Source organism: Luteimonas sp. MC1895 (assembly GCF_016457215.1).
Taxonomy (GTDB): Bacteria; Pseudomonadota; Gammaproteobacteria; order Xanthomonadales; family Xanthomonadaceae; genus Luteimonas.
Genome location: NZ_JAEMDY010000005.1, coordinates 1 through 55,831, shown reverse-complemented (window position 1 = coordinate 55,831; position 55,831 = coordinate 1). Strand labels below are relative to the sequence as shown.

The following is a 55,831-nucleotide window of genomic DNA, read 5'->3' as shown; positions in this document are numbered from 1 at the left end:
GCCGGGTTCGAGGGCAGCTTCGAGGCGTTCCTCGCCTACCTGCGCACCGACCCGAAGTTCTATGCACGCACGCCGCGCGAGCTGCTGGCCCATGCCGCGTACGTCGCGAAGAAGGTCGACGGCCAGCTCAAGCACGTGCTCGGCACTCTGCCGCGCTACCGCTTCACCATCCTGCCGGTGGCCGACGACATCGCGCCCAACTACACCGCAGGGCGCGGCGGACTCGATGCCTGCTGGTTCAACACCTGGGACCTGGCGTCGCGGCCGCTGTACAACCTGCCGGCGCTGACCCTGCACGAATGCTCGCCCGGGCACAGCCTGCAGGCCGCGCTCGCGCTGGAGGCGCCGGAACGGCCGGACTTCCGCCAGAACAGCTACTTCTCCGGCTATGGCGAAGGCTGGGCGCTGTACACCGAGTGGCTGGGCACGCGCATGGGCATCTACGAGACGCCCTACGAGGACTTCGGCCGCCTGAGCTTCGAGATGTGGCGCGCGGCGAGGCTGGTGATCGACACCGGCCTGCACGCCGATGGCTGGAGCCGCGAGCAGGGCATCGACTACCTCGCCAGCCATGCCGCGCTGTCACGCGCGGACATCGAGAACGAGGTCGACCGCTACATCTCCTGGCCGGGCCAGGCACTGTCCTACTACATCGGCTACCGCACCATCCGCGACCTGCGGGCCGAGGCCGAGCGCGAACTGGGCGCGCGCTTCGACCAGCGGCCGTTCCACGACGCCATCCTGGCGCTGGGTCCGGTGCCGCTGCCGGTGCTGGAAGAGGAGATGCGGGCCTTCATCGCGCGCGAGAAGGCCCGGGACACGGCGCAGGAGGGCTGAAGCCGCGCCCTGCACCCATGCGGGAACCGCGGCGTCAGGCAAGCGGATCCATGCCCGGCACGTCGTTGCTCGTGCCGGCGGTCTGCGACACGCCCACGCGGAGCATGTTGTCCACGTCGCGCACGCCGGGGCAGCCCTCAGAGACGTCCTCGGCCAGGCGCTTCATCATCCGATGCGGCACGGAGCCCGACAGCTTCACCACGCCGTCCTGCACGGTGACGCTGATGCCGCTGGCGTCCAGCGCGTCGCTCTCGGTCAGCGCGTCGCAGACATCCTCGTGGATGCGCGCGTCGTCGCGGCGGTAGCCGCGCGGGCCGATGCCGCGGTAACCATGCACGGACACGCCGGACGGCCCGCCGTCGTGCGTGCCGCCCGCCGCGCCCGCGGCGCGCCCGGAATCGAATTCGCTGCGCTTTGCGCCCAGCCATTCGCGGGCGGCACCGACGCAGCGGCCACCGAGCTTCAGTGCGTCACGCGCGACGTCGCGCAGCTCGTCGGTCGCCTGGCTGGAAGTGGTTCGGGTCATGGCATTGCCTCCTGTACGGGTCACGGGCGCGGCGCGCCCGAGGCGACCCAGTCTCCAGAGGTCGATGTTCAAGCCGCGTCACGCCGGGCGTGCGGCGCAGGCGCGGCAGGTGTGCGTGCGGCGCGGATCAGTCCATCGGGTAGACGGCGCGGATCGGGCAGCCCGACCGCGCGCCGAGCACCTGCAGGCGGTCCGAACCGGTCATCACGAAGTCCGCCGGGCGCCCGGTGGAGGTGACGCGGATGTCGTCGCCGGGATTGCCGCAGATCACGCCGATGCCCGGTCCCGAACGGAAGGCCACCTCGACCGGGCCGGCGAGGTGCGGACAGGAGCGCAGCAGCTCGACGCGGTAATAGCGGTTGCCGCCCGAGCGATTGGGATTGACCTCCACCACCAGGCCGCGAGGATCCTCCGACCAGCCGCGCACGTGGCGCGGGCTGAAACAGTAGCTGTGCGAAGCGGCGAAGCCGCGCCGCTCTTCGCCCTTCACCACCACCGTGGCCAGGGTGGTGCTGCCGTCCGGGCCGGTGCGGCTGCCACGGGCATGTCCTGCATATTCGGCCGCCGTGATCGGCGCGACGGCGGCCACCGGGCACAGCGTCTGGTCCACCGCCACGTATTCGTTGCCCGCGCCGCACATCCAGCCGTCCGCGGCCAGCATGCGGGTGCGCGTGTCGCCATCGATGTCGGGGCAGCCGCCGGCCAGGTCGACGCGGAAGCGGCGGCCGTCGGACTGCAGCAGCGCCAGCGTGCCGGGGGCGGACTGGAAGACCTCGCGCACTTCGCGCGCGTCGAGGCAGTGCGCCGCCGGTGGCGTCCGCGCGCTGGCCGGCGCGGCGCCGATGGCGGCGGTGATGGCGAAAGCGGCCGCGAGACGCGCGGCGAGGCGTATTGCAGGCATGTGGGTCCGTCCGGTGGGCTTGCCGGTCGAAGTGTACGGGACCAAGATGACGGCGATCGCCCACAGGAGTTGCCGATGACCACGCACGCCGTGCAGACCATTTCCGTGCCCGTGGCCGTCGGCGAGCTCGCCGACAAGCTGTCGATCCTGCAGATCAAGCACGAGCGCATCGCCGATCCGGCCAAGCGCGCGCACGTCGCCATCGAGATGGACGGCCTGCGTCCGATCTGGGAGCGCCTGGTGGCCGCCAACCCGGTCCTTGCCGGGCACTACGACCGCCTGAAGGCGGTCAACGAGCAGATGTGGGACGTGCAGGACGGGCTGCGCGCGCGCGAGGCGTCGAAGACCTTCGACGACGCGTTCATTGCGCTGGCGCGCGCGGTCGCGGCGCGCAACGGCGAGCGGGTGGCAATCAAGAACGGGATCAACCGCCTCGCGGGCTCCGAGTTCATCGAAGAAAAGCAGTACCAGGCCGGCTGATGGACGCGCGCATGCCCGCCATCGCGATCCGCGGCGGCGCCGGTCCCGCGGAGGCGCTGCACCTGGAACAGGTCGCGCGGCCGGTGCCCGGCGAGGGCGAGATCCTGCTGCGGGTGCACGCGGCCGGCGTGAACCGCCCCGACATCCTCCAGCGCGAGGGCCGTTATCCCGTGCCGCCCGGCGCACCGGATCGGCTGGGGCTGGAAGTGGCCGGCGAGGTCGTCGTCGGCGCCGGGCGCTGGTCGCCGGGCGATCGCGTCTGCGCGCTGCTGGGCGGTGGCGGATACGCCGGCCATGCGGTGGTCGACGCGCGCCACGCGCTGCCGCTGCCCGCGGGGCTGGACTTCGTGCAGGCCGCGGCGCTGCCGGAAACCGTGTTCACGGTGTATGCCAACGTCTTCCTGCACGGCCGGCTGCAGGCCGGCGAGACCCTGCTGGTGCACGGCGCGACGTCGGGCATCGGCGTGGCGGCGATCCAGATGGCCAAGGCCGCCGGTGCGCGGGTGATCGCGACCAGCCGCGGCGCGGACAAGGCCGCGGCGGCACGCAGGCTGGGCGCCGACATCGCCATCGACAGCAGCGCCGAGGATTTCGGCGCCGCCGCGATGGCAGCGGGCGGGATCGACGTGGCGCTCGACATGGTCGGCGCGCCCTACCTCGCGGCGACCCTCGACGCGCTCAACCCGGACGGCCGCATCGTCTACATCGCCGCCCAGGGCGGCGGCCAGCTGCAGTTGCCGCTGGCCACCCTGATGCGCAAGCGCGCGGTCGTCACCGGCTCGCTGCTGCGCCCGCGCAGCGCCGACGAGAAGGCGGCGCTGGCGGCGGAGATCGAGCGCGTGGTCTGGCCCTGGATCGCGTCCGGCCGGGTGCGCGCCATCGTCGACCGCACCTTTCCGCTGGCCGATGCCGCCCAGGCCCACGCCTGGCTGGAAAGCGGTCGCCACGAGGGCAAGGTGGTGCTGCTGCCCTGAGCGGCCGCCCCCATTCAGTCGCCTGTCTCAGATCCCGAGACGGGCGCCTGCCAGCATCGCGCGATGGAGCTCACCGAAAAACTCGCGGTCCTGGCCGATGCCGCCAAGTACGATGCCTCCTGTTCGTCGAGCGGCGGCGCGAAGCGCGACTCCCGCGGCACCGGCGGCATCGGCTCCAACGAGGGCAGCGGGATCTGCCACGCGTACGCGCCGGACGGGCGCTGCATTTCGCTGCTGAAGATCCTGCTGACCAACTTCTGCATCTACGACTGCGCCTACTGCATCAACCGGCGCAGCTCGAACGTGCGCCGCGCGCGCTTCAGCGTCGACGAAGTAGTGCGGCTGACCATGGACTTCTACCGGCGCAACTACATCGAAGGCCTGTTCCTGTCGTCCGGCATCATCCGCTCCAGCGACTACACCATGGAGATGCTGGTCGAGGTCGCGCGCCGGCTGCGGGTGGAGGAGCGCTTCCGCGGCTACATCCACCTGAAGACGATTCCCGACGCGTCGCCAGAGCTGCTTTCGGCCGCCGGGCGCTGGGCCGATCGCCTCAGCATCAACGTCGAGCTGCCCACCGAGGGCGGGCTGAAAGCGCTGGCGCCGGAGAAGGACGCGCAGGACATCCGCCGTTCGATGGGCCGGCTGCGCCTGGGTATCGACGAGGCCAAGGCCGAGAAGAAGGCGCCGCGCTTCGCGCCCGCGGGGCAGAGCACGCAGATGATCGTCGGCGCCGATCCCGCCAGCGACCGCGACGTGCTGGAAACCAGCAGCACGCTGTACGCGAGCTATGGGCTCAAGCGCGTGTACTTTTCCGCCTTCAGCCCGATCCCCGACGCCTCGCGCGCGCTGCCGCTGCGGTCGCCGCCGCTGATGCGCGAACACCGGCTCTACCAGGCCGACTGGCTGATGCGCTTCTATGGCTTCGACGTGGGCGAGATCGCGCCGGCCGGCAACGACGGCATGCTCGACCTCGACATCGACCCGAAGCTGGCCTGGGCGCTGCGCCACCGCGAGCAGTTCCCGGTCGACCTGGACAGCGCGCCGCGCGAGATGCTGCTACGCGTGCCCGGGCTCGGGGTGAAGACCGTGCGCCGTCTGCTGGCGATGCGCCGCCATCGCCACCTGCGCTATGCCGACCTGGTGAAGCTGGGAGTGTCGGTGTCGAAGGTCGCGCCCTTCGTGGCGACGCTCGACCATCGCCCGCGATCCGACGTCGACGGCGCGGTGCTGCGCGCGGCCGTCGCGCCGCCGCCGAAGCAGCCGGACCTGTTCGGACACTGATGCGCCGGGTGGAGCTGTCCGACGGCGCCGACCTCGCGCAGTGGCGCGAGGCGGCACGCGCGCTGCTGGCCGATGGCGTGCCGCCCGACCAGGTGCTGTGGCCGGGTGGCGCGCAGGACGACCTGCTCGGCGCGGGCGCGGACATGTTCGAGCGAAGCGTTCCCGCACAGCCCGGCGTCGCTGTCGCGCGTCGCCGCGTGGCTTCGGAGCCGCGGGTGCCGCGCGAATTCCTCGGGCTTGCCGGCCTCGTCCTCGCCCACGCCGACCCGCGCCGCCACGCGCTGCTCTATCGGCTGCTGTGGCGCATCGCCCACGGCGAGCGCGCGCTGCTGGCGATGGTCACCGACGACGACGTGGCCTGGGCACGGCACGCGGCCAAGGCGGTCAGCCGCGAGAAGCACAAGATGAAGGCCTTCGTGCGCTTCCGCGAAGTGGCGGACGGGCAGGGCGCCGTGTACGTGGCCTGGTTCGAGCCGGAGCACGACGTGCTGCCGCAGGTCGCGCCGTTCTTCGTGCGCCGCTTCGCCGGCATGCGCTGGTCGATCCTGACGCCGGCGCGCAGCGCGCACTGGGACGGGGCGACCCTGCACCTGGGCGAAGGCGCGCGCCGTGGCGATGCGCCCGCGGGTGATGTGCTGGAAGACCTCTGGCGGGTGTACTACGCGAACATCTTCAACCCGGCGCGCCTGAAGGTGGGTGCGATGGTCAAGGAGATGCCGGTGCGCTACTGGAAGAACATGCCGGAGGCCACGCTGATCCCGGCCCTGGTGCGTGATGCCGGCACGCGCATGCAGGCGATGGTGGACGCGGCGCCCACGGTGCCGCAGAAGATCTTTCCCGCGCCGCGGGAGACGCCGGGCACCCGCCGCGCGGACGCGGCCCGCCTGCGGGAACGCGGCGTGCCCGCCATGCCGGGCACGCCGCGCGAGCCAGGCGGGAGCCGTCCCGCCGACGTCGCGCCCGCACTGCCGGCGCTGCAGGCCGCCGTCTCCGCCTGCCGCGCGTGCCCGCTGTGGCAGCCCGCCACCCAGGCCGTGCCCGGCGAGGGTCCTGCCGACGCCCGGATCATGGTCGTCGGCGAGCAGCCAGGCGACCGCGAGGATCTTGTGGGCCGCCCCTTCGTCGGACCGGCCGGCCAACTGCTCGACCGCGCGCTGGCCGAGGCCGGCCTCGCGCGCGACACGTTGTACCTCACCAACGCGGTGAAGCACTTCAAGTTCAAGCCGGCCGGCAAGCGCCGGCTGCATGTCCGCGCGGACGCCGCGGAGCAGGCCGCCTGCCGTCCCTGGCTCGAGGCCGAGCTGGCGGCCGTGCGGCCGCGGCTGGTGCTCTGCCTCGGTGCGACGGCCGCGCAGGCGATGCTGGGGCGCGGCTTCGCGCTGCTGTCGGGGCGCGGGCGCTGGTACCGGCTGGAGGATGGCCTCCAGGTGCTGCCGACCGTGCACCCCTCGTGGCTGCTGCGCCTGTCCGATGCGGAGCGCGCCGCCGCCTGGCCCGGCTTCATCGCCGACCTTCGCCTGCTCCAGACCGCGGCCACGCTAGCCTGAGCCACTGGTTTGGACAAGGAGACTTCCATGGGCCTGCTGGTCGATGGCACCTGGCGCGACGCCTGGTACGACACCTCCGGCGACGGCGAATTCAAGCGCGAGGAGGCCGCGTTCCGCGACTGGCTGAGCGCCGACGGCCGCGCCGGACCCGATGGCCAGCGCGGCCATCGCGCCGAAGCCGGCCGCTACCGGCTCTACGTCAGCTACGCCTGCCCCTGGGCGCACCGCACCCTGGTCGTGCGCGTGCTGAAGGGGCTCGAGGACCTGGTGCCGGTCTCGGTGGTGCACTGGAGGATGCTCGAGCACGGCTGGACCTTCGAGGACGGCCCGGGGGTGACCGGCGATCCGGTGATGGCCGCGCAGTACCTGCATCAGCTGTACACCCGCGCGCGTCCGGGCATGTCGGGTCGCGTGACCGTTCCGCTGCTGTGGGACCAGGCCACGGACACGATCGTCAGCAACGAGTCCTCGGACATCATCCGCATGTTCAACACCGCCTACGACGCGCTGGGCGCGAAACCGGGCGACTACTGCCCGGAGGCGCTGCGCGCGGACATCGATGCGGTCAATGCCCGCGTCTATCGCGACGTCAACAACGGCGTGTACCGCGCCGGCTTCGCGACCACGCAGGCCGCCTATGAAGATGCGGTGCGGCCGCTGTTCGAGACCCTGGAGTGGCTCGAGCAGCGCCTGTCCGGGCGCGAGTGGCTGGTGGGCGACCGCCTCACCGAGGCCGACATCCGCCTCTTCACCACCCTGGTGCGTTTCGACGCGGTGTACCACGGCCACTTCAAGTGCAACCTGACGCGCGTCGCCGACCATCCCGCGCTCGCGGCCTTCACCGCCAGGATGATGGCGCTGCCCGGCGTGGCCACAACCGTGCACTTCGACCACATCAAGCGTCATTACTACGAGAGCCACCGCACCATCAATCCGACCGGCATCGTGCCGCTGGGGCCGCTGCAGCCGTTCTGAGCGGTGCGTTGAACGGACTTTTAACGGCGACGGGGGCCAGCATGGCGGGACCGCCCACAAGGAGAGGCCCATGGCTGCCCGCGATGACACGCGTTCCACCGGATCCACGCTGAGCACCGGTGCGCCCGCGCCCAGTGACCGCAATTCCTTGACCATCGGCCCGGATGGCCCGATCGTCCTGCACGACGTGCACTTCCTCGAGCAGATGGCGCACTTCAACCGCGAGAAGGTGCCCGAGCGGCAGCCGCACGCGAAGGGCGGCGGTGCCTTCGGCGTGTTCGAGACCAGCGAGGACGTCAGCCGGTACACGAAGGCGGCGCTGTTCCAGCCGGGCGCACGCACCGACCTGTTGCTGCGCTTCTCCACGGTCGCCGGCGAGATGGGCAGCCCCGACACCTGGCGCGACGTGCGCGGCTTCTCGCTCAAGTTCTATACCAGCGAGGGCAACTACGACCTGGTGGGCAACAACACGCCGGTGTTCTTCGTCCGCGACCCGATGAAGTTCCCGCACTTCATCCGCAGCCAGAAGCGCCTGCCCGACTCGGGGCTGCGCGACAACCACATGCAGTGGGACTTCTGGTCGAGCAACCCGGAAAGCGCCCACCAGGTGACCTACCTGATGGGCCCGCGCGGCCTGCCGCGGACCTGGCGGCAGATGAACGGCTACGGCTCGCACACCTACATGTGGGTCAACGCGGCCGGCGAGCGCTTCTTCGTCAAGTACCACTTCCATACGCAGCAGGGCATGGCGTTCTTCAGCAATGCCGAAGCCATGGAGATGGCGGGACGCGATGCCGACTTCCACCGCCGCGACCTGTTCGATGCCATCGCGCGCGGCGAGCATCCGAAGTGGGTGCTCTCGGTGCAGGTCATGCCCTACGAGGAGGCCAAGGCCTACCGCTTCAACCCCTTCGACCTGACCAAGGTCTGGCCGCATGGCGACTACCCGCTGGTCCGCGTCGGCACGATGACGCTCGACCGCAACCCGGAGAACTTCTTCGCCCAGATCGAGCAGGCGGCGTTCTCGCCGGGCAATACCGTGCCGGGCATCGGCCTGTCGCCGGACAAGATGCTGCTGGGCCGCGCCTTCGCCTACAACGACGCGCAGCGCAACCGCATCGGGACCAACTTCCACCAGCTGCCGGTGAACCAGCCGAAGGTGCCCGTCAACACCTACATGTTCGATGGCCAGATGGCCTATCACCACAGCGGTGCCGCGCCGGTGCATGCGCCCAACAGCGGCGGTCGTTCCTGGGCGGATGCGACCGGCACGATGGAGGACGGCTGGGAAGCCGACGGACAGATGGTGCGCAGCGCCTACACGCTGCGCGCCGACGACGACGATTTCAGCCAGCCCGGCACCCTGGTGCGCGAGGTGTTCAGCGAGGCCGAGCGCAGCGCGCTGGTCGAAACCGTGTCCGGGTCGTTGCTCGGTGGCGTGCGCAGCCCGGTGCTGGAGCGCGCGCTGGACTACTGGAACTCGATCGATCCCGACGTCGGCCAGCGCATCGCCGAGAAGGTGCGCAGCGGCGGCGCCGCCGAACCCGCGGCGGGGATGAGCGAAGCCTGAGGCCCGCGCCGGCGCGCCTCAACCGCGGCGCGCGGCCTCGATGGTGGCGATGTCGATCTTCGACATCGTCATCATCGCCTCGAACGCACGCCGGGCCGCGGCCGGATCGGGATCGGCGATGGCCTCCATCAGCACGCGCGGGGTGACCTGCCACGACAGGCCCCAGCGGTCCTTGCACCAGCCGCATTCGCTCGCCTGGCCGCCGTTGCCGATGATCGCGTCCCAGAGGCGGTCGGTTTCGGCCTGGTCGTCGGTCAGGACCTGGAACGAGAAGGCTTCGCTGTGAGTGAATTCCGGGCCGCCGTTGAGGCCGAGGCAGGGGATGCCCATGACCGTGAAGCGGACGGTGATCACGTCGCCGGCCTTGCCGGCCGGATAGTCGCCCGGCGCGTGGATGACCTCGTCCACCGAACTGTCCGGGAAGGTGCGGGCGTAGAAGCCGGCGGCGTCCAGGGCGTCCCCGTTGAACCAGAGACAGACCGTGTTCCTGGCGGGCATGGCGGGCAGGGCGGACATGGCGGACTCCGTTGTCAGGGGGACCTGCAGCATGCGCCGATGCGGCTCGGTTCGCATAAGCTCGGGCGCCCTGACGCCAGGCGACATCGATGAAGACAGCCGTGATCACACTCACCCTCATCCTCGGGCTCCTGGCGAGTGCCGGCAGCGTGGCCGGCGACCTTGCCATCGTCGGCGCGTGCATCCATCCGGCGCCGGACGCTGCAACGATCGAGGGCGGCACCGTGCTGGTGCGCGCGGGGCGCATCGTTGCAGTCGGTCGGGATGCGGACGTGCGGGTGCCCGATGGCGTGCGGGTCATCGATGCTGCAGGGCGCGTGGTCACCGCCGGGTTCTGGAACAGCCATGTGCACCTGATGGCCCCGGAGTTCGGCAACGATCCGCCGCGCCCCGCCGCCGAGGTGGACGCGGTCCTGCAGGCGATGTTCACCCGCTGGGGCTTCACCACGGTTTTCGACATCGCCTCGTTCGGCGGCAACGCGGCAGCGCTGCGCACGCGCATTGACGCCGGTGAAGTGCAGGGTCCCCGCGTGCTCACGGTGGACGCGCCGTTCTTCCCGGAAGGTGGCACCCCGATCTACATCCGCGACCTGCTCGCGCGCATGGGGGTAGCGAGTGGCGAGGTGGCGGATGCGGCGTCCGCCACCCTCCGTGCCGACCGCCAGCTTGCCGCGGGCGCCGACGGCGTGAAGATCTTCGCCGGCGCGATCGTGGGCGGCGAGACCGGCGTACTGCCGATGGACACGGGTGTCGCACGGGCCGTGGTGGACGCCGCGCACCGCGCAGGCAGGCCGGCGTTCGCACATCCGAGCAATGCGGCCGGGATGGAGGTGTCGCTTGCGGCCGGCCTCGACGTGCTGGCACACACCGCGCCCTTCATGGGCCCGTGGGATGCGCCGCTGGTTGCACGCCTGCGCGCCGCCGGCGTGGCGCTGACGCCGACCCTCACCCTGTTCGAGGTGGAGCTGGCCAGGGAAGGGCTGCCGAGGGAGACGGTGGAAGCCGCCTTGGGCAATGCGCTGGCGCAGCTGCGGGCGTTCTTCGCGGCCGGCGGGCCGGTGCTGTTCGGCACCGATGTCGGGTATATCGACCATGTGGACACCCGGCGAGAGTTCGAGCTGATGGCGCTGGCTGGAATGGACTGGCGCGCGATCCTGGCGAGCCTGACGACAGCGCCCGCGGCGCGCTTCGGGCAGGGCGACGCCAGCGGTCGGGTCCAGCCCGGCATGCGCGCAGACCTCGTGCTGCTGCGCGGCGATCCGGCGGATCGGGTCGCCGCATTCGCCGAAGTGGCGATGACGGTCAGGGATGGCGTGGTGATCCACGACGACCGGGCTGCGCGCGGCACCCCCATCAGCCACGTCATCTCGCCCGTCGAACTCCCATAGCTCGTCCACGCCGAACGTCGCCACGCCCCAGTCTCCAATGTGAAGACGCCCCCGGGCTCGGGGGCGTCGCTTCATACCTGCCTGGCGGCAGTCTCTGCCGAATCAGCGACGCTCTCAGCGCTGCTATTCGTCCTGGCGCTGCTGGCCCTGGCGCTGGTTGTCCTGCTGGTCCTGGTTGCGCTGGCCCTGCTGGCCCTGTTCCTGCGGGTTCTGCTGCTGGCCTTGGGTGCGCTGTCCCTGCTGCCCCTGCTCCTGCTGGTTCTGCCGCTGGCCCTGCTCACCCTGCTGGCCCTGACCCTGCTGGCGCTGCTGCTGGCCCTGCTGGTTCTGCTGGCCCTGCTGCTGGCCCTGCTGGTTGCGTTCGTTCTCGTTCTGCTGGTTGGCCATGATCTTCTGCTCCACTGGGGGAATGCCGCCGGATCCGCGACGGGACCAGATAGCGCCATCCGCCATGAGGTGTGCGTGACCCGACGCGCGCGGCGCCTGAAAGAATTTCAGGGCATGCATGACGCCCGAAGCATTCACGCTGCAGCGTACGTTGCACGAGACGCGGGCTTAACCGCCGCTGGCTATCATCACGTGCAGGCGGCCCTGCCAAACGTGCGTGGAGCTCCTGAGCAATGCAGCCAACGGTCTTCATCCTCGACGACGATCCCGCATTCACCCGTGCCCTTTCGCAGCTCGCCTGCACCGAGGGCTACCAGGTGCAGGTCGCGCACACGCTGGGCGAGGCACACGAGCTGCTCGGCCGGCATCGCGCGGACCTGCTGATCCTCGATCTCGATCTCCCCGATGGCAGCGGCCTTGGCCTGCTCGAGCAACTCGACATGTCCCAGCACGGCCAGGTCGCGATCGTGACCGGCAAGCCGACGCTGGACACGGCACGTCGCGCGGTCGGTTCGCCGGTGGTCGAGTACCTGCTCAAGCCGGTCCGCGTCGAACAGCTGCAGTCACTGCTGCAGCGGACGATGCTGCGCCACTGGCCCGAACCGGCGGGCGACGCGAAGTCGACCCTGGATCGCCTGGCCGGCAAGTCGCCGGCGATGCGGGAGGTCATGGACACCGTCTTCAGGATCGCCTCGAGCGATGCGCCGGTCCTGCTGATCGGCGAAAGCGGAACCGGAAAAGAGCGCGTTGCGCGTGCCGTGCATGAGGCGAGCGGACGCCAGGGCCGGTTCGTCGCGCTGGGATGCGACAGCCTTCCGGACGAACGCCTCGGGCATGAGCTCTTCGGCAGCGTGTCCGATCCGGACGCCCGCCGCGACAACCATGCCGGCATCTTCGAGCAGGCCGCCGGCGGCACGGTGTTCCTCGACCGCGTGACCGAGCTTCCGCTGTACCTGCAGGCGCAACTCCTGCGCTTCATCGACAGTGGCCAGGTGAAGCGCATCGGTGCCGGCGACGGCGTGCCAGTCGACGTACGGCTGGTGCTCTCGACGACGACCGACCCCGCGGAACGCATCACCGAGGGTGGCTTCCGCGAGGACCTATATTACGCCATCAGCGACTTCCGCCTCTGCCTGCCGCCGCTGCGCGAGCGCGGCGACGACGTCGTCCTGCTGGCCGGCCTGTTCATCCGCCGCCTCAACGAACACTACGGGCAGGCCAAGCGCCTCGCGCCGGGCGCCGACCGCGAGCTGCTCGAGTACGACTGGCCAGGCAATATCCGCGAGCTGCGCGGCGCGGTGCAGCGCGCCTACCTGCTGCAGCGCGGTGACCAGCTTCGGGTGCAGCCGCAGCCCCTGGTCCGCTGCGTGCCGCGTGTCCAGGGCGGGGCCGCGCTGTCCTTCGCGGTAGGCGACACCCTCGCCGAGCTCGAGCGGCGCGCCGTGCTCGCGACGCTGGAGCATTTCGACAACGACAAGACCGCGGCCGCCAAGGCTCTAGGCGTCAGCGTTCGCACCATCTACAACCACCTGGCGCGCATCTCCGGCAAGGACCCGGTCGATCCGGATCCGCGCAAGGCGGCCTGAGCACGCGAACCCGATGGCTGCGCCCGGACGCGTCAGTCGTCCCGCGACGGGGACGGCGGTTCGGACAGCAGCTCGCGTCCGCGTTCGCAGGCCGCCTGGGTATCCGCGAGCAAGGCCTCCGCGCGTTCCACGTCACCCTGCGCGAGCAGGCGCCGGGCCACGACGACCGAGAGCAACGCGCCGTTGACCGCGTTGCGGAGGTCGTGCTCCCACGCCTGCGACCGTGCGTCGGTTGGGCTTCCGTCATCCATGCCCGCATGATGCACGCCCGCCGCGTTGCCCAGTGCACGGGGACTTCACGCGTGCCTGCCGAAGGTGGTGGGTGAATTTTGTCAGCCATATCCCCGGAGGACAGCCCATGAGTGGATCTCCCCTCGCGCAGCGCCGCATCCTGGTGGTGGAGGACGAGGCCATGCTCGCCGAACTGCTGTGCGAGGAGCTGGCCGGCGTGGGCGCGGTGGTGGTCGGTCCGGCGGGCACGGTGCAGCGCGCGCTGGAGATGATCAGTGTCGAGGCCCGGCTCGATGCCGCGATTCTCGACGTCAATCTGGCGGGTGATTCCGCCGAACCCGTTGCGGCCCGGCTGGAGTCGCTGAAGGTGCCGGTGCTGCTCACCACGGGCTACGACACGGCGGCGTTGCCGCCCTCGATGGCCCACCTGGCGTGCTGGAGGAAGCCTTCGACGTTCGAGGCCCTGGTCGACAAGCTTGCGCGGCTGCTCGGATCGGCGTGAAGCATTTTCCAACCGCGGATGTTAGCTTCCACGGCTTCCGACGCAGGGGGCGCGGGTGAACCGGCCATACGAAACACTTGACACCGATGCCGCAGGCATGGCGCTGCTGCTGCGCAGCGTGGTCGATTACGCGATCTACATGCTCGATGCGGATGGCTATGTCCGCAGCTGGAACACCGGCGGCGAACAGATCAAGGGCTACAGCGCCAGCGAGATCGTCGGCCAGCACTTCTCGCGCTTCTATACGCCCGAAGACGTGGCGCTGGGGCTGCCGGAAGAGGGCCTGGCGACGGCGCGTGACGCCGGCCGGTTCGAGGCCGAAGGCTGGCGCGTGCGCAAGGATGGCAGCCGCTTCCGCGCCAGCGTGGTGATCGATCCGGTGTACGAATCCGGCCGCCTGGTCGGCTTCGCCAAGGTGACCCGCGACATCACCGAGCGCTACCACGCCGAACAGGCGCTGGAGCAGGCGCGCGAAGCGCTGCTCGAATCGCGGAAGATGGAGTCGGTCGGCAAGCTGACGCTCGGGCTGGCACACGACTTCAACAACCTCATCACGATCATCGTCAACAGCCTCGACCTGATCGAAGGCAGCCCGACCGCCGATGCGCGCACGCGCATGCTGGTCGAGACCGCGCTGCAGGCCTGCGACCGCGGCGCACTGCTGACGCGCCAGCTGCTGGCCTTCGGCCGCGGCCAGGCGCTGGCGCCGGAGCTGTGCGACATCGCCGAATTGCTGGAGAACTCGATGGATCTTTACCGGCGCGCCTGCGCGGGCTCGGTGCACGTTGAACTGGAGCCCGCTGCGGGACTGCCGCCGGTCTGGGTCGACCGCGCGCAGTTCGAGGCCGCGATCCTCAACCTCGTGGCCAACAGCCGCGACGCGATGCCGGACGGCGGCTGCATCCGCATCGGCGCACGCGCGCTGCAGACCCGTGACCCGGCGGCCATCGAGGACGGCGAGCGCCTTCACGTCTGCGTGGAGGTGACCGACGATGGCCAAGGCATCGCGCCCGACATCCAGCCGCATGTCTTCGAGCCGTTCTTCACCACCAAGGAAGTCGGCAAGGGCAGCGGACTGGGGCTGAGCCAGGTGTTCGGCTTCGCCGCGCAGTCGGGCGGCTACGCCGAGCTGCACAGCCAGGTCGGGCAGGGCACCCGCGTACGCATCTGCCTGCCGGTCGGCGAGGAGGCGGCATGAGCGCCGGCAAGCGGCTGCTGCTGGTCGAGGACGAGCGCTCGCTGCTGATGCTGGTCGGCGACGCCCTGGAGGACACCGGGTTCGACGTGGTCCCCGCCCACGACGGTGTCCAGGCGATGGCGCGGCTGCAGGACGCGGGGCTGTTCGACTACGTGGTCTCCGACGTCAGCATGCCCGGCGGCATCTCGGGCTTCGATATCGCCGAGCACGTGCTGGCTTCGGAGTCGCACGCCCGCGTCATCCTGGTGTCGGGGCTGTCGCGCGGGCAGCTGCCGCCGCTGCCGGCCGGGGTGACCTTCCTGCCCAAGCCGTACCGGATCTCGCAGCTGCTGGACGTGCTTTCCTAGGAGAAGCCGCGAGCGCAGCAAGGACGGAGAGCCATGGCTCGAAGTGCACCATGTGGTGCAGCTTGCAAGTAGCGGTAAGCACACGGTGGCGAACGCGCGGGCGCTGTGTCCAACTGCCAGCGGTATCTTTACCACGGCTTTACCGACTGAGAAGCCTGGATTTTACGAGGTTCCCGATGCCCATCTTTGAGCTGGAAAAAGCCGGCCTGAGACGCTTGTCGTCCGTCTCGCTTGCATCGGCCCAAGTGCACGAGCGGCGTGACTTGCAGCGGATTCTGCGCGAGCAGTCGCGGGAGCTGCTGGATGACGTGCTGATCATTTCGGAAGAGTTTGGCGACTGGGACGACTCTCGCCGTCGCATCGACCTGCTCGGCGTCGGTCGCGATGCGAACCTGGTGGTGATCGAACTCAAACGCGGCGATACAGGCGTGCACATGGAGCTGCAGGCAGTGCGTTATGCAGCCATGGTCTCGAAAATGACGTTCGAGCAGGCCGTCGAGACCTACGCACGACATCTCCCTGGCGGGGCGGATGCGCGGGCTGAACTGCTTGATTTTCTGGGTTGGGTTGAGCCGAGGGAGGATGACTTTGCCCAAGACGTGCGGATTGTCCTCTTCTCGGAAGACTTTTCCCGCGAGCTCACGAGTTCGATCCTGTGGCTTGGCGAGAAGGGCGTAGACATCACTTGCTTCCGAATGCGAGTCTATCGTCTCGACGATCGGCTCCTCGTGGACTTCCAGCAGATCATCCCGCTGAAGGAGGCCGAGGATTATCAGGTCAAGGTCCGCAACAAGCAGCTGGTGGAGCAGTCCGAGCGCGTGGCGCGCGTTCCCTGGAATGGGGAGTTTTACGCCAACTTCGGCGTGAGCCCCCATCGATCCTGGGACGATGCCCGGACGTTCGGCTTCATCAGTGCCGGTGGCGGTGAGTGGTTCACCCGCACGTTGCACCTGCTCGAGCCCGGCGCGCGCGTATGGGTCAATCGGCCCGGCTTCGGCTATGTGGGCGTAGCTGAGGTGCTCGGCGCGCCGATCGGCGGGAGCGAGTTCATGGTCGACACCAATGCCGGCCGCAAACGCTACCTGGATGTGAGCGCCGTGGGCGAAGCGCTCAGGGAACAGGATTTCCACCCCGAGAAGGCCGAGCTGTTCGTGCCTGTGCGCTGGCTTTCAGTGCGTGGAGCGAGCGAAGCTGTGCGAGAAGCGGGCCTGTTTGGCAATCAGAACTCGGTCGCGAAGCCGACCGCCGCCTCGTGGCCGCACACGGTTGCCCGTCTGAAGGTCGAGTTCGGAATCAGTGACGAGACGGACGCCGTGTGAGCCAGCGGTGAGGTGAGCTTGGATCCGCCCGCAGCCCGCGGGCTAGGATTCCGAGCGGCTAGCGCTGCGGGCCCAGGTCAGCGCAACGACTGGAGTCACGATGACCAGCCATGAGCCGCGAGTCGAGGCCTGGATCGCCCCCCACGCTGATCGCGTCGCTCAGGGGGCGGCGTGCCGGGTGGCCCTCCACGGCCGGACGCCGTTGACGGTGCCCTTCATCACGCCGTCGCGGACCTCGCCTTCGTAGCGGTCTTCGCCCAGCGAGAAGCGGATGCGCGCACCGTCCATGCCGGCGTCGCGGAGGATCCAATGGGCTTCGCCCTCGCGCACGATGCCGCCGATCTTCTGATGGCTCTGCGCAAGCTCCATCGAGCGGCGGCCGTCGATCGTCCACAGCCCCGCCACGTTCGCCGGCACGATCCACAGCAAGGCCTCGCAGTAGTGCTCGCAGCCTTCGCCGACCTCGGCGGTGGCGTCGGGCGTCCAGTCGCCCATGTCGAAGGAGTTGGAGACGATGCGCGTGCCCGGCGGCATGTCCAGCAGCACCGGGCGCAGCCTCAGGTTGAGCTCCGGCAGCAGGAACAGGGTGATCACCGTGGCGTCGGAGAAGTCGGATTCGAAGATGTCCCCGCGTTCGAAGCTCGCGCGCGCGGCCACGCCGGCCGCCTTCGCGCGCCGGCGCGACAGGGCCACCAGGTCGGGATTGAACTCGATGCCGCGCGCGGTCGCGCCGCGCCGGGCGGCGGCGATCACGGTCACGCCGTCGCCGGAGCCGAGATCGACCAGGCGGTCGTCCGGGCCCACGCCGGCCAGATCGAGCATGCGTTCCACCACGGGCTGCGGGGTGGGGATCCACACCACGTCCTTGCCGAGCTGGCCGTATTCCGGCGTGTAGCGGTCGCTCGCCGCGGCGATGCCGGACGGCACAAGCGCGCAGCCGCCCAGGGCCAGCCAGAAGACGAGCGCGGCGGCAAAGGGAGTGCGGGGCGGGGTCATCGCTGTCCTCCGGTCTGGCCCGCCCAAGCCTGTCACGGCTGGCGGCCTGGCGCACAATGCGGGACCTGATCGCAGGAGCACGCTCATGAAGAGCACGCCCATGAAGAGCACGCCCATGGCCAGTCAGGACGCACGCATCGACGCCTACATCGCCCGGCAGGCGGCGTTCGCCCGGCCGATCCTGGAGGAGCTGCGCCGTCGCGTGCATGCCGCCTGTCCCTCGGCGGTGGAGGCCATCAAGTGGGGGGCGCCCGCGTTCACCTACAACGACAAGCTGCTGGGCGTGATGGCCGGCTTCAAGCAGCACGCGGCCTTCAACCTGTGGCACGGCAGGCAGGTGGTGGGCGAGGACGCGGCGGCGCACGAGGGCATGGGCCAGTACGGGCGCCTGGCCGCCCTGAAGGACCTGCCCGGCAAGCGCGAGACCACCGCCCACGTGCGCGCCGCGATGGCACTGATCGATGCCGGCACGACGTCGTCGATCGGTCGCAAGGCCAAGCCGCCGCCGGAGCTTCCCGCGGACCTGGCCGAAGCGATGCGGGGCAACAAGGCGGCGCGTGGCCACTGGGATGCGTTCACCCCCGGCAAGCAGCGCGAATACGCGGACTGGATCACCGGTGCCAAGGGCGCGGACACGCGCGCCAGGCGCGTGGCGCAGGCGGTGGAATGGATCGCGGAGGGGAAGGCGCGGAACTGGAAGTACGCGGGCTGCTGAGCCCCTGCGGGCGGTTCGTGAGGACCGCCCGCAGGAGCTGCGGCGAAATCGCCCTATTCGAGGTCGGTACGGCTACAGCGAGCGCGTGCCTTCTCCTTCGCCGCAGGTTTCCGCCAGCACTTCTTCGTTCGGTCCCAGGATTTGCCCCGTGAACGCTTCGGTCATCTGGTCATCGCCGGGAGCGAGGGTCAGCGTCCGCCGGACCTCGTTCACCCCGGCGAAGCTGCCGTCCGGGTTGTAGCGATACAGGCGCATCTGCGCGGTCCAGTTGCGGTTTCTTCGATCATAGTTCCACACGCCGAACGCCGGGCCGCGCGTGGTCGGCGGAGCGTTGTTGGTATCGACCATGGTGCCGCCCGCATTGAACACGCTGGCGGCGCGGAAGCGGACGCGTGTCTGGCCGGTATCGCAGTCGAATATATGCACCTGGAACTCCCAGGTGCCGACAATGCGATTGGCGGGCGGAAGCAGCAGCAGGGCGTTGCTTGCCGACGGCGATTGGGCGGATGCATCGGCGATGACCGCGCCGCTCAGTGCGAAGAGCGCGATGGCGAGGGCGCTTGCGGTTTTCATGACAGTTTCCTTCTGGGGAGGGATGACGCGGTCGCGTCGCACGGCCGCGGCGCTACCCTCCTCCCGCCTGTCCTGAAATTCCTCCGAAAAACGCTGAAATAGTATGAAATACCCTGCGGCGACCAGGGCTTGGCCATGACCGGACCGCGACCGAGCGGCTATCGCTTTGGCGAGTTCCGCATCGACCCGGGCAGCCGTGCGCTGATCGGGGCCGATGGCGCGGCGATTGCGTTGACCGGCAGGGCGTTCGATGTCCTGCTGTATCTGGTCGAGCGCGCCCCGAGCATGGTCGGCAAGGACGAATTGCTCGAGCAGGTCTGGGCCGGCCGCGTGGTCAACGAGAACAACCTCACCCAGGCGATCTCGACCCTGCGCAAGGCGCTCGGAGCCGGCGCCGGCGACCACCGCTATATCCTCACCGAGGCGCGGCGTGGATATCGCTTCGTGGCCGAACTGCAGGATGAATACATGCCGCCGGTCGCGGATCGGCCCCAGCCTCAAAGTCCCGCGTCGCACGCCCCGTCGGCGTCTTCGGTATCCAGTCGCGTGGCGATGTTGATCGGCGCAGGCGTGCTGGTCGGCGTGCTGGCCATCGTCGCTGCAACACGCGACCGTGCCGATTCGACGCAGGCAGATCGATCCGCCGCAGAGGCGGGTGCGAGTGCGGCAGACGCGGCCGCCGCCGATACGACACCCGCGCTGGCGGTCCTGCGCTTCCGCACCCTGGCCGGATCTCCGCGCGACGAGATGCTGGAACTGGGCCTGGCCGACACCCTCATCACCCAGTTGAGCCGCACCAACGCGCTGCGGGTGCGCTCGCTGGCGTCGAGCCAGCGGTTTTCCGGCGCGCCGCAGGATGCACTCGAAGCCGGCCGCCGCCTGGGTGCCGGCTATGTGGTGGACGGCTCCGCCCAGCGCCTTGGCGAACAGGTGCGGGTCAATGCGCGGCTGCTGGATGTGAGCAATGGACGCGCATTGTGGGCCGGCACCTTCGATGCGCGTCCGCATGAAATCTTCACCTTGCAGGACCGCATCGCAGCGGCGGTGGTGTCGGCGCTGGCATTGAAGGCCGACGTGCGGCCCGCACGCGTCCGCAGTCCTTGCGATGGCGCCGATCCCGAAGCGTACCGGGCCTATCTGACCGGCCTCCATCTGATCAGTCGGCCGGACCCTGCCGGGTTGTCGAACGCGCTGGCGGCATTCCGTCGTGCCATCGATCTCGATCCCGCCTGTACCCGCGCCCATGCCGGCATGGCGTTGGCCTACCACGGCCAGGTGATCGCCGGCGACCGCGACCCGCGCGAGATGTCGCCTCTCGCCAGCGCGGCGGCGCAACAGGCGTTGCGGATCGATCCGGAGTCGGCCGATGCGCATGCGGCGAACGGGTTGATCCAGTTCTTCTATGAGTGGGACTGGGCCGGCGCCGAAACGTCGTTGAAGCGCGCGATCGAGCTCAATCCGAGCCTGGCACGGGCGCATTTCGGCTACGCGCACCTGCTGGTCAACCTGGGCCGTTTCGGGCAGGCCCTGCCGCACGCACGCCAGGCACGTGAGCTGGACCCGCTGTCGCCGTTGATCAACACCATCGAGGCCGGCTTTCTCGGTGCCGCCGGTCAGCACGATCAGGCACGGTCGCAACTGGAGCGCGCACTCGAACTGCAGCCGGAGTTCTGGATCGCCCTCATGGTGCGCGGCGGCATGGCCCTGGATCGTGGCGACACCCGTGCGGCGATCACCGACCTGGGTCGCGCCGTCGAACATTCGAAAGGCAACAGCCAGGCCGTGGCGATGCTGGGCGTGGCCCATGCCGCCGCTGGTGATCGCGCCAGTGCCGAGACGGCCCTGCGCACGCTGCAGTCACGCGATGCCGCCCCCTTCGTCTCCGCGACCAGCCTGGCGGCCGTGCATAACGCGCTTGGCGATACCGGACGGGCGCTCGACCTGCTCGAGCGCGCGTATGCCGAACGCGACGTGCGCCTGGTCTTCCTCAAGATCGACGCGCGCTGGAACAACCTGCGCGCGCAGCCGCGGTTCCGCGCGCTGGCGCGAAAGCTCGACCTGGAGTCGGCGCGGGCCTACGGGCGCTTCTGAATGGCTGCATCGCGACCGCATTCGCGGCGACAGCTGCGCCTTGGGGGGAAGTCTGTACGGAACTGCTTTTGCAGTCGGGCTAAGCCGTTGATCTGAAACCACTCTCACTGCCTGAGACCGCCCGGTGCCGGAATCCATCCGACAGCCGGGCTTGCCCTTTCCCGACAAGGTAAATAGATTTTTACCCATGACCGACGACCTCACCCCCCGACAGCGCGACGTGCTCGGCTTCATCCAGGCCCATTCCACGGCCGAGGGCGCGCCGCCCACGCTGCAGCAGATCGCCGATGCCTTCGGCTTCCGCCAGGCCTGCGCGGCGCACAAGCACGTGCGCCGGCTGCAGGACGCGGGCTACCTCGAGGTGCGGCCGAACGAGGCGCGTGGCATCCGCGTGGTGGGCGGGATGGCGCCGGCGGGCCGGCGCGGCGGTGCGGCGGGGCGGACGGGGCGTGCGGCCCACGTCCCCGGCACGCGGCTGAAGGTCCGCGACGACCGCCTGGAGCTGCCCGTGCTGGGCCGGGTGGCCGCGGGCTCGCCGATCGGGGCCGATGCCGGCGTGGAGCGCCGGGTGCTGCTCGACCGCGCGCTGTTCTCCAGCAAGCCCGACTACCTGCTGCGGGTGAAGGGCGATTCAATGCGCGACGACGGCATCTTCGACGGCGATCTGGTGGCGGTGCAACGCGCCAGCGATGCGCGCAACGGGCAGGTGGTGGTGGCACGCATCGACGGCGAGATCACCATCAAGCGCCTGGAGCGCACGCGCGCGCGGCTGCGGCTCCTGCCGCGCAATCCCGACTACGCGCCGATCGAGGTGCCGGCCGGCAGCGACTTCGCCATCGAAGGCATCTACTGCGGGCTGGTGCGCGCGGAATGAACGCGATGCCGGCCATCCTGCCCGACCTCGACGCGATGCTGTCCGCGCGCACGGTGTGGCGTGCCGGACGCGCGCCGGCGGTGGCGGCCGACGGCGAGCCGACCGGGCATGCCGGGCTCGATGCGCTGCTGCCGCAGGGCGGCTGGCCGCGCGCGGCGCTGACCGAATTGCTGCTGCCGGCCGACGGCGTGGGCGAGCTGTCGCTGCTGCTGCCGACGCTGGCGCGGCTGACCCGGGCCGGCGGCATCGTGGCGCTGGTGGCGCCGCCCTACCTGCCGTATGCACCGGCATGGCAGGCGGCGGGCGTGGACCTGCGGCAACTCGAGATCATCCAGGCCGATGCGCGCGGCGCGCTGTGGGCCTTCGAACAGTGCCTGCGCAGCGCGGCCTGCGCGGCGGTGCTGGGCTGGCCGCTGCAGGCGGATGCGCAGTCGCTGCGGCGGCTGCAGGTGGCGGCCGACAGCGGCGATTGCCTGGGCTTCGCGTTCCGCGATGCGAAGCACGCGGCGAACCCGTCGCCGGCGGCGCTGCGGATGGAGTATTCGGCGGCGGGGGTGGCGGGGGCGGCGGGGGCAGCGGCGATGGCGCGCGAGGGCGGCTGGTACATCCGCAAATGCCGCGGTGCCAACCCGCCGTCGCAATCCTTCGTGCTTCCTCACCCTGCGGGAGGCGCAGATCCTGTAGGAGCGGCTACAGCCGCGATGGCACCGGCCCCCGAAAGAGCCGCTGCCATCGCCATGTCCCCGCGGTCCCGGATCGCGGCTGTAGCCGCTCCTACAAAGGCGGCTCCTACAACGGCGGCTCCTGCAGGGGCGTTTGGCCCCGCCGTCCTGTTGTCCTGAGGCCGCCGTGCTCTGGGCCTGCATCGCGCTGCCGCGGCTGGCGCTGGACGCCGTCCTCCGTCGGACACCGGATCCGTCGCGGCCGCTGGTGCTGGTTTCCGGACCCGCCCAGCTGCGCCACCTGCACGCGGTCAACGCCGCCGCCGCCGAGGCCGGGCTGAAGCCCGGCATGCGCCTGTCGGCCGCGCACGCGCTGCTGGCGGACGTGGCGATGGTCGACCACGATCCCGCGGCGGATGCGCGCTGGCAGCGCTTCCTCGCCGCCTGGGCCTATCGCCACAGCTCGCAGGTCAGCGCGCAGTGGCCGGGCGCGATCGTGCTCGAGGTGCGCGCCAGCTTCCGCCTGTTCGGGCCCTGGCCGCGCTTCGAGGCGCGGCTGCGCGAGGAGCTCGACGGCCTCGGCTTCAGCCATCGCATCGCGCTGGCGCCGACGCCGCGCGCGGCGCGGGTGTTCGCGGGCCTGCGCGACGGCTTCGCGGTCACCGCCGGCGGCGCGATGCACGAGGCGCTGGCGCGGGTCCCGGTGCGCCGCGCCGCGCTACCGGGCAATGCCGGCGAGCGCCTGCAGCGCATGGGCGTGCGCACGCTCGGCGCCCTGCGCATCCTGCCGCGCGACAGCCTGCGCCGGCGCTTCGGCGTCGAGCTGCTGGAGCATCTCGACCGCCTGCACGGCGATGCCGATGATCCGCTCGCGCTGTACGCGCCGCCGGACCATTTCGACGGCCGCATCGAACTCGGCTTCGAGGTCGAGAGCCACCAGGCGCTGCTGTTTCCGCTGCGCCGGCTCATCGCCGACCTCGCCACCTATCTGTCCGCCCGCGACGGCGGCGTGCAGCGCTTCAGCCTGCGCCTGGAGCACGAGGCGCGGCACGCACTGCCCTCGCACGAGGCCGACCAGGTGCAGCAGGACGCGGTGCGCCAGACCGAGGTTCCGGTGGGCCTGCTAGCGGCCGAGCGCGACGCGGGGCTGCTGTTCGAGCTCACCCGCAACCGCCTGGAGCAGGTGGCGCTGCCGGCGCCGGTGATCGGCCTGCGCCTGCTGGCGCGCGAGCTGCCGCCGTTCGTCCCGGCCGAGCGCGACCTGTTCGATACCCGTCCGGCCCAGGCGGTGCCCTGGCCGCAGCTGCGCGAGCGCCTGCGTGCGCGCCTCGGCGACGAGGCCGTGCATCGCGTGGCACCTTCCGGTGATCCACGTCCCGAACGCGCCTGGCGGCGCGCCGACGCGGGCGAGGGCGGCGACGCGGCCTGCGCCACGCCCGCGCCAGCGCGCCCGCCGCGGCCGGCCTGGCTGCTGCCGCGCCCGGTGCCGCTGCGCGATGCCCAGCTGCGCATCGTGTCCGGCCCGGAGCGGCTGGAGAGCGGCTGGTGGGACGGCGAGGACGCGCGCCGCGACTACTACGTGCTGGAGACCTCGCGCGGCCAGCGGGCCTGGGCGTTCGCGCCGCCGGGCGAGCTCGGCGGCTGGATGCTGCACGGGTGGTTCGCATGAGCGGCCCCGAGGCAGGCGGCGGCCCGCCATGAGCCGCGACGACGACCACGACGACCTGCCCCCGGGCGTGGCGCCCGACACGCCGGGTGCGCGTCCGCCGCGCATCGTGCGGATGCAGCGCCAGCTGCAGATGCAGCTGCGCTTCGAGGCCGCCAACGATCCCGGCGGCGCCGCCTCCTGTAGGAGCGGCTACAGCCGCGATTGCCGCGACGCCCCGATCCCGGCCATGGCAATCGCGGCTGTAGCCGCTCCTACAGGAGCCGGGGCGGCGGCGGAGTTGCCGGCCTACGCCGAACTGCACTGCCTGTCCGACTTCAGCTTCCTGCGCGGCGCGGCCAGCGCGGAGGAGCTGTTCACCCGCGCCGCGCAGTGCGGCTACGAAGCGCTGGCGATCACCGACGAATGCTCGCTGGCCGGGATCGTGCGCGCGCACGAGGCGGCGAAGGTCACCGGGGTGAAGCTGGTGGTGGGCGCGGAGTTCCGCCTCGACGACGGCCTGCGGCTGGTGCTGCTGGTCGAGGACGCGGCGGGCTACGCGCAGCTGTGCCGGCTGATCACCACCGCGCGCCGCGCGGCGCCCAAAGGCGATTACCGCCTGTCGCGCGCCGATATCGAGGCGCTGCCTCCTCCCTCCTGTAGGAGCGGCTATAGCCGCGATGGGAGCACGGCTGTTCCGGCGCATCAGGCGATCGCGGCTGTAGCCGCTCCTACAGGAGCGGGGGGCGGGTTGTTTGCGCTGTGGCTGCCTGGCCGCGGGGCGGATGCGGGGGAGGGGGCCTGGCTGAAGCGCGTGTTCGGCGATCGCGCGCACCTCGCCATCGAGCTGCACCGCGAGGACGACGATGCCGCGCGGCTGGCGCAGCTGCTCGCGCTGGCCGCCGACCTCGGCCTCACGCCGCTCGCCGCCGGCGACGTGCACATGGCCACGCGTAGGCAGCGCGTGCTGCAGGACACCCTGGTCGCGATCCGCGAGGGCCTGCCGCTGGCCGATGCGGGCGCGCACCTGTTCCGCAACGGCGAGCGCCACCTGCGGCATCGCTACACGCTGGGCAACATCCATCCGCGCCCGCTGCTGGACAATGCCGCCGCGCTCGCGCGCCGTTGCCGGTTCTCGATGTCCGAGGTCAGCTACACCTATCCGGCCGAGCTGGTGCCGGCGGGCGAGACGCCGGCAAGCCACCTGCGCAAGCTGACCGAGGCCGGGATGCGCCGGCGCTGGCCCAATGGCCCCACGCCGAAGGTCGCCGCGCAGATCGAGGGCGAGCTCGGGCTGATCGCCGAGCTCAGGTACGAAGCCTTCTTCCTCACCGTCGAGGACATCGTCCGCTTCGCGCGCAGCCAGCGGATCCTCTGCCAGGGCCGCGGCTCGGCGGCGAACTCGGCGGTATGCTTCGCGCTCGGCATCACCTCGGTCGATCCCGCCGAGAGCCGGCTGCTGATGGCGCGCTTCCTGTCGAAGGCGCGCAACGAGCCGCCCGACATCGACGTCGACTTCGAGCACGAGCGGCGCGAGGAGGTGATGCAGTACGTCTACCGCAAGTACGGCCGCGAGCGCGCGGCGCTGGCCGCGACCGTGATCCGCTATCGCGGCAAGAGCGCGGTGCGCGACGTCGCCAAGGCCTTCGGGCTGCCGCCCGACCAGGTGGCGCTGCTGGCCGGCTGCTTCGGCTGGGGCAACGGCGAGACGCCGATGGAGCAGCGCCTGGCCGACGCCGGCTTCGACATCGACAACCCGCTGGTGGCGCGCATCCTCGCCGTCACCGCGATGCTGCGCGGCAAGCCGCGGCATCTCTCGCAGCACGTCGGCGGCTTCGTGATCTCGGATGCGCCGCTGTGGAACCTGGTGCCGGTGGAGAACGCCGCCATGGCCGAGCGCACCATCATCCAGTGGGAGAAGGACGATCTGGAGGCCCTGGGCCTGCTCAAGGTCGACTGCCTGGCGCTGGGCATGCTGACCTGCATCCGCAAGGCGCTGGACCTGGTGCGCGTGCACCACGGGCGCGACCTGGAGCTGGCCACGATCCCGAAGGAGGACGCGCCGACCTACGCGATGATCCAGCGCGCCGACACCGTGGGCGTGTTCCAGATCGAGTCGCGCGCGCAGATGGCGATGCTGCCGCGGCTGAAGCCGAAAACCTTCTACGACCTGGTGGTGGAAGTGGCGATCGTGCGCCCGGGTCCGATCCAGGGCGACATGGTGCATCCCTACCTGCGCCGGCGCATGGGCCAGGAGCGGGTGACGTATCCATCGGCGGGCATCGAGGAGATCCTCGGCCCGACGCTGGGCGTGCCGCTGTTCCAGGAGCAGGTGATGGAGCTGGTGATCCATGCCGGCTACACCCCGGAGGAGGCCGACCACCTGCGTCGCTCGATGGCCGCCTGGCGCCATGGCGGCGACATGGAACCGCACCGCCTGCGCATCCGCGCGCTGATGGAAGGCAAGCACTACGCGTCGGCGTTCATCGACCAGATCTTCGAACAGATCAAGGGCTTCGGGTCCTACGGCTTCCCGCAGAGCCACGCGGCCTCGTTCGCCAAGCTGGTGTACGCCAGCTGCTGGCTCAAGCGCCATGCGCCCGCGGCCTTTGCCTGCGCGCTGCTGAACTCGCAGCCGATGGGCTTCTATTCGCCGAGCCAGATCGTGCAGGACGCGCGCCGCGGCAAGGACGCGCGCCCGGGCGTCGAGGTGCTCCCGGTCGACGTCGTCCACAGCGACTGGGACAGCACCCTCGTCGAAGCCCCGCCGTCGCCGTCACGATCGCCGTCGCGACATCAACCTGCGATCCGCCTCGGTTTGCGGCAGATTGCCGGCCTTTCCGGGGCCATGGGCGACACCATCCTCGCCGCCCGCGCCGAACGCCCGTTCCGCGACGTCGCCGACCTCTGCCGCCGCGCCGGCCTCGACGCGAAGGCGCGCAGCGCGCTGGCCGAAGCCGGTGCGCTGCAGTCGCTCGCCGGCCACCGCCACGACGCGCGCTGGCAGGTCGCCGGCATCGAGCGCCAGCGTCCGCTGCTGCCCGGCAGCCCGGAGGAAATCGACGTGGCGCTGCCGGCGCCCACCACCGGCGAGGACGTGCTGTCCGACTACCGCAGCGTGGGCCTGAGCCTGCGCGCGCATCCGCTGGCCCTGCTGCGCGACCAGCTGCGTGCGCGCCGGCTGCTGGGTTCGGCCGACCTGCATGGCCGGCGTCACGGCAGCCACGTCGCCACCGCCGGCATCGTCACCCAGCGGCAGAAGCCGCAGACCGCCAGCGGCACCATCTTCGTCACCCTGGAGGACGAGGCCGGCATGGTGAACGTGGTGGTCTGGCCGCGCGTGGCCGAGCGCTGGCGCAAGGCGCTGCTGGGCGCCACGCTGCTCGGCGTGCGCGGGCGCTGGGAACGCGTGGACGGCGTGGAGCACCTGATCGCCGGCGGGCTCGAGGACCTGTCCGGCCTGCTCGGCGGGCTGCCCGCCGAATCGCGCGACTTCCGCTGAACGGGTCGCGCAGACCCCGGCTGTCCGCGGGGTTCATCCCGCGTTGAGACCCGCGCCCCGGGCAGGCCATAGACTGGGCCGACATGTCCCCACCGCGCCCGCCCATGTCGTCCATCCTCCGCGTCCTTGCCCTCTGTGCCCTGGTGGCCGGCTGCAGCGCGCAGCCGCAGCCGCCACCGCAGCCCGAGGTGGAGACGATCAGCGAGGCCAACGGCGCCGGCGAGTTCATCTCCGCGCCGGTCGAGACCGCCCCGAAGCCCTATGACGTGCGGACCGGGACCGACTGGCCCGAGGCCACACTGGCCGACGGCAGCGCCGCGGTCAGCTGCGAACTCGACTACGCCACCGCCGGCGACGGCGAACCGCTCGCCGACCTGTCGTTCGCGAGCGTCAACGACGCGCTCGCGCCCTGCCAGGAGGTCGGCCTGCTGCGCCTGCGTTACCAGGGCAAGATCAACGCCGGCTTCCATGCCCTGGTCGAACGCGTGGCCGCGGTCGCCGACCGCATGGCCATCGGCAAGCGCGTGCTCGACATCGATTCCACCGGCGGACAGGTGGAGGACGCGGTCAAGGCCGGCGACGCCATCGGCGCCTCGGGCTGGACCATCTGGGTGCGCGAGGGCGCCAGCTGCCACAGCGCCTGCGTGCTGATCCTGGGCGCCGGCGACGTGCGCATGATCTCCGGCCCGGTCGGCATCCACCGCATCATCCGCATGAGTTCCACCGCGACCTCGCGCGGACAGCTCAACGAGGAGCTGCAGGCGGTCTACGGCCGGGTCAAGGAATACCTGGCGCGCAACGGCGTGGCCGTGGCCGTTGCCGACATGATGATGGCCGTGCCCAACCGCAACCTGCGCCTGCTCACCGCCGAGGAGCTGCTGGAATACGGCCTGGACGGCACCAATCCGGCGCAGGACGACCTCGACCGGCTGCAGCTGATGCGCAAGTGCGGCGAGGACTTCGTGCGCCGCCGCGACGCCTTCCAGCGCAACTTCGACCGCCAGTGCAAGATGCCCGAGCGCGAGCTCGAGGAACTCAACGAGTGCGGCCTGACCCTGCGCGAGGAGTTCGGCTTCCCCGACGCGACCTGCCCGGACGACAGTCCGATGAGCGAATTCGACGTGGTCCGCAGCGCCTTCTTCCAGCGCCGTGAACCCGCGCCCGAAGTGTCGGTGGACGAGCGGGGCAGCGGGGAGACCGGATCCCTGGCCGACGCCACCAGCGCATCCGGCACCAGCGGCTCCCCCTAGGCCAGACCTGCGACAGTCTGCTTTCTGTAGGAGCAGCTACAGCTGCGATCCGGGTGCCTGGCGGCTGGCAATCGCAGCTGTAGCTGCTCCTACAAGAGGCAGCGGAGCGGCGCCGGAATCGATCTGTGCCTACTCGTCCGCCTCCGCCAGGAAGCCGCCGGACTGGCGCTGCCAGAGCTGCGCGTAGATGCCGCCGCCCGCCACCAGCTCCTCGTGCGTCCCCTGTTCGACGATCGCGCCGCGGTCCATCACCACCAGGCGGTCCATGGCCGCGATGGTCGACAGCCGGTGCGCGATCGCGATCACCGTCTTGCCTTCCATCAGCCGGTACAGGTTGCCCTGGATCGCGGCCTCGACCTCGGAGTCCAGCGCCGACGTCGCCTCGTCCAGCACCAGGATCGGTGCGTCCTTCAGCAGCACGCGGGCGATCGCCACGCGCTGGCGCTGGCCGCCCGACAGTTTCACCCCGCGCTCGCCGACGTGGGCGTCGTAGCCGCGGCGGCCTGCGGAATCGGAGAGCTCGAGGATGAAGTCATGCGCCTCGGCCTGGCGCGCGGCTTCGATCATCTCGGCCTCGGTCGCGTCCGGGCGGCCGTAGAGGATGTTGTCGCGCACCGAGCGGTGCAGCAGCGACGTGTCCTGGGTCACCACGCCGACGTTGGCGCGGAGGCTGTCCTGCTGCACGCGGGCGATGTCGGCGCCGTCGACCAGGATCCGGCCACGCTCGACGTCGTGGAAGCGCAGCAGCAGGTTGACCAGGGTCGACTTGCCCGCGCCCGAACGTCCGATCACGCCGATCCGCTCGCCCGGGCGCACGTGCAGGTCCAGGCGTTCGATCACGCCCGAGCCCTTGCCGTAGTGGAAGCCGACGCCTTCGAAGCGGATGTCGCCGCCGACGTCGCACAGCTCGGGCGCGCCGGGGGCATCGTCGACCGTCGGCGGCAGCGAGATCGAGTTGATGCCGTCCTGCACGGTGCCGATGTTCTCGAACAGCGCCGACAGCTCCCACATGATCCACTGGCTCATGCCCACCAGGCGCAGCGCGAGCGCGATGCCCACGGCCACCGCGCCGGCGCTGACCGCGTCGTCGAGCCACAGCCACAGGCCAGTGCCGGTCACCGCGAACACCAGCGCCATGTTGAGCGCGTAGTTGCCGGCGCTGACCCCGGACCCGAGACGCATCTGCCGGTAGACGGTGCCGAGGAAGCCGTCCATCGCCTCGCGCGCATAGGCCTGCTCGCGCCGCGAGTGCGAGAACAGCTTGACCGTGGCGATGTTGGTGTAGCTGTCGACGATGCGCCCGGTCATGTCCGAGCGCGCGTCGGCCTGTTCGCGCGAGACGCGCTCCATGCGCGGCACGAAGTACAGCATCAGCAGGGCGTAGCCGGTGAGCCAGCCGAGGAAGGGCAGCATCAGCCGCCAGTCGGTGGCCGCCATCGCGACCATCGCGCCGACCACGTAGACGCTGACGTACACGCCCACGTCGAGCAGCTTCACCACCGTCTCGCGCACCGCCAGCGAGGTCTGCATCAGCTTGGTGGCGATGCGCCCGGCGAACTCGTCCTGGAAGTAGCCCATCGACTGGCGCAGCAGGTAGCGGTGCACGTTCCAGCGGATGCGCATCGGGAAGTTGCCCAGCAGCACCTGCAGCTGGACCAGGTTGTCCAGCCAGACCACCAGCGGCAGGCCCACCGCGACCAGCAGCGCCATCCACGCCAGGCGCGGGCCCTCGGCTTCCAGGAAGCTCGCCGGCGTGTGCTGCCCCAGGCGGTCGACCAGCGCGCCCAGGTAGACGTAAAGACCCAGCTCGGCGACCGCGATCAGCGCGCCGGTCAGCGCCATCAGCGCCAGCCAGCCGCCGGCCCCGCGGGTGTAGTGCAGGCAGAACGCCACCAGCCCGCGCGGCGGCTGGCGCGGCGGCGCCTTGGGGAACGGGTCCAGGCGGGATTCGAACCAGCCGAACAGGCCGCGCCTGCGCCGCGGCTCAGCGCCCACCGCCGCCTCCACCGCCGCCGCCGCCGCCCGAGAAACCACCGCCGCCACCGCCGGAGCTGCTGCCCGGTGGCGTCGATGACGAGGCGATCTGCGCGCCCAGCGCGCTGCCGATGCTGCTGGTGAACCGGCCGATGTCGGCGCTGCCGCGACCGTGGTACCAGGCGATGCCGGACACCGCCGCGGCGGCCGCGGCGGAACCCACGGCCGCGGTGAACTTCGCGGTCCAGGCCTTTTCCACGCCCAGCGCCACCGCGTAGGGCAGCAGCGCCTCGAAGCGGGCGGCGTCCAGCGGCGGCGCCGCCCCCGCGCCTGCCCCCGGGCCTTCGCGGCGCGCGAGGTCGTCCTGCTCGGCCACCGACAGGTAGCGCTTGAAGCCCTCGATCTCGTCGAGCAACCGGCGTCCCTCGGGCGTGGGCGCGCCCACCAGCACGGCGAAGGCGATCGCCACCGCCAGCGCCAGCGCCACCGGCACCAGCAACCAGGGCATGCCACCGCCGTTGCCGGTGGCGGCCAGCACCACGCTGGCCGCGACCGTCGCGCCCAGGATCAGGAAGGCGATCGCGATGCTGCCGCCGTTGTGGCGGAACATCGCCGGCTGGAAGCGCTTCTCCAGGCCCTTGCCGTGCGCGGCGATCGCGGCCTGCAGGTGGCTGGCATTGCCCTTCTCGAGCTCGAGCCGCGGCCGCGACGGTGGAAGCAGGGTTTCGAGCAGCCGGCGCTCGTCGCCGTTGGCGATCGCCGGCGCCGGCAGGTCGCGGCGCTGGAGGGTCCAGCGGTCGCCCAGCAGGCGGTCGTCCTGTTCGATGTCGACCGCACCCTGGACCGCGCAGGCCAGCAGGTCGGCCGACAGGCAGGTGTTGTCGTAGTGCCGCCGCACCATGTAGCGCAGGGCGGCCGGGGATTCGTCGCGCGGCGGTTCGTAGCGGGCGATCACCACGCCCGGCCGCGGGTCGCGGCCGACCCGGTGCCAGCGCTTCAGGCAGAAGGCCAGCAGCGCGGCGAGGCCCGCCAGCGCCGCCAGCAGCGACAGGTTGTCGCGCAGCAGCCAGCCGAACCGGTCGGCGCGCGAGGGCGCGACGACGATGCCCTTCGGAAACGACAGCACGATGGTCAGCCCCTCGCGCGGCTGCAGCGGGCGGCCGAGCGTCCAGCGCGCCACGCCGGCGGCGGACACGGCGGCCTCGAAGCCCTGTTCGCGCGCGCCCTGCGCACCGGACCAGCCATCGAGCTCCATCGAGGCCGCCGGCACCGCCGAGGGCAGGCGCACTTCGACGCTGGCGGTTTCGACGGGGAAGTCCCAGCCGTGGCCGATCGCGTTCCAGTACAGCTCATCGTGCGATTCGAAGAAGCCGAGCTGGCGCGTGGTGCGGTAGCGCAGGGTGTAGGTGGTGTCGAGCGGAACCGGCAGCAGGGTGTCGTTGCCGGTGCTGACGCGCACGCCATTGGACTCGCGCTCGGTGAACCACGGTTCGGCACGTCCGTCGCGCTCCACGCCGACGACGTCGAAGCCGACCACCACGTTGTTGCCGTGGCGATCCGTGTAGCGGGTGGGGAAGTCGCGGTAGATGCCGCGGCGGATGGCGTCGCCCTCGGCGCGCACGCGGATGCGTTCGGTCACGTCGAGCGCGCCGTCGGCGCGCACCTCGACCACGCTGTCGTAGGCGAGGATGCGCTCGGCGGCCGCGGCCTGGGCCGCCGACAGCGCCAGCGCCACGGCCAGCAGCCAGGCCGGCCGCCAGCCGCGTGCCGGCGCGCGCGGCGGGCTCATCGCGAGAGGTCCACTGCGGGCGCTTCGCGGCTGTCGGCGCTGGCCTGGAAGAACGCCGCCTCGCCGAAGCCGAAGGTGCGCGCGACCAGCACGTCGGGGACCCGCTGCACGCCGTCGTTGAGGTCGCGCACCGCGCCGTTGTAGAAGCGCCGCGCGTACTGCAACTGCTCTTCCACTTCGACCAGGTCGCGCTGCAGGGCGGCGAAGTTGTCGCTGGCCTTGAGCTCGGGATAGGCCTCGCGCAGCAGCAGCAGGCGGCCCAGCGCCTGCTCCAGCTCGGCCTCGACCTGGCCGAGTTCGGCCGGGTAACGCAGCCCGAGCGCACGCGCGCGCAGCGCGGTGACCGCCTCCAGCACCGCGCCCTCGTGGCTTGCGTAGCCCTGCACCGCGGCCACCAGCTGCGGCACCAGGTCGTGCCGGCGCTGCAGCTGCACGTCGATGTCGGACCAGGCCGTCGCGGCCTGGTTGCGCAGCCGCACCAGGCGGTTGTAGGCGGCGACCGCCCAGGCGGCCAGCGCGGCCACCAGCACGGCCGCGACCAGCAGCGCGGTCACTGCGCCGGCCCCGCCTGGACGCGCACCTCGACGTCGCCCAGCCCGACCACCTGTCCCGCGCGGATCTTCGCGGTCTTGCGCGACTCCACGGCCCCGTCCACGCGCACCGCGCCGGACGCGACCAGCGCCTTGCCGGCGCCGCCGCTGTCGCAGAGGCCGCAGAGCTTGAGGAGCTGGTTGAGCTCGACGTACTCGCCCTCGAGTTCGAAATCGATGTGCTGCATGTCGCCTGTTGCCTGGTTCCGGAGGGCGAGCGTAACGCAAGCACGACGCCCGGCGGGGTTACCCTGCGCCGTCACGCCCCGCCGGGGCGATGGAGCGACCCGATGGCTACGGAACTGCAGATGCTCGCCTGGGCGATCGTGCTCGGCCTGGTCCACCTGATGCTGGACGCGGCGATGAAGACCTCCGAGCGCGGCCTGGCCTGGAACGCCAGCGCACGCGACGGGGAGGCCAAGCCCCTGGGCCCGGTGGCCGGGCGCGTCAACCGCGCCTGGCAGAACTTCCTCGAGACCTTCCCGATGTTCGCCGCCGCCGTCCTCGCCGTGGTCGCGGCCGGCCGCACCGGCGACCAGGCCGCGCTCGGCGCCCAGCTGTACTTCTGGGCCCGGGTCGCCTACATCCCGCTCTATGCCGCCGGCATTCCCTATGTGCGCAGCCTGGTCTGGGGCGTGTCGCTGGTGGGCATCGTGATGGTGCTCGCCGCGCTGTTCTGAGCCTCAGCCGCGTTCGAATTCGGCAAGCTCGGCGAGGATGCGCTGGCTGCGGCGGATGCCGTCGCCGCCGTCGCAGCGCGGGGTGGCGGGATCGACCGGCGCCGGCCTGCGCAGCCAGGCGTACAGCCCGGTCGCGACCAGGCCGGCGATGCCGATGCCCAGCGACAGGGTGATCCAGCCTGGCGTGCCCGCGCCTGCGGGTAGGCCCTGCAGCCCCGCCACGGCCACCACCACCAGCACCCACATGATCCACCACGGCAGGCCGCAGGCCTTGGCGTTGATGCCGTAGAGGCGCAGCAGGCGCGCCATGCGCCGCTGGATGTCGAGCACCGGCGCGCCGTAGTCGATGCGGGTGGCCAGCCCGATGGTGATCGCGGCCAGCACGATGTTCAGCAGGCCGAAGGCATGCAGCAGCACGCCGGCCGCGAGCAGGGCCGGTACGTGGGGATTGCGCGTCCAGCAGGCCAGGCCAAGCAGCAGCAGCGCCAGGCCGAACGCGACCTGCAGCGCCTGCCCCCAGACCAGCGGGCGCAATCCGCGCCGGGCGGCCTGCACGCGGTCGTTGCGATGGATGCGCAGCTGCAGGTCATCGTGGCGTTCGAGCTGCCGGCCCAGGGTCTGCCAGGCGGCGCGGAGTTCGTCGAGTTCCATGGGCATGTCCTCACGCGGTGGTGGGTGGTGCGACGTGGTCGCGGATGCGTTGCTTCAGGCGGCTCACGCGGGTGGTGACGTTGCTTTCGGACATGCCGAGCACCTCGCCGATTTCGCGCGCGCCGCGATCCTCGAGGTAGAGCAGGAGGAGCGCGCGGTTGAGCGGATCGAGCGTGGCGATGAAGCCGTGCAGCAGGCGCAGGTGCTGGTCGCGCTCGTGGTCGTCGCCGGTGGTATCGGCGGCGTCGTGCAGGACGGCGTCGAACGGAACCGTGTGCCGGCGATGGCGTCCGTCGCCGCGCAGGTGGGAGATGCCGACGTTCAGCGCCACCCGGTACATCCAGGTGGAGAAGCTGCGCGCGGGGTCGTAGCGCGGCCAGGCGTGCCACAGCTCGGTGGCGATCTCCTGGGCGAGGTCCTCGCGGTCGTCGAGGCCGCGGGCATAGGTGCCGGCGACCTTGTGGACGATGCCGCGGTGGCGCTGCAGCAGCGCGGCGAACCCGTCGGCATCTTCGCGCTGGTGCTGACTGGCGATGGCGTCCATCCCGGTGGCCGATCCCTGAGTGTGCGTGACAGGACCGTGGTTCGCGCCGGCGCGCGGTTTGTCACACAGCGCGGGTCAGGGCAGGGGCACGCGCACCGCCTGGCCATCGAGGTCGAGCAGGACGCCGTCGCGGTCGATCGCGGTGATGGTGGCGTCGCCCAGCCGGTCGCCCTCGATCCGGCGCTGGCCGTCGATCACCGCGAAGCGCCGCGCCGGGTCGTCGTTCCACATGTGCAGGCTGAGCTTCAGCGCCGGCAGCCGCTCGCGCTGGCCGGAGGAGAGTCCGGTGATGCGGAGGGCGTCGTCGGTGCCGTCGGCGGCCGGCGTGGACGGACGGCGCGGGTCGAGGGTTGCGGTGGTGTCGCGGGTTGCGGTGGTCTCGCGGGTTGCGGTGGCGGTTTCGGCGCCAGTGCCGTTTCGCGCGGCGGCCGCCTCCTCCGCGGCACGGACGGCCATCGGAGGTGGCGCGAGCGGAAGGTCGGGCGCAGGTTCCAGGGCTGGCGCCGCGTCGGGGGCCTGGATGCGCTCGACGCGGGGGAAGCCGGCGTCGGACGGAACCGAACGGTCCGACGCAATGGAACGGGGGGCGGTCGCTGCAACGCTCCTGGGCGCCGTGGCGTCCTCCGGAGCGGACGGCAGCCAGCCCTCGGATGCGGGTGCCGTCGCCACGGACGCAGCGGCAGGGTCCGCATCCTGCGCCGCCCCGGCATCGCGCACGTCGCTGCCTGGCCAAAGCACGACCACGGCCAGCGCCGCCAGGACCGCGGCGCAGGCGAACCACACCTTCGGAGGGATGCGGCGCTTCGCTGGCGCCGGCGGCGGCAGCTCGACGCGCAGGTCCGGCGCGTCGCCGCGGCGGCGCTCGGCTTCGGACTTGCGCAGGGCTTCGAGGATCAGGGACATGCGCGGCCTCAGTCCAGGGTGCGCTCGAGGCGCGGGCCGGGATCGGCGGCGGCCAGCGCGAACAGGGTTTCGGAGCCGACCACGCCGTCGATGGCAAGTCCGCGCGCGCGCTGGAAGCGGCGCACCGAGTCGGCGAGGGATTCGTCGAAGGGCCGACCGGGCGGCGCTTCGGCCGCCACGCCTTCGTCCACCAGGCGCGCGCGCAGCCAGTCGACGGCTTCGCCCGAAGCCCCGCGCGCGGGCAGGGGCGCGAGGGGCGCCGCGGAGCGCCACACCGCCGCGTAGCGGCCCGGCCAGGCGCGCTGCAGCGCCGCGCGTTCGACCTCGACCCGCCCGTCGCCAAGCAGCAGCCGCGCGTGCGCGCCGTCGGTGCCCTGCAGTAGCGCCCAGGCGCTGTCGCCTCCCGATTCGAGCTGCAGCAGCACCGGGCGGCCGAGCGCGGCCAGCCGGTCGAGGTGCGCGGTGCCGCGGGTGCAATAGGTGCCGGGCGCAGGCACCGCCGCGCAGGCGCTGGCGGCGCGTGCGTCAGTAGAGGTGTGCGGCAGCGACCAGGCCTGGAGCATCGATTGCCACGCCGCTTCGCGCGCCGCCGCGTTGGAGGCGGCGGCGATCCGCGCGTCGAGCGCATCGGCATCGATGCGGATTGCGTCCGCGTTGCGCGTGCCCAAGGGCGCGCGGTCGGGCGCACCTGCGGCCGCGAGTCCGGGAATGGCGCGCGGTCCCTCCCCGGAATGCGCGATCCCTGCCGACCTCGCGTCCGCCTGCGCGCCAGCCTGAGTGCCGGACTCTGCGCCAGCCTGCGTGCTCACCTGCGTGCTCACCTGCGTACCTACCTGCGTGTCCGTTTGCGTGCCCGCCTGCGGCATCCGCGCCGCTGCCGGATCGTGCCGGTCGCGCATCGGCCACAGCGCGGCAAGGACGATCACCACCGCGGCGCCGACGCCGGCCACGCCGGCCGCGCCAAGCCAGCGCCGTCCGCGGCCGCCATCCGTGCCGCCCGCGGGCGGCAGCGCCTCGCGCGCGGCTTCATCCACGAGCGCGGCGTCGATTGTGGCGCGGTCGCGCGCGTAGCCGGCGAGCAGGGCGCGTTCGGCGAGCACGTTCACCAGCCGCGGGATGCCGCCGCTGCGCAGGTGGATGCGCTGCACGGCCGCATCGTCGAAGGGAAAGTGCAGCCCGCCGGCCACGCGGAAGCGGTGGCGCAGGTAGGCCGCGGTGCCGGCGGCGTCGAGCGGGGTGAGGTGGAAGCGCGCGGTGATGCGCTGCGCCAGCTGGCGCAGGCCCGGCTCGGCCAGCATGTCTCGCAGCTCCGGCTGGCCGATCAGGATGATCTGCAGCAGCTTCTGGGTATCGGTCTCGAGGTTGGTCAGCAGCCGCACCTGTTCCAGCGTTTCCACCGGCAGTGCCTGGGCCTCGTCGACCACCAGCACCACGCGCAGGCCGCGCGCATAGGCATCGAGCAGGTGCGCGTTGAGCGCGTCGACCAGGGCCTTGCCATTGCCGCGGCGGCCGTCGAGGTCGATGCGCAGCTCCTCGCACACGGTTTCCAGCAGCTGTACCGGGTCCTGGCGCGGATTGAGCACCAGCGCCACGCGCACGTTGTCCGGCAGCTGGCCGAGCAGCAGGCGGCTGAGCGTGGTCTTGCCGGTGCCGACCTCGCCGGTGAGCTGGACGAAGCCGCCGCCGCCGCCCTGGGTGATCCCGAACAGCAGGTGCGCCAGGGCGTCGCGGTGGCGCTCGCCGAGGTAGACGAAGCGCGGATCCGGCGTGATCGAGAACGGTGGCTCGGCGAGGCCGTAGTGCTCCAGGTACATGGCCGTCAGTCTGTCACGTCGCGCGATTCACCCACGGCCAGCACCTCCGGATGGGTGATCCGGCGCGGACGCGCCAGCAGCGGATGCACCAGCACCGCCGCGAGGATGATCACCACGCCCAGGTAGAACGGCAGGCTCAGCTCCTGCTGCTCCGAGAGCAGCACGATCGCCAGCACGATGGCGTAGACCGGCTCGAGGTTCACCGCCAGCTGGGCCGAGAACGCGCTCATGTGGCGCAGCGCCGCCAGCGACAGCGCGAACGGGAACAGGGTGCAGGCGAAGGCGAGCAGCACCAGGTAGCCGGCGTCGGCCGCCCCCGGCAGCACGAACAGCGGGCCGGCGAAGGCCGGGAACAGCAGCGGCATCAGCGGCGCGAGCAGGGTCAGCGCGATGGCGCCGGCGCCGAGTTCGACAGCCGTGACCACGAGGGGGTCCGCGTGCTCGACCAGGCGCTTGTTGAGCGAGCCGAACAGGGCCACGAACAGCGCCGACAGCGCGCCAACCGCCACCCCGATGCGCATGCCGTCGGGGATGCCGCCGACCACCAGCGCCACGCCCGGCAGCACCGAGATGCCCAAGGCCAGCTCCGCGCGCGAAAAGCGCCGGCCGGCGAGCTTCGGCTCCACCATCGCCACGAAGACCGTGGCCAGCGCCATGCAGGTCGCCGCCACCGAGGCGTTGGCCAGCTTCACCGCGCCGTAGAAGGTCAGCCAGTGCAGCGCCACCAGCACGCCGATGCCCGCATACGACAGCAGCAGCCGCCGCGGCAGCGCGCGCACGCCACGCCACACGCGGGGCACCAGGGCGAGCGCGGCGGCCACCAGCAGCATCCGCCACCACACCAGCGGCAGCGCCGGCAGCGTGATCAGCTTGCCGAGGATGGCGGTGAAGCCCCACAGCAGCACGCACAGGTGGATCTGCAGCTGGGCGCGGGTGGCGGGGGTCATGGCGGACGTCGCGGTCAGGGCCGGCGATTATCGCGGATGCGCCGGCGTCGCCGGCGAGCGGGCCGCTCAGCCGCCCGCGCTTCGGGCGAGCCGGGCGTGCAGGGCCATCGCCGCGGCGGGGTTGCGCTCCTTGGCCGCGGAGATGAAGAACACGAACACCTCGCGCGGCGCGCCGTCGGTGTCGGCCGGGGGCGCGATCCGCGGCAGGTCGTCGGGCTCGCCGCCGCTTGCCCATGCGCGCGCGCGGGCCGCCCAGCGCGTCAACTCGGGACCGGTGTACCCGGCCGCAAGGCCGGTGCGCGCGCGCATCAGCCGCGCATAGACGAACCCGGCGGTGACGTCGGCGAAGGAGGGGTGCTCGTCGGAGTCGGTGAAGACGGTGGCCATGCCATGCCGGCGCGCCAGCGCGACGTAGTCCGCGTCGACGAAGTCGGGATCGCGCACGTCGAGGACGTGGCGCAGCGGGCGCCCGGCAACCTCGCGCGGGAGCAGCTCGAGGAAGGCGGCGAAGCGGTCGCGGTCCAGGCGGGGGCCGCGATCGAACTGCCAGACCAGCGGACCCAGCCGGTCGCCGAGCCCGGCGATGCCGCCGATGAAATCCGCCACCTGGGTCCCGGTCCTGTCCAGCGCGCGCGACTGCGTGATGCGCATCGGTGCCTTGGCCGAAAACACGAAGCCGGGCGGGGTCTCGTCGCGCCACTTCGCGTACGTGTCCGGCTTCTGCGCGCGGTAGAAGGTGCCGTTGATCTCGATCGCCGACAGGTGGCGGCTGGCGTACTCCAGCTCGCGTCGCTGCACGAGCCCCTTGGGATAGAAGTTGTCGCGCCACGGCGCGTAGACCCAGCCGCCGACGCCGGTGCGGATGCCGTCGACCGGAGGCACGCCGGTATCGGGTGGTCGTGCCATGGCGCGGCTCCTGCTGCAACGGGCTGCGCTGCAGGTTAGGGCAAGCCGCACGCCCGCGCACGCTTGGCGGGGCAGGCGCCCGCACTCGATACTGGCGGCCAGTCCATCCGGGGATCCACCATGTCGAAGCCGCTCGTGGCCGCCGTTTCACTGCTGCTGCTGTCCCTCGCGCCGCGCGCGGAGGCGCAGGAGCCGCGTCCGCCCGAGCTGGCGGGTCTGGACGCGCAGGTCGAATCGGTGCGTGACACGTTCAAGGTGCCGGGCATCGCCGTGGCCGTGGTCAAGGACGGCGAGCTGGTGTTCGCCGGCGGCTGGGGCGAGCGCGAGGTCGGCAAGCCCGGCAAGGTCGATGGCGACACCCTGTTCTCCATCGCCTCGATCACCAAGGCCTTCACCTCCGCCTCGCTGTCGATCCTGGCCGACGAGGGCAGGCTGGACATGGACGACCGCGTGATCGACCACCTGCCGTGGGCCCGCATGGCCGACGCCTACGTCACGCGCGAAATGCGCATCCGCGACCTGCTGGTGCACCGCAGCGGCCTGGGCCTCGGCGCCGGCGACCTGCTGTTCTGGCCGCCCAGCGACTACGACACGCGCGAGGTGGTCGAGCGGCTGGCGCAGGTGCCGATCGAAGGCGGCTTCCGTGACCGCTACGCCTACGACAACGTGCTGTACGCCGTGGCCCAACTGGTGATCGAGGAGGTCTCGGGCGAGCCCTACGCGGAGTTCGTGCGCACCCGCCTGTTCGAGCCGGTGGGCATGGCCTCCACGCGCATCGACAGCAACGCCCTGCGGCCAACCGACACCAACGTCGCCATGGGCCATGCGCGACCTGGCTTCACCGGCGATCCGGAGCCGGTGCCGGCGATGTCCTGGTCGAACAACACCGCGGCCGGCGGCATCTATTCCAGCGTCGCCGACATGGCGAAGTGGATGCGCGTGCAGCTCGATGGCGGCGTGCTGGAGGGCGAGGGCGACGATGCGAAGCGCCTGTTCAGCGCGAAGCGCCACGAGGCGATGTGGACCCTGGTGACGCCGATCCCGATCCGCGAGCCGGCGGTGCCGGAGCTCGCGGCCACGAAGCCCAATTTCGCCGGCTACGGCGAGGCCTGGAGCCTGAGCGACTACCGGGGGCGCCGGCTGGTCTGGCACACCGGCGGCTGGCCGGGCATGGTCTCGCGGCTGACGCTCGTGCCCGAGCTCGACCTGGGCGTGGTCGTGCTGACCAACCAGGAAGCGGGTGCGGCCTTCAATGCCGTGACCATGCACGTGCTCGACGCCTACATGGACGCGCCGGCCACGGATTGGGTCGCGGCCTACGCCGCCGCCGTCGGCAAGGGCGGCGACCGGGCGGCGGAGGACTGGGCGAAGCACGTCGCGGCGCGTGACGCCGGCTCGAAGCCGTCGCTGCCGCTGCGCGGCTACGCGGCGACCTATGCCGACCCCTGGTACGGCGACGTGGTGGTCGAGCCGGCGGGCAAGGGCCTGCGGATGCGCTTCAGCCGCACGCCGCAGCTGGTCGGATCACTGGAGCACTGGCAGCACGACAGCTTCATCGTGCGCTGGGACGACCGCACGCTGAATGCCGACGCCTTCGTCAACTTCAGCCTCGACCAGGACGGCAAGGTGCTGGGCGCGCGGATGGAAGCGGTCTCCCCGCTGACCGATTTCAGCTTCGACTTCCACGACCTGCGGCTGGCGCCCAAGCGCTGATCGCGGCCGCGGACGCCGCCGCGCCCACCGCCGCCGCGGATGCCGCCGGCGCCCACCGCCGCCGCTCTCCTGTAGGAGCGGCTACAGCCGCGATCGCCGTCCGGTTCGCGCACGGAGGAACGGGCGTGGCATGACGATCGCGGCTGTAGCCGCTCCTACAGTGGAAGACGGCCACCCCGTGAGGGTGGCCGCGGCGGCTCACTGGATCGGTTCGTCCAGCAGCAGCTGGCGGGCGAAGCGCACCGGCGGGGCGCCGGTGGCCAGCACGGCGTCGTGGTACTGCTTCATGTCGAACGCGTCGCCGGCCTTTTCCTCGGCCGCGCGGCGCATGTCGAAGTGCTCCTGCGCGCCGACGAAGTAGGTCGCCAGCTGCGTCGACGACAGCTGGGCGCGGATCCATTTGCCCTCGGCCTCGCTCTGCTGCTGGAAGGTCTGGCGGACCATGAGGTCCATCGCCTGCTCCTTGCTCCAGCCGTCGACATGGATGCCCTGGTCGAGGATCGCGTTGCCGACCGAGCGCGCGTAGAACTTCAGCTGCATCAGCCGGAACAGCGGGTCGTTGTCGAGGTAGCCGGCGTCGGCCACCACGCGCTCGGTGTACACCGCCCAGCCTTCGGCGAAGGGACCCGAGCGCAGCGCGGCGCGCAGCGTCGACGGATGGCTGGCCGAGTGCGCGCCTTCCAGGTAGTGCCCCGGCATCGCCTCGTGGATGCTCAGCACGTGGATCATCCGCTTGTTGTATTCGCGCAGGAACGACGTGACCTGGTCCTCGCTCCAGTCGTCCGGGATCGGCGAGATCGCGTAATAGGTGTCCAGGCCCTTGTCGAGCGGGCCCGGCGAGTCGCAGTAGGCGACCGAGAAACCGCGCTGGAACTCCGGCATCAGGATGATCTTCACCGGGTCGTCGGGCACGGTCACGATGTCGTGGCTGCGCACGAAGTCCGTCGCCACCTCCAGCGTGTGCCGGGCGAACTCCACCACCTCGTCACGACCCGGGCGGTCCTCGTTGGCCAGCTCCATCGCCGCCTCGATCGCGGCCTGGCCCTGCGCCTCGTCCGGCCGGTCGGGCGTGGCGGGCGCGCCCTCGCGGTCCGCGAGCACGACCTTGGCCACCGCGTACATCTCGTCGCGCACGCGCGCCAGCTCGGCTTCGGCGCGGCGGCGGATCTCCTGGCGGCTGAGCGATGAATTGAGCGACAGGCGCAGCTTCCGGTCGTAGCGCTCGGCGCCGATGCGGAACTCGCCCCTGGCATTCGGCACCAGGGTGCCGTCCAGCCAGGCCTGGTGCTCCTCCACCGCCGGGCGCAGCGCGGCGATGGCCGCGTCCAGGCGCGCGCGGTCTTCGCCCTGCAGCTGGTCGGCGTTGGGGGTGATGAAGGTCTCGATCAGGGTGAAGATGCCGCGGTTCTGCCGCGCCACGGTCTCGGCATGCGTCTTCGGCACGCGCGCCGGGTCAAGGTTGGCGCGCGCCTGCGCGAGCAGGGCCGGGATCTTCTCCATGCGCGCGGCCGCCGACTTCAGCCGCTCGGGCATCGGCGCGAATTCGCGTGCCATCAGGCCGTAGATCGCGCCGCCGGCCAGTCCGCTGTAGGCCTGCGGATCCCAGGCCCAGGACTGCATGGTCTCCAGGTCCCAGAGCGTGCTTTCCAGCTGGTTGCGCAGGATCAGCGCGTCGACCTGGTGCTCGCGCGACAGCGTGGCCGCGTCGATGCCGTCGAGCGCGGCGAGCATGCCGCGGGTCCAGTCCGCCGATGTCCGCCGGCCCTCGGCGCTCAGGTCGTCGAGTTCGGCATCGAAGCGGTGGTCGCCGATCTGCGTGGCCGCGACCGGGGACAGGGCGAGGCCCTCGTCGAGGAAGCGCGCCGCGAGCGCGGCGAACGCCTGGTCCTGGGCGGTCTCCGAGGGGGCTGCGGCACCGGCCGCAGCCGTCGACGGCGTGGTGGCCTGGCCCTGGCAGGCGGCCAGCGACAGCGCGAGCAGGGAGGCGACGAACAGGGATCGGGACATGCGGGTTCCGGATGGGATGGCAGCGCGCAGCATAGTGCCGCCGCGTCTGCCGCGCCCGGGCCGATCACGTGCCGCCGGGCGGCGCCTACTCCTGTTCGTCGTCCTCGAACTCGACCAGCGCGTCGAGGTCGAAGGCCAGCGCCTCGACCGCCTCGCGCACCCGGCGCGCGGTGGACGGGTTGGGTGCGTCGATCTCGATCGTGTGGCCCTGCGGGCCGCCCACGTCGCTGAGTCCGGCCGAGCTCGAGTCGGCATCGTCGAGCTGCGGCATGAGGTCGTCGATCTCCTCGACGTGCTCGATGCCCTCCAGGCTCTGCAGCAGGTTCATGACAGCGCGCGTGGTGTCGTCGCTGCCGGTAAGGCGGATGCGGAGCAGGGCCATGGGGGGTCCTCGGAAGTGTGGTCGGGGGGGAAGGAAACGCTGTGCCGCAGGCTAGGAAGCCGTCGGCCAAGGCGGCGTGACGACCCCGGCCTTACTTCGCGGCGCGCACCGGCACGGTGATGTTGCACAGGTCGATGTGTCCGGCGGGCTGCAGGTACCAGCCGTCGCGGCGGTTGCGGCGCGACTCGACCACCGCGTCGAACAGCGGCGTGTCGGTGCGCAGCACCTCGAGCGCGGTGCGCTCGCCCGCGGGGACCTCCGATGCCAGGCGCACCGAGCGGATCGGCGTGCGCAGCGCAGCGTCCTCGTGGAAGCCGAGTGGCCCGGTGCCGCGCAGCAGCACGCTCAGCAGCTCCATGCCCTGCAGCACGCGGCCCACCTGGGTGATGTTGCGGTCCAGCTGGCGCGGCGCCTGCCCGATCACCACGTAGAGCTCGGCGCCCGTGCTCGAGTCGGGCGCGGTGTCGCGACCCGCACCCAGGGTGCCGTAGCAGTGCGCCATCCAGGCCTGGCCGGCAGCGGGGTCGCGCGCGGCCGGAAAGCCCGCGGCGAAACCGGTCTCGGGCGCCCAGCCGTCGCGGTCGGGCAGGGCGTGGAAGGCCAGGCCTTCGGCGGGACGCGCGAACTCGGCCGGCAGGGCGGTCTTCGCCGCGCCGGTCGGCTTGGGCGTGCCGCCTTCGTCGACGAGGTCGCCGAACTGGACCACGAAGTTGTCCTGCGCCCGGTAGATCGTCAGTCCGTCCCAGAAGCCCTGCTTCGCCAGCGTGCGGATATTGGCCACGTGCGCCGGTGCGAAGTCGGGCGCGAGTTCGATCACCACCCGGCCGCCTTCCAGATCCATGTAGAGCGTGTTGCCGGGGTCGGGGCGACGCCAGTCGGTGGGCAGCGAGGCGTCCAGCAGCTCCTGCGTCGTCCTGGGCGGCGCGGCGGTGTCGGTGGCTTCGGGCGGGGCGGCAGTCGCAGCGCTGGCCGCGCAGGCGACGACGAGGGCGGCCAGCAGCGGAAGGGGGCGGACAAGGCGGGTCGGGTTCACGGGCAGGCTCCGAAGGATTCGACCGATTGTTGCCCAGACGCCGGCCGTCCTGACTATCGGCACATTCGCTATATGGAAGTTCGCAATAGCATCAGGCCATGGTCGAGCCCACGCCCCTGCCGGACATCGAAGCCGCGCTGCGCAAGTTCCAGCGCGAGCTGAGCTCGGGCGTGGTCGCGCTGGCCCTGCTCGCCGTGCTGTCGCGCGCGAGCGAGCCGATGTACGGCTACCAGATCGCCAAGACCCTGGAGCGCTTCGGCGAGGGCGTGCTGAGCGGCAAGCAGAGCGCGCTCTACCCGGTCCTGCGCAACCTGGAAGGCGCCGGCTTCCTGGCCAGCCACGTCGGGCCGTCCGACGCCGGCCCGCCACGCCGCTACTACGCCATCACCGCCGCGGGGCACGCCGCCCTGCGCGAATGGGCCGCCGCCTGGCGCGCGACCCGAGACTCCGTCGACACCGTCCTGGAGGGGACCCCATGAACAGCCTGCCGCGCACCATTCCCGATTACCTCGAGCAGCTGCGGCGTGCCCTGGCCGGGGCCGACCCGGCGATGATCCAGGACGCGCTCTACGACGCCGAGGAATACCTGCGCTCGGAGCTGGCGGAAAACCCCGACAGGTCGGAGGCCGAGGTGATCGCAGCGGTGGCGTCGAGCTACGGCGCGCCCGACGAGGTGGCCGACATCTACCGCGACACCGAGGCCACGGTGCAGACCGCGCTGCGCTCGCCGGCGCCGCGGCCGCGCAAGTCGCTGGCGGGCCGATTCTTCGGCGTGGTCGCCGACCCGCGCAGCTATGCCTCGCTGTTCTACATGGTGCTGGCGCTGGCCACCGGCATCTTCTACTTCACCTGGGTCGTGGCCGGCTTCTCCATCGCGGCCGGGCTGTCGGTGACGATCGTCGGCATCCCGCTGCTGATCCTGTTCTTCGGCTCGGTGCGCGTGCTGTCGCTGGTCGAGGGGCGGATCGTCGAGGTGATGCTGGGCGAGCGCATGCCGCGCCGGCCGCTGTACTCCGCGCGCGGGCGCAGCATCTGGCAGCGGATCGTCGACATGTTCACCGATCCGCGCACCTGGAGCACGCTGCTCTACATGCTGCTGATGCTGCCGCTGGGCGTGGTCTATTTCACCCTCGCGGTGAGCCTGCTGGCGGTGGGCGTGAGCTTCGTGCTGGCCCCGCTCGCGGTCTGGACCGGCCTGGCGGAGGAGTGGGCCGAGCACAGCGACGTCGTCCTGATCGGGATCAACGGCGTCGGGCTTCAGGCCTGGGAGCTGGTGGTGATGCTGCTGGCCGGCGTGGTCCTGCTGTTCGCCACCCTGCACCTGGCGCGCGCGATCGGACGCGGCCACGGGCTGCTGGCCAAGCACCTGCTGGTCAAGACCGCCCAGTATTCCTGAGCGGCCGGGCGGCACCCGCCGGGGTGTCGTGGCCGGCGATGAAGTCGCGCACCTTCGGATACACCTGGGTGCGCCAGCGGCGGCCGCTGAAGATGCCGTAGTGGCCGGCGCCGTCCACCGTCAGGTGCCGGCGGTCGGCCTCGGCGATGCCGGTGCACAGCGCGTGCGCCGCGCGCGTCTGGCCCAGGCCGGAGATGTCGTCGAGTTCGCCCTCGATGGTCATCAACGCGCAGCCGCGGATGGCCGCGGGATCGACGCGCTCGCCGGCCACGTCCCAGCCGCCCTGCGGCAGCAGCTGCTGCTGGAACACCACGCGGATGGTGTCGAGGTAGTACTCGGCGGGCATGTCGAGCACCGCGTTGTACTCGTCGTAGAAGCGGCGATGCGACTGCGCGTCGTCGAGGTCGCCCTTGACCAGGTCCTGGTAGAAGTCCCAGTGCGACATGAAGTGGCGCTCCGGGTTCATGGCCACGAAGCCGGTGTGCTGCAGGAAGCCCGGGTACACCCGGCGTCCGCGGCCGGGATAGTTCTGCGGCACCACGTGGATCACGTTCTGCTCGAACCACGACAGCGGGCGGGTGGCCGCCAGGTTGTTGACCGCGGTGGGCGAACTGCGGGTATCGATCGGGCCGCCCATCATCACCATCGAGCGCGGCATGTCCTCGCCGCGCGACGCCATCAGCGAGATCGCCGCGAGCACCGGCACGGTCGGCTGGCAGACGCTCACCACGTGCAGCCGCGACGCGCCGATGTGACGGATGAATTCCTGGATGTAGCCGACGTAGTCGTCGAGCGTGAACGCGCCGGCCTCCTTCGGCACCATGCGCGCGTCGACCCAGTCGGTGATGTAGACCTTGTGGTCGGGCAGCAGGGTGCGCACCGTGTCGCGCAGCAGCGTGGCGTGGTGGCCGGACAGGGGCGCCACCACCAGCACCGTGGGCTGGTCCTTCATGCCGAGGATGTTCTCGGCGTCGTCGGTGTAGCGCTTGAAGCGCAGCAGGCGGCAGAACGGCTTGTCGAGCGCCACTTTCTCCACCACCGGCACGTCATGGCCATCCTTGACCACCTGGTGGATGGCGAAGGGCGGCTTCTCGTAATCCTTGCCGATGCGGTGCAGCAGCTCGTTGCCGGCGGCCAGCCGGGTGGCGCCGGGGAGCGAGGACAGCCAGGTCCCGTCCGCGCCGAAGATCCTCGCGTTCGCCTGCGCCAGTTCGGTGAACGGCGCGAGCAGCTGGCGGTTGAATTCGTGGAGCTGGTAGATCATCGGTCGGCCCTGTTCCTGGTGCGGCGCAGCATAACGCAGCGCCGCTGGCCGCAAAGTGAGTGCGGACCGGCTCCCGGCCCGGCCCCGTTCAGGACACCTCGAGCGCGGTCGCCCCGGCCGCGAGCGCGGGCGACAGCCAGCAGTGCGAACCCAGGGCGCGAAACCCCGCGGCTTCGAAGCGGCGGCGGTAGAACGCGCCGGGGCGGGCGATGAAGCCGTCCTCGTCGCCCTCGGCGGCGTCCTCGCGGGCAAAGGCCTCGAGGAAGGCGACGCCGGCGCAGAGTTCGGCCAGTCCCGGCAGGCCGCGGTCAATCTCCCGCGCCGGCAGGTAGTGCAGGACGTCGCTGCAGACCACCAGGTCGGCCGGCGCGCAGGGGCGCAGCTGCGCGAAGTCGGCGAAGCGCGCGGCGTGCAGGTTGCGGCGCGCGCCGTGGCGGGCAATCGCGTACTCGCTGCTGTCGAAGCCCATGTAGCTCGCCCGGGGTCGCAGCTTCAGCAGTGGCGCGCGCCACGCGCCCTCGCCGCAGCCGATGTCGAGCACGCTCTTCAGCGGACGCTCCAGGTGGTACTCGGCAGTCGCCACCGCCAGCGCGACCTTGCGCGCCAGCCGCTGGCGGCCGCCGATGCCGCCGTCGCGGTACCAGCGGTCGAAATAGGCCTGGTCATAGGTCTTGTCCATGGGGCGGCACGATACCGGCTGACGCGCGGCCCGTGCGATCCTGTGTGCATTCCATTCCATACCGGGTGCCCGAACACCATGCAGAGCTATTTCTGGATCAAGTCCGCCCATATCGTCCTGGTGATGGCCTGGGTGGCCGCGGCGTTCTACCTGCCGCGCATCCTGATCAACATCGTCGAGGACGGCGCGCCGGGCGCGGTGCGCGAGCGCCTGCTGCTGATGGGCCGCCGGCTGTACCGCTTCGGGCACGTGATGTTCGGGCTGGTGGTGGTTGCCGGACTCGTGCTGTGGCTGGGCTACCGGGTGCTGCCGGAGTTCCCGACCATGGTCGGCACGGGCACCGGCTGGCTGCACGCGAAGCTGCTGCTGGTGGCGGTGATGTACGCGCTGTACATCGTCGACGGCCGCCAGCTCAAGGGCGTGGCGGCCGGTGGCGCACTGCCGTCGACGAAGGCGCTGCGCATCCGCAACGAGCTGCCGGTGCTGATCCTGCTGGTGATCGTCTGGCTGGTGCTTGCGAAGCCGTTCTGAGGCGTTCGCCGGGTCCATGAGGCCCCGGCGCGGTCTCAGCGGCCGGCGCGGACCTTTGGCAGCTCGACCGGCACGCCGGACGCATCGCAGGTGCCGGCCATGCACAGCTGCGCGCGCAGTTGCGGCGTGGCCTGCACGATCACGTGGTAGATCACGTTCTGCTCGAGCGTGCCGCGGAAGGCATGGCTGCCGGGACCGCGCGCCCAGATGCCGACGTCCTCGCCGCCGTGGGTCTCCGAGCCCAGCGGCAGCATCGCTTCCTGCAGGTAGTCGGGGCCGGTGGTGTCGACCCGCGTCAGGTCGGGGCGGCCGGCGGCGGGTTCGACCCCGCGCGTGGCATGCGGGAACCGCTTGGGGCCCTCCGGCTGCGAGGCGCTGCGGCCGACGTAGCCCGGGCCATTGGCGTAGCTGAGGGTGGTGTAGGGCAGGCCGAGCGCATCGCGCGAATCGTCGTCATCGCCCACCCCGCGCACCTTGCCCAGGATCGGGTTGCCGCGGCGCGGGTAGCCGACGAAGTTGAGCACGTGCGAATGGTCGGCGGTGACCACGATGAGCGTGTCCTCGTCCGAGGTCAGCTCGGCCGCGGCCTGCACCGCGCGCGACATCGCGGTGGTCTCGTCCAGCGCGCGGTAGGCATTGCCGTCGTGGTTGGCGTGGTCGATGCGGCCGCTCTCCACCAGCAGCACATAGCCCTGGTCGCTGCGTGACAGCGACTCGATCGCGAAGCGGGTCATGGCCTCCAGGTCGGGTTCGCCTTCCGGGGCGCGGTCGCGGTCGTGCTCGTACTGCATGTGGCCCAGCTCGAACAGGCCGAGCACGGCCGGAGCGCCGCGCGCGGCCTCGAACTGCGCGGTGGTGTGTACGAAGCGGCCTTCGGGATTGAGCGCCTGCCACTCGGCGATGAGGTTGCGACCGTCGCGGCGCTTGCCGCGCACGCCCGGCATCACCTCTTCATCGGGCAGGAACTGGGCGGCACCGCCGGCCAGCACCACCTGCGGGCCGCCGTGCACGCGCGCGAAGTCGATGAACTGGCTGGCGATGTCGCGGCAGCCCGCCTGGTGCGCGGCGGCCGGCATCGACGCGTCCGCTTCCCAGTTGCGGTTGGGGACGTGGGCATAGGTCGCCGCCGGCGTGGCATGGGTCAGGCGCGCGGTGGTGACGATGCCCGTGCCCATGCCCGCGGCGCCGGCCAGGTCGAGCCAGCTCTGCAGCGCCCGGTCCAGCGACTGCGCGCAGTCGTCGACGCCGCCCGCGCCGACGCCGATCGCGCCCATGTGGGTCTTCACGCCGGACGCGATCGCGGTCATGGTTCCGGCCGAATCGGGGGTCTGGGCGTCGGTGTTGTAGGTCTTGGAGAACGCGGTGGCCGGGAAGTGCTCCCAGGACAGCAGGTGCTCCTCGCCAGGGTTGCCGGCGCGCTGGCCCTCGAGGATGCGCGCGGCGGCCACCGTGGTCAGGCTCATGCCGTCGCCGAGGAACACGATCACGTTCTTCGCGCGCCCGGACATCGCGCCGTTGGCGGCCGCGTGGGCGGCGCCGCTGCGGTACCACCAGGCGGGGGTCTCGCCGGCGGGACGGGCGATGGCGGGCACGTCGACCGCGATCGCGGCGGCGGCGTGCACGGCGGGGGCGCGGCGGGCGGCATCGGCCGTCGGGGCGGAAGGCGTGGCGCAGCCGGCGGCGAGGCCGGCGCAGAGGGCAGGCAGGAACAGGCGCAGCGTGGAGGTCATGAATTCAGCGGGGTCGGGCACGGGCCCCGGATTATGACCGGCGGATGGCGTCCCGCCGATGACACCCCGGTGTTCCGTGACCGCTGTCGCCGCTGACCGGGCCTTGGGCTAAGGTTCCCTATTGCCGCTGTCGTGGACTCCGATGAAGCTCGTCACCGCCTGGTTGAGGATCCCGTTCTGGCAGCGCGTGGCCGCCGGCTTCGTGCTCGGCGCGCTCGCCGGCTGGGCCTTCGGGCCGGCGGCCGGCGTCTGGTTCAAGCCGCTGGGCGATGTCTACGTCAACCTGATCCGGATGATCGCAACGCCATTGGTGTTCTTCGCCGTGGCCAGCGCGATCTCGAGCCTGCACGGGCAGAAGTCGATGGTCTCGCTGGGTGGGCGCACCTTCGCCTGGTTCGCGATCACCGCGGTGCTGGCGGTGGGCGTCGGGCTGGCGGTGGGCCTGGTGATGAAGCCCGGCGCCGGGGTCAGCGGACTGGTGGCCGCGCCGGACTACGTGGTGCGCGAGGTGCCCGGCCCGGTGCAGGTGCTGGTGGACGTGGTGCCGACCAATCCGTTCCGCGCGCTGGCCGAGGGCCGGATCCTGCAGGTGATCTTCTTCGCCGCGCTGCTGGGCTTCGCGCTGGTCAAGCTGGGCGAGCGCACCCGGCGCCTGCGCGCGCTGATGACCGAAGGCAGCGAGGCGATGATCCAGGTGACGCGCTTCGTGCTCGAGTTCACGCCGATCGGCACCTTCGGCCTGATCGCGGCCCTGGTCGGCACCTACGGCTTCGAGAAGCTGCTGCCGCTGGGCAACTACATCGGCGCGCTGTACCTGGCCTGTGCACTCCACATCGTCGTGGTGTACAGCAGCCTGCTGCTGGCGCACGGGCTGAATCCGCTGAAGTTCTTCCGCGGCGCCGCGCCGGCGATGCAGGTGGCGTTCGCGGCCTCGTCGAGCTTCGCCGCGCTGCCGGCCAGCCTGCGCAGCGCGACCCACAACCTGGGCGTGGACAAGGACTACGCGGCCTTCGCCGTGCCGCTGGGCGCCAGCGTCAAGATGGACGGCTGCGGCGCGATCTATCCCGCGCTGACCGCGGTGTTCGTGGCCCAGTACTTCGGAATCGACCTCAGCCTGCCGCAGTACTTCATCATCATGCTGGCCTCGGTGCTGGGCAGCTTCGGCACCGCCGGCGTGCCCGGCACCGCGATCGTGATGGTGACCCTGGTGCTGAGCGCGGCCGGCCTGCCGCTGGAAGGCATCGGCTACCTGGTGGCCATCGACCGCATCCTCGACATGATGCGCACGATGACCAACGTCACCGGCCAGGTGCTGGTGCCGGTGCTGGTGTCGAAGCAGACCGGGATCCTCGATCGGGAGGTCTATGACCGGGCGTCGAGCAACGTCGGCATCGATGACGGCGACGAGGGCGCTGCCGGCGAGCGCGTGCGGGAGCCGGTCGCCTAGGCCGCCCGCGCCCGCCGCCGGGCCCACGCTCAGCGTTTGCGCGCGCGTTCGGCCTCCAGCTGCCGGTCGAAGTTGCCCTCGGAGCGGTCGGCGTACGCGGCGCAGCCGACGTGGCGGGAGGCCGTCGGGTCCGCGAAATCCCATCCGCTGAAATCCGGGTGCGGTGTCACCAGCACGTCGCAGGGCAGGGCGCGCACCACGTCGAAGCTGCGGCGGAAGTCCTCGACGATGCGCGGGTAGCGCGGGTTGTCCAGCAGCCGGTATCCGGGGGCGGTCAGGCTGTCGGCATAGGCGATGCGCACCGGCTCGTCGCCCCGGCGGTCGGTCCAGGTCCAGGCCATGCTGCCGGGCGTATGCCCGGGCATGAAGTGCACGGTGAAGCGCATCTCCCCGAGTTCGACCGACTCGCCATCCATCAGCAGGCGGTCGACCTGCACCGGCGGATAGACGATGGCGTCGCCGAAGTGGATGTCGTCGCTGCCGCCGCGTGCCAGCAGCACCGCGGACTCGGCGTTGGCCGCCACCCGCGCGCCGGTGCGCCGGCGGATCTCGGCCAGCGGACCCGCGTGGTCGGCGTGCGCCTGGCTCAGCAGGATCAGCTCCAGGTCGCCCGGTGCGACGCCCAGCGCGGCCATGTTCCGCAGCAGCAGGTCCGCGGCCTGCGGCATGCCGCCGTCGATCAGGACGGCGCCGGCGGAGGTCTTCACCAGGATCGCCGAGAGGTTCGCGCTGCCGATGTGCCAGGTGTTGTCGGCGATCCGCACCGGCGCGACCGGCTGGCGCCAGCTCTCGTGGACGGCATAGGCCTCGAGCTGGGGGAGCGGCGGCTCGGCGGCGAGCGCCGGTAGCCCGGCAAGTCCGGCGAGTCCGACGAGGGCGGGAAGCAGGGGAGCGCGGTGGCCGGCGGCGCGGAGGGGCATCGGGTCGGTCTCGTGGTCAAACCGCGAGTATCGCGCAGGCTGCCGGCGACGATGACCCCGCCTGCATGACTTCCGGCCTGCCACCGCGGCCCCGGGCCGCGCTACTGTCCCCCCTGTCCACAAGGGAGATGGAGGACCGATGAAACTTCTCAGGCAAGCGGCGTGGCTGTCCACGCTGCTGATCGCGGCACCGGCCTTCGCGGCCACGACCGACGGCGACCGCTGGAACATCCCGGTCGCGACGAAAACGCTCGACAACGGCCTGACCGTGGTCGTGTCCGAGGACCGCAGCGCGCCGGTGGTCGGCGTGAGCGTGGTCTACGGCATCGGCATGCGCCTGGAGCCGCGCAACCGCACCGGCTTCGCGCACCTGTTCGAGCACCTGATGTTCGAGGGTTCCGCGAACGCGCCCGAAGGCGTGTTCGACCGCGTAATCACCGGCGGCGGCGGGCGCAACAACGGCTCGACCCGCGCCGACTTCACCAACTACATCGAGATCGCGCCCTCGTCGGCGATCGAGCCGATCCTGTGGCTCGAGGCCGACCGCATGCGCATGCTGGATTTCAGCGAGGCCACGCTGAAAAACCAGCAGGACGTGGTGAAGGAGGAGATCCGCAACAACGTGCAGAACCAGCCCTACGGCGGCTTCATGTGGATCGACATCGGCATGCAGGCCTTCCAGAAGTGGGAGAACAACCACGACGGCTACGGCAGCTTCGAGGACCTGGAGGCGGCGTCGCTCGATGACGTCAAGGCCTTCCACCGCGACTACTACGGCCCCAACAACGCGATCCTCTCGCTTGCCGGCGACATCTCGCCCACGGAGGGCTTCGCGCTTGCCCAGAAGTACTTCGGCGACATCCCGGCGCGCGCCACGCCGCCGGCCCCGGACTTCAGCGAGGGGCTCAACACGCAGGAGAAGCGCATCCAGCAGGGCGACAAGCTGGCCCAGGTGCCGGCGATCGCCGCCGCCTGGAAGATGCCCGAGCGCGGCAGCCCCGACCAGGCGCCGATGGCGGTGCTGGGCGCGCTGCTGGCCAACGGCGACGCCTCGCGCCTGTACCAGGGCCTGGTGAAGGGCCGCGAGCTGGCGCTGAACGTCGAGTCGCTCTACGGCCTGACCAGCGAATGGGAGTACGACGGCCCCACGCTGTTCACCGTGTTCGCGCTGTACAAGCCGACCACCGACGCCGATGCGGTCCTGGCGGCGATCGACGAGGAGATCGCCCGGGTGGTCGAGGAGGGCGTGGACGACGCGACGCTCGCGCGGATCAAGACCCGCATGCTGGCCGACTGGTACAACGGCCTGGAGTCCTTCCTTTCCCGCGCCGACGCGCTGGCCAAGCTGCAGCTGATGTGGGACGACGCCACGGTGGTCAACCGCATCCCCGGCTGGATCGACGCCGTGACCTCGGCCGACGTGCAGCGCGCCGCACGCACCTACCTGACGCGCGACAACCGCACCGTCATCGACCGCAAGCCGGAGGCGATGCTGGCGGCCGACACGGCCGCACCCGCCGCCGCCGCGACCCAGGACTGAGGAGACGACCATGACCCGCTTCTTCCAGCATTCGCTGCTCGCCTTGGCCGTCTCCGCGCTGGCCTGCGGCGCCGCCGTCGCCGGCCCCGCCGCCGCGCTGCCCAAGGACCTGCCGGCCTACGCCGCCGACAAGCCGCTGCCGGTGCCCGACATCGGCCGGAAGACCCTGGCCAACGGCCTGGAGGTCTGGGTGGTGCCGCGCGACGGCATCCCGCGCGTGGACTATGTACTGGCGGTGCGCAACGCCGGCTACGCGGCCGATGCGGCCGACGCGCCGGGCTTCGCCGCGCTGCTTGCCGGCCTGCTGGCCGAGGGCACGGCCCAGCGCGATTCCCGCCAGATCGCGGAATTCGCCCAGGCCCAGGGCGGCGGCGTCGGCGCGTCGGTCAACAGCGACGGCGCGCTGGTGTATGGCAACGCGCTCGCCGCCAACGCCGGGCCGATGCTGTCGCTGCTGGCCGAGGTGGCGCGCACGCCGGCCTTCCCGGAAAGCGAGGTGCGCCTGGCCCAGGCCAATGCGCTGCAGGCGCTGAAGGCGGCCGAGGCCCAGCCGGGCTTCCGCGCCAACCGCGCGCTGCTGTCGGCCGTCTATGGCGAGCACCCGTACGCCCGCACCCAGCAGACCGAGGCCTCGATCACGGCAGTGACGCCCGCGGTCCTGCGCAGCGAGCACCAGCGCCGCTTCCATCCCGACCGCAGCCTGCTGGTCGTCGCGGGCCGTATCGACGCCGACACCGCCTTCGCCCTGGCCGAGCAGGCCTTCGGCGACTGGGCCGCGTCGGGCGCCGAGGTTGCGCCGACCGCCGCCGCGCCGCGCGACGCCCGTCCGCAGCGCCTGCTGCTGCAGCGCGACGGCAGCGTGCAGTCGACGCTCCGCCTGGCCAGCCCGGCCGTGGCGGCCACCGATCCGGACGCGATCCCGCTGCAGCTCGCCGGCACCGTGCTGGGGGGCAGCTTCTCCAGCCGGGTGATGCAGAACCTGCGCGAGGAGAAGGGCTACACCTACGGCGCGCGCGCCGGTGCCAGCACCTCGGCGCAGGGTGGCCACGTCAGCGGCGCCGCCGACGTCCGCAACGAGGTCACCGGGGCGGCGCTGACGGAGTTCTTCAAGGAGTACGCGCGGATCGGCAGCGAGCCGGTGCCGGCCACCGAGCTCGACGACACCAAGCGCTACGTCGCCGGCGGGTACCTGATCGGCAACCAGATGCAGGCGGCGGTGGCGGCGACCCTGGCCGGCAACTGGCTGGTGGGCCTGCCGCCGGAATACCTGGGCGAGTTCGTGCCCCGGGTGCGCGCCGTCGATGCCGCCCAGGTGCAGGCCATGGCGGCCAAGTACTTCGCCCCGGAGCGCCAGAGCATCATCGTCGTCGGTGACGGCGGCTCGGTCGCGGACCAGCTGGCCGACTGGGGCGAGTTCACCACCCTCAAGTAGGCGCCCGCGCGGGCGCCGGGTGGGGGCGTTGGCGGGTGAGCCCGAACGCGCACCCGCCCGCGGTGGAGAACCACAACAGGCAG

Annotated in this window: 51 protein-coding genes and 1 pseudogene (1 of these 52 cut by a window edge); 28 read left to right on the top strand and 24 right to left on the bottom strand. The window is 71.4% G+C overall.

Features of this window, described 5'->3' with window-relative positions:
* A protein-coding gene (locus JG616_RS12120) for a DUF885 family protein (RefSeq protein ID WP_199392747.1) crosses the window boundary here: on the top strand, positions 1-837 show its end. The gene continues 996 nt to the left of window position 1, outside the view; 837 of the gene's 1,833 nt are visible here — the last part of the coding sequence; the start codon falls outside the window, past its left edge; its stop codon occupies positions 835-837.
* A gap of 34 nt (positions 838-871) precedes the next feature.
* On the opposite strand, the gene JG616_RS12115 is transcribed toward JG616_RS12120, so the two are convergent.
* On the bottom strand, positions 872-1,363 hold the full coding sequence (locus tag JG616_RS12115) for a BON domain-containing protein (RefSeq protein ID WP_199392746.1): 492 nt from the start codon (positions 1,361-1,363) through the stop codon (positions 872-874).
* A gap of 127 nt (positions 1,364-1,490) precedes the next feature.
* On the bottom strand, positions 1,491-2,264 hold the full coding sequence (locus tag JG616_RS12110) for a hypothetical protein (RefSeq protein ID WP_199392745.1): 774 nt from the start codon (positions 2,262-2,264) through the stop codon (positions 1,491-1,493).
* A 75-nt stretch (positions 2,265-2,339) separates the two neighbouring features.
* Here JG616_RS12110 and JG616_RS12105 point away from each other — a divergent pair, with 75 nt between their 5' ends.
* From JG616_RS12105 to JG616_RS12080, 6 genes are all read left to right on the top strand, one after another.
* On the top strand, positions 2,340-2,744 hold the full coding sequence (locus tag JG616_RS12105) for a DUF6165 family protein (RefSeq protein WP_199392744.1): 405 nt from the start codon (positions 2,340-2,342) through the stop codon (positions 2,742-2,744).
* Positions 2,741-3,718, top strand: a complete 978-nt coding sequence (locus tag JG616_RS12100; protein ID WP_199392758.1) for an NAD(P)H-quinone oxidoreductase — start codon at positions 2,741-2,743, stop codon at positions 3,716-3,718. Before JG616_RS12105 ends, JG616_RS12100 begins: the two co-directional genes overlap by 4 nt.
* 63 nt (positions 3,719-3,781) lie before the next feature.
* Positions 3,782-5,002, top strand: a complete 1,221-nt coding sequence (locus JG616_RS12095; protein ID WP_199392743.1) for a putative DNA modification/repair radical SAM protein — start codon at positions 3,782-3,784, stop codon at positions 5,000-5,002.
* Entirely contained in the window at positions 5,002-6,549 is a 1,548-nt protein-coding gene (locus tag JG616_RS12090; protein ID WP_199392742.1) for a UdgX family uracil-DNA binding protein, read from the top strand. The genes JG616_RS12095 and JG616_RS12090 overlap by 1 nt, the downstream gene beginning before the upstream one ends.
* A gap of 27 nt (positions 6,550-6,576) precedes the next feature.
* Positions 6,577-7,524, top strand: a complete 948-nt coding sequence (locus JG616_RS12085) for a glutathione S-transferase family protein (protein ID WP_199392741.1) — start codon at positions 6,577-6,579, stop codon at positions 7,522-7,524.
* Between the two features lie 70 nt (positions 7,525-7,594).
* Positions 7,595-9,094, top strand: a complete 1,500-nt coding sequence (locus JG616_RS12080; RefSeq protein WP_199392740.1) for a catalase — start codon at positions 7,595-7,597, stop codon at positions 9,092-9,094.
* Positions 9,095-9,112: 18 nt separating this feature from the next.
* On the opposite strand, the gene JG616_RS12075 is transcribed toward JG616_RS12080, so the two are convergent.
* Positions 9,113-9,592: a VOC family protein gene (locus JG616_RS12075; RefSeq protein ID WP_199392757.1), complete on the bottom strand. Its 480-nt coding sequence runs from the start codon at positions 9,590-9,592 to the stop codon at positions 9,113-9,115.
* A 119-nt stretch (positions 9,593-9,711) separates the two neighbouring features.
* Here JG616_RS12075 and JG616_RS12070 point away from each other — a divergent pair, with 119 nt between their 5' ends.
* A complete protein-coding gene (locus tag JG616_RS12070) occupies positions 9,712-10,998 on the top strand; it encodes an amidohydrolase family protein (RefSeq protein WP_343225021.1) in 1,287 nt (428 codons plus the stop codon).
* A gap of 123 nt (positions 10,999-11,121) precedes the next feature.
* Here the strand turns inward: JG616_RS12070 and JG616_RS12065 are convergent, their stop codons facing one another.
* Positions 11,122-11,385 carry a hypothetical protein gene (locus JG616_RS12065; RefSeq protein WP_199392738.1) on the bottom strand — a complete coding sequence of 88 codons (264 nt, stop codon included), beginning with the start codon at positions 11,383-11,385 and terminating at the stop codon, positions 11,122-11,124.
* Positions 11,386-11,618: 233 nt separating this feature from the next.
* Between JG616_RS12065 and JG616_RS12060 the strand changes: the two genes are divergently transcribed.
* Positions 11,619-12,971: a sigma-54 dependent transcriptional regulator gene (locus tag JG616_RS12060; protein ID WP_199392737.1), complete on the top strand. Its 1,353-nt coding sequence runs from the start codon at positions 11,619-11,621 to the stop codon at positions 12,969-12,971.
* Positions 12,972-13,003: 32 nt separating this feature from the next.
* Here the strand turns inward: JG616_RS12060 and JG616_RS12055 are convergent, their stop codons facing one another.
* On the bottom strand, positions 13,004-13,222 hold the full coding sequence (locus tag JG616_RS12055) for a hypothetical protein (RefSeq protein WP_199392736.1): 219 nt from the start codon (positions 13,220-13,222) through the stop codon (positions 13,004-13,006).
* Positions 13,223-13,329: 107 nt separating this feature from the next.
* Between JG616_RS12055 and JG616_RS12050 the strand changes: the two genes are divergently transcribed.
* From JG616_RS12050 to JG616_RS12030, 4 genes are all read left to right on the top strand, one after another.
* Positions 13,330-13,704, top strand: a complete 375-nt coding sequence (locus JG616_RS12050) for a response regulator (RefSeq protein ID WP_199392735.1) — start codon at positions 13,330-13,332, stop codon at positions 13,702-13,704.
* A 97-nt stretch (positions 13,705-13,801) separates the two neighbouring features.
* Positions 13,802-14,902, top strand: coding sequence for a PAS domain-containing sensor histidine kinase (locus JG616_RS12045; protein ID WP_199392734.1), 1,101 nt, complete (start codon positions 13,802-13,804; stop codon positions 14,900-14,902).
* Positions 14,899-15,249 carry a response regulator gene (locus JG616_RS12040; RefSeq protein WP_199392733.1) on the top strand — a complete coding sequence of 117 codons (351 nt, stop codon included), beginning with the start codon at positions 14,899-14,901 and terminating at the stop codon, positions 15,247-15,249. Before JG616_RS12045 ends, JG616_RS12040 begins: the two co-directional genes overlap by 4 nt.
* A 176-nt stretch (positions 15,250-15,425) precedes the next feature.
* The gene (locus tag JG616_RS12030; protein ID WP_199392731.1) at positions 15,426-16,568 is read left to right on the top strand and encodes a hypothetical protein; all 1,143 of its coding nucleotides are present in this window, start codon (positions 15,426-15,428) and stop codon (positions 16,566-16,568) included.
* A gap of 159 nt (positions 16,569-16,727) precedes the next feature.
* On the opposite strand, the gene JG616_RS12025 is transcribed toward JG616_RS12030, so the two are convergent.
* Positions 16,728-17,564, bottom strand: coding sequence for a methyltransferase domain-containing protein (locus tag JG616_RS12025; protein WP_199392730.1), 837 nt, complete (start codon positions 17,562-17,564; stop codon positions 16,728-16,730).
* Positions 17,565-17,649: 85 nt separating this feature from the next.
* Between JG616_RS12025 and JG616_RS12020 the strand changes: the two genes are divergently transcribed.
* A complete protein-coding gene (locus tag JG616_RS12020; protein ID WP_235973128.1) occupies positions 17,650-18,279 on the top strand; it encodes a YdeI/OmpD-associated family protein in 630 nt (209 codons plus the stop codon).
* A gap of 72 nt (positions 18,280-18,351) precedes the next feature.
* Here JG616_RS12020 and JG616_RS12015 read toward each other — a convergent pair whose 3' ends face one another.
* Entirely contained in the window at positions 18,352-18,852 is a 501-nt protein-coding gene (locus JG616_RS12015) for a hypothetical protein (RefSeq protein WP_199392729.1), read from the bottom strand.
* 135 nt (positions 18,853-18,987) lie between these two features.
* On the opposite strand from JG616_RS12015, the gene JG616_RS12010 reads away from it, so the two are divergent.
* The 6 genes and pseudogenes from JG616_RS12010 to JG616_RS11985 all read left to right on the top strand — a co-directional run bounded on the left by JG616_RS12010 (position 18,988) and on the right by JG616_RS11985 (position 28,876).
* Entirely contained in the window at positions 18,988-20,943 is a 1,956-nt protein-coding gene (locus tag JG616_RS12010; RefSeq protein WP_199392728.1) for a winged helix-turn-helix domain-containing protein, read from the top strand.
* Between the two features lie 187 nt (positions 20,944-21,130).
* A complete protein-coding gene (gene lexA, locus JG616_RS12005) occupies positions 21,131-21,817 on the top strand; it encodes a transcriptional repressor LexA (protein WP_199392727.1) in 687 nt (228 codons plus the stop codon).
* 5 nt (positions 21,818-21,822) lie between these two features.
* A pseudogene (gene imuA, locus JG616_RS12000) lies at positions 21,823-22,458 on the top strand (translesion DNA synthesis-associated protein ImuA); the annotation flags it as partial.
* Between the two features lie 208 nt (positions 22,459-22,666).
* Positions 22,667-24,148, top strand: coding sequence for a DNA polymerase Y family protein (locus JG616_RS11995; RefSeq protein WP_199392726.1), 1,482 nt, complete (start codon positions 22,667-22,669; stop codon positions 24,146-24,148).
* Between the two features lie 226 nt (positions 24,149-24,374).
* A complete protein-coding gene (locus JG616_RS11990) occupies positions 24,375-27,626 on the top strand; it encodes an error-prone DNA polymerase (protein ID WP_199392754.1) in 3,252 nt (1,083 codons plus the stop codon).
* A gap of 104 nt (positions 27,627-27,730) precedes the next feature.
* Positions 27,731-28,876, top strand: coding sequence for a hypothetical protein (locus JG616_RS11985; protein WP_199392725.1), 1,146 nt, complete (start codon positions 27,731-27,733; stop codon positions 28,874-28,876).
* Positions 28,877-29,005: 129 nt separating this feature from the next.
* Here the strand turns inward: JG616_RS11985 and JG616_RS11980 are convergent, their stop codons facing one another.
* Genes JG616_RS11980 through JG616_RS11965 form a run of 4 tightly spaced genes read right to left on the bottom strand, consistent with a single transcriptional unit; the run spans position 29,006 to position 33,417 of the window.
* Positions 29,006-30,841, bottom strand: a complete 1,836-nt coding sequence (locus tag JG616_RS11980) for an ABC transporter ATP-binding protein (RefSeq protein WP_199392753.1) — start codon at positions 30,839-30,841, stop codon at positions 29,006-29,008.
* A 19-nt stretch (positions 30,842-30,860) separates the two neighbouring features.
* Entirely contained in the window at positions 30,861-32,639 is a 1,779-nt protein-coding gene (locus tag JG616_RS11975) for a DUF2207 domain-containing protein (protein WP_199392724.1), read from the bottom strand.
* Positions 32,636-33,193, bottom strand: a complete 558-nt coding sequence (locus tag JG616_RS11970) for a LemA family protein (protein WP_199392723.1) — start codon at positions 33,191-33,193, stop codon at positions 32,636-32,638. The genes JG616_RS11975 and JG616_RS11970 overlap by 4 nt, the downstream gene beginning before the upstream one ends.
* The gene (locus JG616_RS11965; protein WP_199392722.1) at positions 33,190-33,417 is read right to left on the bottom strand and encodes an RNA-binding S4 domain-containing protein; all 228 of its coding nucleotides are present in this window, start codon (positions 33,415-33,417) and stop codon (positions 33,190-33,192) included. Before JG616_RS11965 ends, JG616_RS11970 begins: the two co-directional genes overlap by 4 nt.
* 102 nt (positions 33,418-33,519) lie before the next feature.
* On the opposite strand from JG616_RS11965, the gene JG616_RS11960 reads away from it, so the two are divergent.
* Positions 33,520-33,909 carry an MAPEG family protein gene (locus JG616_RS11960; protein WP_199392721.1) on the top strand — a complete coding sequence of 130 codons (390 nt, stop codon included), beginning with the start codon at positions 33,520-33,522 and terminating at the stop codon, positions 33,907-33,909.
* Between the two features lie 3 nt (positions 33,910-33,912).
* Here the strand turns inward: JG616_RS11960 and JG616_RS11955 are convergent, their stop codons facing one another.
* The 6 genes from JG616_RS11955 to JG616_RS11930 all read right to left on the bottom strand — a co-directional run bounded on the left by JG616_RS11955 (position 33,913) and on the right by JG616_RS11930 (position 39,674).
* Positions 33,913-34,560 (bottom strand): serine/threonine protein kinase, encoded by a 648-nt coding sequence (locus JG616_RS11955; protein ID WP_199392720.1) that lies wholly within the window; start codon positions 34,558-34,560, stop codon positions 33,913-33,915.
* Between the two features lie 10 nt (positions 34,561-34,570).
* Positions 34,571-35,104: a sigma-70 family RNA polymerase sigma factor gene (locus JG616_RS11950; RefSeq protein ID WP_199392719.1), complete on the bottom strand. Its 534-nt coding sequence runs from the start codon at positions 35,102-35,104 to the stop codon at positions 34,571-34,573.
* A gap of 75 nt (positions 35,105-35,179) precedes the next feature.
* Positions 35,180-36,007, bottom strand: a complete 828-nt coding sequence (locus JG616_RS11945) for a general secretion pathway protein GspB (RefSeq protein ID WP_199392718.1) — start codon at positions 36,005-36,007, stop codon at positions 35,180-35,182.
* An 8-nt stretch (positions 36,008-36,015) separates the two neighbouring features.
* Positions 36,016-37,821, bottom strand: coding sequence for an ExeA family protein (locus JG616_RS11940; protein WP_199392717.1), 1,806 nt, complete (start codon positions 37,819-37,821; stop codon positions 36,016-36,018).
* A 5-nt stretch (positions 37,822-37,826) separates the two neighbouring features.
* Entirely contained in the window at positions 37,827-38,768 is a 942-nt protein-coding gene (locus JG616_RS11935; RefSeq protein WP_199392716.1) for a DMT family transporter, read from the bottom strand.
* Positions 38,769-38,834: 66 nt separating this feature from the next.
* Complete coding sequence (locus JG616_RS11930) at positions 38,835-39,674, bottom strand: DUF72 domain-containing protein (RefSeq protein WP_199392715.1); 840 nt, start codon at positions 39,672-39,674, stop codon at positions 38,835-38,837.
* A gap of 120 nt (positions 39,675-39,794) precedes the next feature.
* Between JG616_RS11930 and JG616_RS11925 the strand changes: the two genes are divergently transcribed.
* Positions 39,795-41,387 carry a serine hydrolase gene (locus tag JG616_RS11925; protein ID WP_199392714.1) on the top strand — a complete coding sequence of 531 codons (1,593 nt, stop codon included), beginning with the start codon at positions 39,795-39,797 and terminating at the stop codon, positions 41,385-41,387.
* 198 nt (positions 41,388-41,585) lie between these two features.
* Here the strand turns inward: JG616_RS11925 and JG616_RS11920 are convergent, their stop codons facing one another.
* The 3 genes from JG616_RS11920 to JG616_RS11910 all read right to left on the bottom strand — a co-directional run bounded on the left by JG616_RS11920 (position 41,586) and on the right by JG616_RS11910 (position 44,677).
* The gene (locus JG616_RS11920; protein WP_199392713.1) at positions 41,586-43,394 is read right to left on the bottom strand and encodes a DUF885 domain-containing protein; all 1,809 of its coding nucleotides are present in this window, start codon (positions 43,392-43,394) and stop codon (positions 41,586-41,588) included.
* An 85-nt stretch (positions 43,395-43,479) separates the two neighbouring features.
* Positions 43,480-43,776 (bottom strand): hypothetical protein, encoded by a 297-nt coding sequence (locus JG616_RS11915; RefSeq protein ID WP_199360771.1) that lies wholly within the window; start codon positions 43,774-43,776, stop codon positions 43,480-43,482.
* Between the two features lie 91 nt (positions 43,777-43,867).
* A complete protein-coding gene (locus JG616_RS11910; protein WP_235973129.1) occupies positions 43,868-44,677 on the bottom strand; it encodes a peptidylprolyl isomerase in 810 nt (269 codons plus the stop codon).
* 230 nt (positions 44,678-44,907) lie between these two features.
* Between JG616_RS11910 and JG616_RS11905 the strand changes: the two genes are divergently transcribed.
* Positions 44,908-45,288 (top strand): PadR family transcriptional regulator, encoded by a 381-nt coding sequence (locus tag JG616_RS11905; RefSeq protein ID WP_199392712.1) that lies wholly within the window; start codon positions 44,908-44,910, stop codon positions 45,286-45,288.
* Positions 45,285-46,205 carry a sensor domain-containing protein gene (locus JG616_RS11900; RefSeq protein WP_199392711.1) on the top strand — a complete coding sequence of 307 codons (921 nt, stop codon included), beginning with the start codon at positions 45,285-45,287 and terminating at the stop codon, positions 46,203-46,205. The genes JG616_RS11905 and JG616_RS11900 overlap by 4 nt, the downstream gene beginning before the upstream one ends.
* Here the strand turns inward: JG616_RS11900 and phaZ are convergent.
* Both phaZ and JG616_RS11890 read right to left on the bottom strand, forming a co-directional pair.
* Positions 46,183-47,469 carry a polyhydroxyalkanoate depolymerase gene (gene phaZ, locus JG616_RS11895; RefSeq protein ID WP_199392710.1) on the bottom strand — a complete coding sequence of 429 codons (1,287 nt, stop codon included), beginning with the start codon at positions 47,467-47,469 and terminating at the stop codon, positions 46,183-46,185. The genes JG616_RS11900 and phaZ overlap by 23 nt on opposite strands.
* 88 nt (positions 47,470-47,557) lie before the next feature.
* On the bottom strand, positions 47,558-48,148 hold the full coding sequence (locus JG616_RS11890) for a class I SAM-dependent methyltransferase (RefSeq protein WP_199392709.1): 591 nt from the start codon (positions 48,146-48,148) through the stop codon (positions 47,558-47,560).
* 78 nt (positions 48,149-48,226) lie between these two features.
* On the opposite strand from JG616_RS11890, the gene JG616_RS11885 reads away from it, so the two are divergent.
* Positions 48,227-48,679, top strand: a complete 453-nt coding sequence (locus JG616_RS11885) for a CopD family protein (protein ID WP_199392708.1) — start codon at positions 48,227-48,229, stop codon at positions 48,677-48,679.
* 35 nt (positions 48,680-48,714) lie between these two features.
* On the opposite strand, the gene JG616_RS11880 is transcribed toward JG616_RS11885, so the two are convergent.
* The gene (locus JG616_RS11880) at positions 48,715-50,430 is read right to left on the bottom strand and encodes an alkaline phosphatase (RefSeq protein WP_343225019.1); all 1,716 of its coding nucleotides are present in this window, start codon (positions 50,428-50,430) and stop codon (positions 48,715-48,717) included.
* 121 nt (positions 50,431-50,551) lie between these two features.
* Here JG616_RS11880 and JG616_RS11875 point away from each other — a divergent pair, with 121 nt between their 5' ends.
* Positions 50,552-51,856: a dicarboxylate/amino acid:cation symporter gene (locus JG616_RS11875; protein ID WP_199392707.1), complete on the top strand. Its 1,305-nt coding sequence runs from the start codon at positions 50,552-50,554 to the stop codon at positions 51,854-51,856.
* A 29-nt stretch (positions 51,857-51,885) separates the two neighbouring features.
* On the opposite strand, the gene bla is transcribed toward JG616_RS11875, so the two are convergent.
* Entirely contained in the window at positions 51,886-52,776 is an 891-nt protein-coding gene (bla, locus tag JG616_RS11870; protein WP_199360784.1) for a subclass B3 metallo-beta-lactamase, read from the bottom strand.
* Between the two features lie 139 nt (positions 52,777-52,915).
* Between bla and JG616_RS11865 the strand changes: the two genes are divergently transcribed.
* On the top strand, positions 52,916-54,316 hold the full coding sequence (locus JG616_RS11865) for a pitrilysin family protein (RefSeq protein WP_199360786.1): 1,401 nt from the start codon (positions 52,916-52,918) through the stop codon (positions 54,314-54,316).
* 10 nt (positions 54,317-54,326) lie between these two features.
* Positions 54,327-55,748: a pitrilysin family protein gene (locus tag JG616_RS11860; protein ID WP_199392706.1), complete on the top strand. Its 1,422-nt coding sequence runs from the start codon at positions 54,327-54,329 to the stop codon at positions 55,746-55,748.
* The last annotated feature ends 83 nt before the right edge of the window (positions 55,749-55,831 follow it).

What these genes read in the sequence shown, in the direction of transcription:
- JG616_RS11955 (WP_199392720.1), bottom strand. Translation starts at nt 34,560, where the DNA reads ATGGAACTCGACGAACTCCGCGCCGCCTGGCAGACCCTGGGCCGGCAG.
- JG616_RS11945 (WP_199392718.1), bottom strand. Translation starts at nt 36,007, where the DNA reads ATGTCCCTGATCCTCGAAGCCCTGCGCAAGTCCGAAGCCGAGCGCCGC.
- JG616_RS11985 (WP_199392725.1), top strand. Translation starts at nt 27,731, where the DNA reads ATGTCGTCCATCCTCCGCGTCCTTGCCCTCTGTGCCCTGGTGGCCGGC.
- JG616_RS12040 (WP_199392733.1), top strand. Translation starts at nt 14,899, where the DNA reads ATGAGCGCCGGCAAGCGGCTGCTGCTGGTCGAGGACGAGCGCTCGCTG.
- JG616_RS12025 (WP_199392730.1), bottom strand. Translation starts at nt 17,564, where the DNA reads ATGACCCCGCCCCGCACTCCCTTTGCCGCCGCGCTCGTCTTCTGGCTG.
- JG616_RS11975 (WP_199392724.1), bottom strand. Translation starts at nt 32,639, where the DNA reads ATGAGCCCGCCGCGCGCGCCGGCACGCGGCTGGCGGCCGGCCTGGCTG.
- JG616_RS12020 (WP_235973128.1), top strand. Translation starts at nt 17,650, where the DNA reads ATGAAGAGCACGCCCATGAAGAGCACGCCCATGGCCAGTCAGGACGCA.
- JG616_RS12055 (WP_199392736.1), bottom strand. Translation starts at nt 13,222, where the DNA reads ATGGATGACGGAAGCCCAACCGACGCACGGTCGCAGGCGTGGGAGCAC.
- JG616_RS11925 (WP_199392714.1), top strand. Translation starts at nt 39,795, where the DNA reads ATGTCGAAGCCGCTCGTGGCCGCCGTTTCACTGCTGCTGCTGTCCCTC.
- JG616_RS11960 (WP_199392721.1), top strand. Translation starts at nt 33,520, where the DNA reads ATGGCTACGGAACTGCAGATGCTCGCCTGGGCGATCGTGCTCGGCCTG.
- JG616_RS12090 (WP_199392742.1), top strand. Translation starts at nt 5,002, where the DNA reads ATGCGCCGGGTGGAGCTGTCCGACGGCGCCGACCTCGCGCAGTGGCGC.
- JG616_RS12075 (WP_199392757.1), bottom strand. Translation starts at nt 9,592, where the DNA reads ATGCCCGCCAGGAACACGGTCTGTCTCTGGTTCAACGGGGACGCCCTG.
- JG616_RS12060 (WP_199392737.1), top strand. Translation starts at nt 11,619, where the DNA reads ATGCAGCCAACGGTCTTCATCCTCGACGACGATCCCGCATTCACCCGT.
- JG616_RS11950 (WP_199392719.1), bottom strand. Translation starts at nt 35,104, where the DNA reads ATGGACGCCATCGCCAGTCAGCACCAGCGCGAAGATGCCGACGGGTTC.
- JG616_RS12110 (WP_199392745.1), bottom strand. Translation starts at nt 2,264, where the DNA reads ATGCCTGCAATACGCCTCGCCGCGCGTCTCGCGGCCGCTTTCGCCATC.
- JG616_RS12045 (WP_199392734.1), top strand. Translation starts at nt 13,802, where the DNA reads ATGGCGCTGCTGCTGCGCAGCGTGGTCGATTACGCGATCTACATGCTC.
- JG616_RS11875 (WP_199392707.1), top strand. Translation starts at nt 50,552, where the DNA reads ATGAAGCTCGTCACCGCCTGGTTGAGGATCCCGTTCTGGCAGCGCGTG.
- JG616_RS12115 (WP_199392746.1), bottom strand. Translation starts at nt 1,363, where the DNA reads ATGACCCGAACCACTTCCAGCCAGGCGACCGACGAGCTGCGCGACGTC.
- JG616_RS11935 (WP_199392716.1), bottom strand. Translation starts at nt 38,768, where the DNA reads ATGACCCCCGCCACCCGCGCCCAGCTGCAGATCCACCTGTGCGTGCTG.
- JG616_RS12010 (WP_199392728.1), top strand. Translation starts at nt 18,988, where the DNA reads ATGACCGGACCGCGACCGAGCGGCTATCGCTTTGGCGAGTTCCGCATC.
- JG616_RS11915 (WP_199360771.1), bottom strand. Translation starts at nt 43,776, where the DNA reads ATGGCCCTGCTCCGCATCCGCCTTACCGGCAGCGACGACACCACGCGC.
- JG616_RS12030 (WP_199392731.1), top strand. Translation starts at nt 15,426, where the DNA reads ATGCCCATCTTTGAGCTGGAAAAAGCCGGCCTGAGACGCTTGTCGTCC.
- JG616_RS11905 (WP_199392712.1), top strand. Translation starts at nt 44,908, where the DNA reads ATGGTCGAGCCCACGCCCCTGCCGGACATCGAAGCCGCGCTGCGCAAG.
- JG616_RS12080 (WP_199392740.1), top strand. Translation starts at nt 7,595, where the DNA reads ATGGCTGCCCGCGATGACACGCGTTCCACCGGATCCACGCTGAGCACC.
- JG616_RS11965 (WP_199392722.1), bottom strand. Translation starts at nt 33,417, where the DNA reads ATGCAGCACATCGATTTCGAACTCGAGGGCGAGTACGTCGAGCTCAAC.
- JG616_RS12105 (WP_199392744.1), top strand. Translation starts at nt 2,340, where the DNA reads ATGACCACGCACGCCGTGCAGACCATTTCCGTGCCCGTGGCCGTCGGC.
- JG616_RS11940 (WP_199392717.1), bottom strand. Translation starts at nt 37,821, where the DNA reads ATGTACCTGGAGCACTACGGCCTCGCCGAGCCACCGTTCTCGATCACG.
- JG616_RS11890 (WP_199392709.1), bottom strand. Translation starts at nt 48,148, where the DNA reads ATGGACAAGACCTATGACCAGGCCTATTTCGACCGCTGGTACCGCGAC.
- JG616_RS11990 (WP_199392754.1), top strand. Translation starts at nt 24,375, where the DNA reads ATGGCAATCGCGGCTGTAGCCGCTCCTACAGGAGCCGGGGCGGCGGCG.
- JG616_RS12050 (WP_199392735.1), top strand. Translation starts at nt 13,330, where the DNA reads ATGAGTGGATCTCCCCTCGCGCAGCGCCGCATCCTGGTGGTGGAGGAC.
- JG616_RS11865 (WP_199360786.1), top strand. Translation starts at nt 52,916, where the DNA reads ATGAAACTTCTCAGGCAAGCGGCGTGGCTGTCCACGCTGCTGATCGCG.
- JG616_RS12085 (WP_199392741.1), top strand. Translation starts at nt 6,577, where the DNA reads ATGGGCCTGCTGGTCGATGGCACCTGGCGCGACGCCTGGTACGACACC.
- JG616_RS11920 (WP_199392713.1), bottom strand. Translation starts at nt 43,394, where the DNA reads ATGTCCCGATCCCTGTTCGTCGCCTCCCTGCTCGCGCTGTCGCTGGCC.
- JG616_RS12095 (WP_199392743.1), top strand. Translation starts at nt 3,782, where the DNA reads ATGGAGCTCACCGAAAAACTCGCGGTCCTGGCCGATGCCGCCAAGTAC.
- JG616_RS11930 (WP_199392715.1), bottom strand. Translation starts at nt 39,674, where the DNA reads ATGGCACGACCACCCGATACCGGCGTGCCTCCGGTCGACGGCATCCGC.
- lexA (WP_199392727.1), top strand. Translation starts at nt 21,131, where the DNA reads ATGACCGACGACCTCACCCCCCGACAGCGCGACGTGCTCGGCTTCATC.
- JG616_RS11900 (WP_199392711.1), top strand. Translation starts at nt 45,285, where the DNA reads ATGAACAGCCTGCCGCGCACCATTCCCGATTACCTCGAGCAGCTGCGG.
- phaZ (WP_199392710.1), bottom strand. Translation starts at nt 47,469, where the DNA reads ATGATCTACCAGCTCCACGAATTCAACCGCCAGCTGCTCGCGCCGTTC.
- bla (WP_199360784.1), bottom strand. Translation starts at nt 52,776, where the DNA reads ATGCCCCTCCGCGCCGCCGGCCACCGCGCTCCCCTGCTTCCCGCCCTC.
- JG616_RS11860 (WP_199392706.1), top strand. Translation starts at nt 54,327, where the DNA reads ATGACCCGCTTCTTCCAGCATTCGCTGCTCGCCTTGGCCGTCTCCGCG.
- JG616_RS11885 (WP_199392708.1), top strand. Translation starts at nt 48,227, where the DNA reads ATGCAGAGCTATTTCTGGATCAAGTCCGCCCATATCGTCCTGGTGATG.
- JG616_RS12015 (WP_199392729.1), bottom strand. Translation starts at nt 18,852, where the DNA reads ATGAAAACCGCAAGCGCCCTCGCCATCGCGCTCTTCGCACTGAGCGGC.
- JG616_RS12065 (WP_199392738.1), bottom strand. Translation starts at nt 11,385, where the DNA reads ATGGCCAACCAGCAGAACGAGAACGAACGCAACCAGCAGGGCCAGCAG.